Genomic DNA, 56235 nt, shown 5'->3' with positions numbered 1-56235 from the left:
CGGGCGACCGCGTGCCGCCGCCCGGCGGAGGCTGCATGGCATAGTCCAGCGTCTTGACGCGCAGCGCCAGCCGCACGCGGGCGGCGAAGGGCGAAAGGGTGACGGCATAGAGGATCATGCCTCATCTCCATCGCGGTAGAGGCGCGCCAGCGTGCCTGCGAGCGGCGTCGGCACGAAACCATCGCCAAAGGGCCAGTCCAGCATGCCCGCCGCCGCCATGGTGCCGCCGTCGACATGCAGCGTCATGCCCGACACGAAGGTGGACAGGTCCGAACCCAGGAACAGCACGGCATCGGCCAGCGCATCGACCGGCGGCTGCTCGCCCCTGGGGATGTACATTTCCAGGCCCTTGCCCTGGGCGTGGGCGGGCAGCCTGGCAAAACCCTCCGCGAAGGAGGGGGGCATGGCGGCCATATTGCCCCGGCTCAATGTCGTGTCCGGCGCGATGCAACTGACGCGGATCCTGTCCTTGCCCAGTTCCACCGCCATCGAACGGGTGAAGTTCGTCGTCGCCGCCTTGGCGCCCGCATAGACCGAAAAGCTAGCGGCGCCGCGATGCGCCTCTATGGTGGTGAAATTGACGATGCTGCCGCCATCGCCGGAACGCTTGATCAGCGGCACGGCGCGCTGCACCGACTGGACGACATAGCCATAGTTGCGATGGATGTCCCGGGCGATGTCGGCCCGGCTGGCTTCGGACAGCAATTGCCGCTTCGTTCCGCCCGCCACGTTCACCACTATGTCGAGACGTGGGCAGGCGCGTTCGACCTCGTCGTAAAAGGCGTCGAGCGCAGCTTCGTCGGTGGCATCGACGACCATGGCCGTGACCTGGCGGCCCATGGACCTGACCGCTTCCTCCGTCCCCGCCAGCGCAGCCGCATCGATGTCGCAGATCGCAAGGTCCACCCCCGCCTTGGCCAGCGCCAGCGATATGCCTGCCCCAATGCCGCCCCCGCCGCCGATGACGGCCGCCACTTTGCCGGCCAGATTGGCGCGTTCGTCCAGAAAACCGCTCATCCAGGACTCCTCTCCAGCTCATGTTGTTGCAGGGTTGCATGCAATGCGGCAAGGACGCCGCGGCAGACATCAAAAGGCCGATGAGATGGGGAGGAAGCCTATGCCGCGCGGCATTCCGATGTAGGATGCACGGCTCGACCATCCGGAACTTCCACAGCCTTGCCGAACGCTTCCTCGCATTTCCCTATTCCGGTCCGCCTGCGGCTCTGGACCGTCGCTGACCGCGGCAGGAGCAGAAGATGGATCGACTGACCGCGATGGAGGCCTTCGTCGCCGTGGCTGAGGCCGGTTCCTTCACCCGCGCCGCGCTGCGCCTCAACATCTCGACGCCCATGGTCACCCTGCATGTCAGGCGGCTGGAGGAACATCTGGGCGTGCGGCTGTTCAACCGCTCGACGCGCCGCGTCGACCTGACCGCCGAAGGGGGCCATTATCTGACCTATGCGCAGGCTGCGCTGGACGCCGTGGCCACGGCCGACATGGCGGTGCGGCCGGGGGCAGGCATAGCGGGGCGCGTGCGGCTGGATGCCCCGGCCTCCATGGGGCAGGCGTTCATCATGCCAGCACTGGCCGAATTCCAACGGGCCCATCCGCAGCTGATCCTCGACCTGACGCTAGGCGATCGAGGGACTTTCTTTCGCGTCGACGGCTTCGACCTGGTCATCCGCGCGGGCGAAGCGCCGCCCACGGGATGGAAGACCCTGACGCTCGGCACGACAAGGCTGATCTGCCTGGCATCGCCTGACTATATCGCACAGCACGGCCAGCCGTCGGAAGCCGATGACCTGACGCAGCATCGCGCCATACTCTATGCCAGCGTGGAAATGCCGGGCGGCAATCCGCTTCAATTGCGGCAAGGCGACCGCACCGTCCGCGTGCGACCGCCGACGGCCTTCACATTCAACGACGGCGCGGCGATACTTTCCGCAACCCTCGCCGGTCTGGGCGTCGGCCAGACGCTGGAAATGCTGGCCCGCGACCATATCCGCGCCGGTCGCCTGATCCCGCTGCTGCCGGAAGCGAACTGGCCCCGGCTGCCTGTCGTGCTGATGGGCGCCCCGGATCGTGTCGCCCTGCCGCATGTGCAGGCCGCGCTCGCCTTCCTGACGGAGCGGATCGACTGGCGCCTCGACCCCGGCTGATCCGTCAGGCCGCCAGATCGGCCGGCCTGCACAGCGCGGGCGTGCCCTTGGTGCTGATCCGGTAGAGCAGCCGCCGCTTGCCGGGTTCGTCGGAATATTCGATCGGCGTGGCGCTGTGCAGCACCTGGAAATTGTCCCACAGGAAGATGTCGCCGGCCTCGACCTTGTAGCGCATGACGAACCGGGGCTGGGTGCAATGGGCGCGCAACCGGTCGATCAGCGCGCGCCCCTCGTCAACGTCCAGCCCCTCCGCGCCGAAGGCCGAACCGGACAGATAGAGCGCCTTTCGACCCGTCACCGGATGACGCATCACCAGCGGATGCGAAACAATGCCGTGCCGCGCGGTATTTTCCGGAATGAAGGGGATCTTCTCACCCGGCAGGGCCGGGGACCCGCCCAGGCAATGCAATCCGGTGAGCCCGTCGATCCTGGCCTTCATGTCCTCGTCCAGCGCATCATAGGCCATGACCGTGCTGGCGATCAGCGTTTCGCCGCCTTCATCGGGCGTTTCCACACCATAGAGCATGGTCACGCTGGCGGGCACCGCTTCATAGCTGCTGTCCTGATGCCAGAATTTGGCGCCGTCGCGATAGCGCTCGGGCGTGGCGGCGGCATTGGTGATCCGGATCATCTCCGGAAAGTCATCCTTCCTGTGCGACGGCAGGTGGAACATCAGCGGGTCGCCCCATTGATGGCCAAAAGCGACATAGTCCGCATCGGTCAGCCGCTGCCCGCGTATCGCGAGAATTTGATGTTCGTGCAGCGCCGCGATCAAGGCGCGCAAGGTCTCGTCGCTCTGGGGGACGGAAAGGTCGACGCCTTCGACGGTGGCGCCGAAGGGACCGGGCATGGTGCTGATGATCATGGGGGAATCCTCTCAATTTCCTGGGAGGCATCATAAGCTCCGACAAAAATAAAGCAAATGCTTTAATTTGAGATCTGGCCATCCTTTGCGGGCCAGCTACAAGCATCGCCATGGCCTCCACTTCCCGCAGCGAAATCACCCGCCGGCAGCTTTGCCTCGCGGCAGAGACATTGGTGGCGCAATCGGGGATCGGCGTGGCGACGCTGCGCGCCGTCGCGATTGCCGCCGGGCAGAAGAACACCGCCGCCGTCAGCTATCATTTCGGCAGCGTGGAGGAACTGCTGCGCGCCGTCATCGACATGCGACTTCGCGATACGGAGGCGGAGCGCGCACGGATGATCCGGGAAAGCGGTCCCTCGCTGGAGGATGTTGACGCCTTCACCGCCTGGCGCTGCATGATGCGGCCCTATTTCCTCCTCGACGATGAACAGACGCCGCATGCCCATATCCGGTTCATGATGCACATGAGCGCGGCGGGCCTGCTCAGTGATCCGTTCGATGCGCGCATCCCCCGGCCCGGCGCGCCCAGCATCGCGGCCCTGCTGGAGCGGTTGCACGCCGCGCTGGCCTGGCTGCCGCCGCAACTGGGCCGGGCCCGCATCGCGCTGGCGGGGGCGATGATGTGGAATGCGGTGGCGCTGTTCGACAAGCATGGCTTTGGCGAGGAGCAGCCCGCGCTGGAGATGGAGACGCTGCTCACCGATGTCGAGAAACTGGTGCGGCTGGTGTTGAGCGCACCCGCCTGAAGGAGGGCAGGGCGCGCCCATTCCGCCATGCTATACGGTTTCGGCGGTTCCCAGCACGACCGTCGCTTCGCTCGACAACACGCCGCCATTGCCATGCGCGACGGCAAGACGGGCATTCTTGACCTGCCGTTCGCCGCATTCGCCGCGAAGCTGACGCGTGGCTTCCACCAGCAGGAACAGGCCATACATGCCCGGATGCACGCAGGACAGGCCGCCGCCATTGGTGTTGAGCGCCAACCCGCCGCCCGGCGCGACATGGCCGCCTGAGACAAAGCGTCCGCCTTCCCCCTTGGGGCAGAAACCCAGATCCTCCAGGAACAGGATGGGCGTGATGGTGAAGGCATCATAGAGCATCGCCACGTCCATGTCGGCAGGCTTGACCCCGGCCTGCGCGAAGGCCTGCGGACCGGAAATCGCCGCCCCCGTCACGGTGAGGTCGGGCATGGAGCTGATTTCGCGATGGGTGACGGCATGAGCCGCGCCCAGCACATGGACCGGCGCCCTGGCGCAATCCTTCGCCCGGTCGGCGCGCACCATCACCACGGCGGCCGCGCCGTCGTTGAACAGGCAGCAATCGCGCACGGTCAGCGGATCGGACACCATCCGCGCCTCCAGCACATCCTCGATGCTAAGCCGATCGCGCACCGCCGCCTCCGGATTCAGTTGCGCCCATTGCCGCGCCGCCACCGCCACTTCGGCCAGTTGCTCGCGGGTAGTGCCGTAGAGATGCATGTGCCGGCTCGCCGCCAGCGCATAGGAGGAGAGGGGAGCGAGCGGCTTGTACGGCGCTTCCCACGGGCTCTGGCGCGTCATGCCGACGCCGGGCGGCGGGTTGCTCGCCGGGTTTGAGCCATAGGCGATCAGCGCGCAGTCGATCAGCCCCGCCTCCAGCGCGAGCGCCGCCTGCTGCACATAGACTTCGAAAGCGGAGCCTCCGGTGCGGTTGCAGTCAGTGACCTTCGGCGTCAGGCCCAGATATTCGGCCAGTTCCATGCCGCCCAGCGCCTCATAGGGCGCGGAGGTGTAGAGCGCATCCACTTCCGACAGGGCAATGCCCGCATCGGCCAGCGCCAGCAGCGCGGCCTTCGCCGCCATGTCCACGGCGGACAGGCCGGGGCATTGGCCGATGCCATAGGTCGACGCGCCCACGATCGCGGCGCGCCCGCGCGGAAATCCATTGCCCATGCTCATGCGGGCACGAAGACGAGCAAAGGCTTGTCCCCCTCCTGGATGATGCTGGCCCTGACGGCCATGCCGATATGGATGTCATCGACCGGCACGCCATCGACGCGGCTCATGAGGCGCGGTCCTTCGGCCAGGTCGACCAGAACGACGCTGTAGCTGTCGGCCGGGTCCTTCTTGCGCACGATGGTGACGGCATGCACCGTGGCCGCGCCGGATGCGCTCACCCATTCCAGATCCTCCGCGCCCGTGCCCGGCTCCATGACGCGGGGGTAGAAAACATGGCCGCCGGTCGACCGGCTGCGCTGGATCATGAAACGCCCCTCGGCCAGGTGCGCGCGCCATTCCGCTTCGGGCTGGAGCATCCGCGTCACTCGCCCCGGAACAGCGGCTTGCGCTTTTCGCGGAAGGCGGCCAGGCCTTCCTCATGGTCTTCGGTGCGGCTCATCAGCGGCTGGATCGCGGCCTCCAGCTCCAGATATTGCTCGAACCCGCTGTTCCAGCTCAGATCGAACTGGCGCTTTGCCATGCCCATGGCGATGCTGGGGCCGGACGCGAAGCTTTCCGCCAGCTCCATCGCCCGGTCCATCAGTGCATCCTGGGCGACCTTCTCATAAGCGATGCCCATGGCCACCGCTTCGTCGGCACGGATGATGCGACCCGAATAGACCAGTTCCTTGGCCTTCTGCACGCCCAGCGACTGGCGCAGGTGCCAGACAAGGCCGCCATCGGGCGCCAATGCGATGTTGCGGAATATCGCAGCAAAGCGGGCCTGTTCGCCCGCCAGCACGATGTCGCAGGCCAGCGCGTAGGAAAAGCCTACACCCACGCATATGCCCGGCACGGCTGCAATGGTCGGCTTCTTGAGAGAATATATGGCCTTCGCGATGCGGTTGAGCGTGTACATCCGGTCCATCGATCCGGTGACGCCGCCCTTGCGCATGCCCGATACGTCCATGCCCGAACAGAAGTCGCCACCTGCTCCGGTCAGGATGACCGCGCGCACGTCATGATCCATCGCGATGTTCTCGAACGCGCCATATAGCTGGCCGCGCATCTCCTGGGTGATCGCATTCTTGGTCTGCGGGCGGTCAAGCGTCACGATCGCGACCGGACCCTGCTTTTCGACGATGATGGTCATGGGGAGCGCTCCCTGTTTCTTAACCAAACCTGCTTTGTGGACCGGCATGGTCCGGGTCAAGAATGGCGCGCGGCTTCATCAAAGACGTGATGAGGCAAGCGCCTTTATGGAAAGCCGCGCCATCAGCCCCTATCTGCGCCCCAGCTTCTGACGGGAGATTTTCGAAGCATGAAGGATGCGGCCATCGTCGCCACCGCGCGCACGCCGATCGGTAAGGCGCACCGGGGCGCTCTCAACAATATCCATGGCGCGACGCTGGCGGCGCACTCCATCCGCGCCGCCGTGGAACGTGCCGGAATCGATCCGGCGGAGATCGATGACGTCCTGCTGGGATCGGCGCGGTGCGAAGGCGCTGTGGGTTCCAACGTCGCGCGCCAGGCTGCGTTGCGCGCGGGCCTGCCGATCAGCGTGTGCGGCATGACGCTGGATCGAAAATGCTCCTCCGGCCTCCAGACCATCGCCATCGCCGCGCAGCGCATCCGCAGCGGGGAGGGGGGCGTCTATGTGGCCGGCGGCGTGGAAACCGTCAGCCTGGTCGACCCGCATCGCAACCTATTTCGCAGCAAGGACGAATGGCTGCTGGACCATAAGCCCGAAATCTACATGGCGATGAACCTGACCGGCGACATCGTGGCCCGCCGCTACGGCATCAGCCGCGAAGCGCAGGATGCATTCGCCGTGACGAGCCAGTCTCGCACCGCGAAAGCCCAGGACAAAGGCTGGTTCGACGAGGAGATCGTGCCGGTCGCCACGACGAAGAATGTCGTGGACAAGGCGCTGGCCGTCACGGGTCAGGAAAAGGTCACGCTGACGCAGGACGAATGCAACCGGCCCGGCACGGACATGGAGGGGCTCGCCAAGCTGAAGCCCTTGTTCGAAGGCGGTTCGGTGACGGCGGGCAATTGCAGCCAGTTGTCGGACGGCTCCAGCGCCTGCGTCATCATGGACGCGGACGAAGCGGCACGCCGCGGTCTGCCGATCCTGGGTCTCTACAAGGGCATGCAGGTGGCTGGATGCGAGCCGGACGAAATGGGCATCGGGCCGGTCTTCGCCGTGCCGAAGCTGCTCGACCGGGCCGGGCTTTCGGTATCCGACATCGACATTTGGGAACTGAACGAGGCTTATGCCAGCCAGGCGCTCTACTGCATCGACCGGCTGGGCATCGACCGGGCCAGGGTCAATGTCGACGGCGGCGCCATTTCGATCGGTCACCCGTTCGGCATGACCGGATCGCGCATGACCGGCCATGCCCTGCTGGCCGGCAAGCGGCTGGGCGCGAAGAACGCCGTCGTCACCATGTGCATCGGCGGCGGCATGGGCGCCGCCGCACTGTTCGAAATCATTTGACGGCCAAGCGGGCGATGGCGCCCGCTTGCCGCTTCCTTTGCGGCAGGGCAGGGACGTTCAACCGCCCTTCGTCACCGGAATCAGCGCTCCACTGACGGCGCGTGCCGCCGGCGAGGCAAGGAACTGGATGACCTCGGCAATCGCGCCCGGTTGCACCCATTGGCTGAAGTCGGCATCCGGCATGTCGGCGCGATTGGTCGGCGTGTCGATAATGCTGGGCAGGATCGCGTTCACCGTGATGTCCTTGCCCGCCAGTTCGGCCGCCAGGCTCTCGGTCAATTTATGCACGGCCATTTTCGATGCGGCATAGCCGCCCATGCCCGCTGCGGCGACGACGGCGCCCCCCGCGCCGATGTTGACGATGCGGGCTTGCGCCGCCTTCTCCAGTTCCGGCAGGGCCGCCTTGGTCATGTTGACGCAGGTGGTGGCGTTCATCGCGAACATGCGGTTCCATGTCGCGCTGCCTCCATCCGCCAGCGTCTCCCATATGAAGCCGCCCGCGACATTGACCAGCACGTCGATCGATCCCAGCGCTTCCACGATGTCCGCCACCAGCTTCTGCGTTGCGGAGAAGTCGGTCAGATCGACGCCGCCCATGTCGAAGCAGCCCGCCGGAGTCTCCGCCGGGGCGGGGGCGTAATCGACCCGCGCCACCCTGTCTCCTGCTGCCGCGAAGGCAGAAGCGACGGCGCCGCCCAATATCCCGAAAGCGCCGGTGACGACGACAGTTCGTGCGGTCATGCAATATCCTCTGGTCAGATGTTGAACCTGTCATATCCATATATTCGGCAAGTGGAGCGGGCAAATCAGCCCGCCGCGGCCTTGCGCACCAGCGGCCGGACATAGGAGATGTCGCTCTTGTCGCGCCGGTTGGGGCCTGTGCTGAAGATGCGCGCCTTCCATTCGTCGGGAATTTCGGCCGCCGTCAGCGTCGCCGTCATTTCATTGACGCAGACCCTGTCGGCAATGCGCCACTCGCCGTTGCGCCTTTCGAACCGGTCCACATAGCGGCCGAAGCTGAGCTGGGGCGGTGCGCCCTTATTCTCGCCCCAGAAAGTATAATAGGTTTCCCCATGCGCCGTGTCGCCGTCGATCTCGACCGTGTGGTTGCTGATCGCGTGATGATGCCTGGTCTGGAATTCGCCATGCCATCCGATCGCCCAGTCGACGAAATCGGCGGCATAGCCTTCCGCAACGCCATGATCGTCGAAAGCGTCGGGCCAATAGGCCGACAGCATCAGTTCGCGGTCGTGCCGGTCGACGCCGCGCGTATAGCGCAGCAGGCAGTCGTGGATGGCGGTGCGGTCCTTCATCTCCTGAAGGAAGGCGATCAGGTCGGGCGTGAGTTCGGTCATGGCAATCCCCTCTGCGCTGTCGGTGCATGGGCGAACGAAGCGGCGGTCCGCTTCGTTCGCCCTGATCCCTCAGGCCGGCTGCAGGCTCTTTTCGGGCGCGGTTTCCGGCGCTTCCTTGCCCCCGCGCACGAGGCGGCCGGGCAGCGCGCCCGTGGAGCGGCCGTTGCGATAGGTGACCACGCCGCTCACGATCGTCGCGTCATAACCGTCCGCGCGCTGTTGCAGGCGGCGGCCGCCCGTTGGCAGATTGTAGACGACATGCGGGGCGTAGAGGTGCAGCCTTTCCATGTCGATGATGTTGAGGTCCGCCTTGTACCCCGGCCTGATCAGGCCGCGGTCGTGCAGACCGACGGCACCGGCCGGCTCATAGGTCAGCTTGCGCACGGCGTAGGGCAGGTCGACCTTCCTGTCGCCCTTGGCGTCGCGCACCCAATAGGTCAGGAAGTAGGTGGTGTAGGCGGCGTCGCAGATCATGCTGTAATGCGCGCCGCCATCCCCCAGCGCCGGGAAGGTCCTGTCGTTCTTCACCAGGTTGCGGCCGGAGCTTTCGAACTTCTCGCCTTCCGAATTGCCGAGCGGGCGATAAAGCACCTCGCGCCCGTCGCGCTGGAGCAGGGCGTCGTAGATCAATTCCTTGGGATCGACGCCCATGGCGCGGGCTCGGGCGCCGATGCTCTCGTCGCTGCGGGGATTGTAGTTCGGCGGATTGCCGAGCACGAACATGGCGTCGAGATCGGAGATGACATAGACGAAGAAGGCCTGCGGATCGTCCGGCTCCTCCGCGATCAGCTTCTTGCGGAAGGCCGGCTCGCGCATCCGTTCCACCTTCTCCTCCAGCGGCAGATGGTCGATAGCGCGGAAGCTGGGGTTGAAGGAGAAGGGATGCATGGACAGTTCAAGGCCCAGCAGCGCGCCGGTCGGACGCGGAATGATCTGGCCGCGCACTTCCAGGCCTTTATGTTTGGAGGCCTCCAGCCGGGCGACCATTTCCTGCCAGTCGCCTTCGCCCTTGGGCGTCTGCATGAAGGTGAAGGAAACCGGGCGGCCCGACGTCCGCGCAATGTCGTCCAGCAGGTCCATGCGCTCGGCCGCCGTCACGTCATAGCTGGGCACCATCTGGAACACGCCCTTGCCGGCGTCGCGCAGGCCCTCGGCCAGCGCCAGCACTTCCTGGTCCTCGCTCTTGACCGAAGGGGCGGGGCGACCGTCGCGGAACTGGTGCGCATAGCTGCGCGACGTGGTGACGCCAATGGCGCCGGCGTGGATCGCCTCCGCAGTAAGGCGGCGCATTTCCGCCAGATCCTCTGGCGTCGGCGGTTCCAGATTGGCGCCGCGTTCGCCCATCACATAGACGCGCAGAGGACTGTGCGGCAATTGCGCGGCGAAATCGATGTCGCTTTCGCGCTTCTCCAGCGCATCCAGATATTCGGGGAAGGTTTCCCAGTTGAACGGCACGCCTTCGGCCATGACGACTTCGGGAATGTCCTCTACGCCTTCCATCAGCTTGATCATCAACCTGCGATGCTCGGGACGCGAGGGAGCGAAGCCGACGCCGCAATTGCCCATGACCACCGTCGTCACACCGTGATCGGAGGAGGGGGCCAACCTGTTCTCCCAGGTGATCTGCCCGTCATAATGGGTATGCACGTCGACGAAACCCGGCGTGACGATGCGGCCGGCGGCGTCGATCTCTTCCCGCGCGACGCCCTGGACATCGCCCACCGCCGCGATCAACCCGTCCTTGACGGCGACATCCGCAACGAACGGGTCTCCGCCGCTGCCGTCATATATGCTACCCCCCCGGATGATGAGATCATAGTCGGGCATGAATGCTTCCTCTCAACTTGGCCTTCGGGCCTGTGATCTGATTGAGCAGTTCGATCGCAAAGCCTGCATCGCGGCCATTGCATCCTGTCAGCACGGAAGCCTGACTTATGGCCGCCCATGTGCCAAGCCGTCTCGTCCCGCACCGCGCCACATTTCAGATAAGCGATACCTGCACGGCCGATGGAGGAGGAGGAGGAGGAGGAGGAGGAGGAGGAGGAGGAAGAAGGAAGGAAGCAACGCCAAAATCCACGAAAGTACGATAATATATCTTATGTTAAATCAAATCGCGGCCGCTTCCAGCCTGTTCGTCTTGCCCAGCTTCATGGCGGCGGGCTGCGTTTACCTGATGATGGGCCGCTATCCTCGACACAAGGACTAAGCGCTGTCCCACCAATGGCCGCCCGGAGACTCCACCGATAGTTAGGCCCCTAAAGGACTTTTCATTCAATCCCGGAACAGCACCCCTTATGCTTCCGTCCGGCATCATGACGGAGGATGGGATGACTGAAATCACCAGAGCGAAGACACAGGAGCCCAAGGAACGGCGGCTGAAGACTGCGGTCGATCATGTCTTCGATCCTTTGGACCCGGAAACGATCCGCAATCCTGGCCCCGCCTATTCGGCGCTTGCCGCCCAATGTCCCTTTTATCACTATAAGGGAGAGGAATATCAGTTCTACATCACCAGCGATTACAAGGAAATTCGCGACAAGATCCTGTCCGACAATCCCACATGGTCGTTCAAATGGGGCGATGCACCCATGGATTGGGAAGCGTTCAGCGATTTCGGGATATTGACCGATCCCCCCTTCCACCTCGAATATATCGCCGCCCTGCGCAAGGGGATGACGCCGGCCCGCATGCGCTATTATCTGCCGGAGGTGGAGGCGATTGCGGAAGATCTGGTCTCCGGACTGGAAAGTCGGGCGGACAAGCAGGGCAATTTCCACGATCTCTTCTGCCTCCCGCTGCCTGCCCGGACCATGTGTTTCATGCTGGGGGCTGACCAGGCGCTCCATGCCGATTACAAGCGCTGGGCGGATGAATTGCAGTCGCTGCTGTTCAACGACAGGAATCCGAACGCCGAACAGACGCTCATCGCGGAAATCCAGCCACATTTCATGGGCCTGATCGAAGCGCGCAGGCAATTATTGCGCGACGCGGGCATCGATGAACCGACCCATGAACATTGGGGAACGGTGCTGCCGTTCGACTATATCTCGCTCGGTCTCGTCAGCCGCGTGGAGGGTCGGCGCTTCAACGACATGGAATTGTTCCAGATCTGCACCGCGCTATTGACCGGAGGGCAGGAAACGACCACCAGCCTGCTCACCAATGTGGTTTGGCGGCTGCTGGAAGCCCCCGAACGGTGGGAGCGGTTGAAGGCCGAGCCGCATCTGGTGGAAAATGTGATCGAGGAAAGCCTGCGCTTCGACCCGCCGATCAATTCCCATTTCCGCACCAGCCTGTGCCCGGTACAGATGCATGGCGCGGAGCTGCCCGAACGCAGCAAGCTCATGTTCTCGATGATGGGGGCCAATCGCGACCCGGACATCTTCCCCGATCCCGACAGCTTCATCATGGATCGGCCGCTCAACCAGGTGAAGCGGCATTTGTCCTTCGGCTATGGCGTTCATTTCTGCCTGGGCGCGCCCATCGCCCGCCTGGAGGCGCAGGTCGGCTTGCGGAAGCTGGTCGAACGCCTGCCCGATCTGCGTCTGACGGGAAGTCCCGGGCGGATCGATAGCTGGATCTATTGGGGACAACGCCAACTGCCTGTCGCCTGGGACTGATCATGTCTTTTCGTGGACTGAATGGCGATGGACACGGTGCGGCGATCATCGCGCCTGTCCCTGCATCCCCGCAAGGATCGCCATGCCCTCCATGGCCAGTCCCTGATCCAGTTCCGCGGCCAGCCGCCCCTTGATCTCACGCGTAAGCAGCATGCGGGTATAGCGGTTGGCAATGGCGGGTCGCGCGGCAATCGTGCGGGCCAGTTCCCACGCGTGGGGCATAAGGGCTTCGGGCGACAGCACCTCCCCCACCAGGCCCAGCGACAGGGCTTCGGCCGCGCCGATCTCCTGCCCCGTCATCAGGAAATAACGGCCGCGGTTCGGCCCCAGCAGCATCGGCCAGATGCTGTGCACGCCGTCGCCCGGCACCACGCCGGCCAGCGCGTGCGGCCTGTCCGCAAAGACGGCCCCTTCGGCCGCCAGCACGACATCGGCCAGCAGCGCGATCTCCGCGTGGATGAAGGCGGGTCCGTTGACCGCAGCCAGCACCGGTATCTCGATCGCCAGCAGATTGTTGAGCAGCGCCCTGCCCTCGCGGAAGATCACGTCCCACGTCGCCGCGCCCATTTGCGGCATGTCGCAGTCCATGTCGAACTCCGCGCAGAAGCTGTCGCCCGTGCCGGTGATCAGCAGCACGCGCGCGTCGGGATCGGCGGCGACCTGCGCGAAGGCGATGCCCAATTCCCTGTGCAACCCGCCCCAGAGCGCCCATTTGGCCGGGCCGCCGCGATGGTGGATGCGCAATTCGACGATCCCGTCATCCTGCGTCATTATGATATTGTCGAACGCCTCGCCCATCGCTCTTCCCCTCGTCCTATTCCGTGCTATCAAGTACATACTTGATAACTGGCGCCGACGCCATGGCAAGCAGGAAAGGCGATTGGAAGGATGACGAAGGTCAACGACGCGGTTCAGGACGTGCTGGACCGGCTTGTCGCGGAGGGCAGGGAAATCGGCATTCAGGTCAGCGCCTGGCTGGGCGAGGAACAGATTGTCGACTGCTGGGCGGGCCTTGCCGATGCCGCCACGGGCAGGCCGGTCGACGGCGACACGCTGTTCAACGTCTATTCCGTGTCGAAGGCGGTGACCGCCACCGCCCTGCATATCCAGGCCGAGCGGGGCTTGGTCGAATATGATGCGCCCGTCGCCGCCTACTGGCCCGAATTCGCTCAGGCCGGAAAGGGCGACGTCACCCTCCGCCACGTCCTTTCCCATGTGTCTGGCGTGCTGCGCATGCCGCCCGATGTGACGCCCGAACTGATGACCAACTGGGACTGGATGTGCCGCCGCATCGCGGAGATGGAGGGGGTCTATCCCGCCGGCAGCCGTTCCTCCTACCAGTCGATGACCTTCGGCTGGATGGTGGGCGAAGTGGTGCGCCGGACCGATCCGAAACGCCGCCCCTTCGGCCAGTTCATCAAGGAGGAGATAGCGGACCCGCTGGGCGCCGCCGATCTGTGGATGGGCATAGCCGATGCCGTCGAACCCCGCATCGCCAGGCTGGACGCCGCCGCCGTCTATGTCGCCCCGGACAATAATATGATGCGGGAGGCGCAGCCCCTGATCGTCGACCTGATGCCCGATCCGTTCGAACGCCCCTATGTGCGCCGCGCCTGCATTCCGGCGGTCGGCGGCATCTTCAACGCGCGGAGCAACGCCCGTTTCTGGGCGATGCTGGCCAATGGCGGGCAGTTCAACGGCGTCCGCCTGCTGTCGGAGGAACGCGTCGCCAGCTTCGCCGCGCCGCGCCCGCATTTCAAGGACGCCGATCCCGTCTTCTTCGGCATGGTCGTGCCGATCGCCTGGTCCGGCTTCTGGCTGGGCGGCGCGGAAAATCCGCCCGTATCCGCCCCTCGCAACATGCGGGCGCTGTGCCATCCGGGCATGGGCGGCAATATCGGCTGGGCCGACCCCGACCTGAAGCTGGCGGTCGGCATCTGCCACAACCGCATGTTCGATACGGTCGATATTGCGGAAGACAGCCGCACCATCATTGGCGACGCCATCCGGGCGGCGCTCCGATGACCTATGATTATATCATCGTCGGCGGCGGCTCCGCCGGATGCGTGCTGGCCGACCGCCTGTCGGAAAATCCGGCTAACGGCGTGCTGCTGCTGGAGGCGGGGCCGGAGGACCGCAACCCTTTCATCCACATGCCGCGCGGCGCCGCAAAGCTCTACACCGACCCCCGCCATGTCTGGTATTTCCAGACCGAGGAGCATGAGGGCATTCCCGCCGAAACCTGGATACGCGGCAAGATGCTGGGCGGCTCCTCTTCCGTCAACGGCATGATGTATTTCCGCGGCCAGCCCGAAGATTATGACGGCTGGGAAGCGCTGGGCGCGAAAGGCTGGGGATGGAACCGGATCGGCGCGGCGTTCCGCGCCATGGAGGGGCATGAGCTGGGCGGCGACGCGCTGCGCGGGGGCGACGGGCCGCTGCGCATCTCGGTGGAACCGATGCGCGATCCGCTGACCGAAGCCTTCATCGCGGCGGGCGAGCAGATGGGCGTGCCCCGCGTCGACGATCTCAACCGGTCGGGCCGGGCCGGCGTGGGCTATACGCCGCGCACCATCTGGAAGGGCAAGCGGCAGAGCGCGGCCCAGACCTTTCTGAAACGGGCGCGGGGCCGATCCAATCTGCGCATCGTCACCGGCGCGATCGTCGACAAGGTCTTGTTCACCGGCCAGCGCGCAACCGGCGTCCGCGCCCATGTGAACGGCGTCGCCCGGGACTTCGCCAGCGGCCGCGACATCATCGTCAGCGCGGGCGCGCTGATGTCGCCGCAAATCCTCCAGCGCTCCGGCATCGGGGCGGCCGAACTGTTGCGCGACCTGGGCATTCCCGTCGTGGCCGACAGTCCGGGCGTGGGTGAACATATGCTGGAACACCGCCTGCTCTCCATGGTCTATGACCTTGCCGTTCCGCACAGCCACAACAAGGAACTGGCCGGCCTGAAACTGGTCGGCAATGTGCTGCGCTATTATCTGACCCGCACCGGGCCGATGGCGGCGGGCTACGGCAATGTCGGCGCCTTCGCGACCGTGCTGCCGGAATCGGAGACGCCCGACATAGAGATATTGCTTTCCCCCGCCGTCGCGGCGCCGGACGCCAAGGGCAATATGGTCGCGGATGCGGCGCACAGCATCACCCTGTTCGGCTATCCCTTGCGCTCGCGCAGCGAAGGGTCCGTGCGGATCACGGCGGCCGATCCCATGGCTCCGGCGAAGATCCGCGCGGGCTATCTGACCGATCCCTATGATTGCGCGGTCACGGTCGCAATGCACCGCTATCTGCGCGACTGGATGTCCCGTCCCGCCATCGCGCCGATGATCGCGGGGGAGCGCGAGCCGACCCGATCGCTCCGGACCGACGATGAAATCCTCTCGGCCTTCCGCCAGATCGGCCAGGCGGGCTATCACGCCTGCGGCACCTGCCGCATGGGCGATTTCGACGATGCGGTGCTGGACGAAAAACTGCGCGTGAAGGGTGTCGACGGCTTGCGCGTCATGGATGGATCGATCATGCCTATGATGGTTTCGGCCAATACCAACGGGCCGATCATGGCGTCGGCATGGAACGCGGCCGACATTATCCTGGAGGGGCGCAATCGCTAAAATCCTGACAGACGAAACCGCCTCCGCCGAAGATGGCGGGCGCATGCGGCGGCGGCGGCGCACGCGCGAGGATGTGGTCCAGCGCATCTGCGACGCAGCGCGGCAATTGTTCGCGGAGCGCGGCTATGGCGGCACCACCACGCGGGAGATCGCGCGTCTGGCCGACGTCAGCGAAACCCTGCTGTTCCGCTATTATGGCGACAAGGCGGGACTGTTCAATGAAGTGGTGATCGCGCCGTTCGACGCGCTGATGGCCGACTTCGTCGAACTCCATCCCGATCCCACCGCGCCATTCCCCAGGCAGGCGGAAACGCGCCGCTTCACCCGGCAGGTCTATGAATTGTTCGAAGGCAATGAGGCGATGTTCCGCGCCCTGCTGGCCGGACCGCCAAGCGGCGGCGAGGATGCGGCGCCGGGGCTGCGCGGCCTTGCGCCCTTTTTCCAGCAATCGGTCGATCAGGTCCGCCAACGCTATGCGCTGGCGGGGATCGATCCGCCCTTCGACCTTGGCATCGGCGTGCGTCTGGGCTTCGGCATGATCGCCGCCAGCGTGATCCTGCGCGACGCGCTCTTCCCCGATCCGCCGGGCCGTGAGGCCGTGTTGGACGTGCTGGAGCAACTGATCGCCCAGTCGCTGGTGGGGCCGCCCATCGATTGACAGCCCCGATGGCCGGACTTATGTAGCATATGCTTCATAGGAGAGATTCCGGCCATGGAACCCGCCGTCAGAATTCAGGAATATGACGATCCGAGCTACGATCCGTTCAGCGCGGACGACATCAATTTCGGGGACACGCTCGATCCCTATGCGAAGATCGCGAAATGGCGGGCGCAGACCCCGGTGCTGGAAGGCGATTACCGCCCCAAAATGGGCCTGCAATCCGCCACTTACCCGGATCGCAAAATGTTCACGATCGTCGGTTCGGACGAGATATTGACGGTCCTGACCGACACCGACCGCTTTTCCAACCATGGCTACAGGTTCAACATCGGGGAAACCTTCGGCCAGGGCAGCATCAGCGTCATGGACAATCCCGAACATGGCCGCTGGCGGAAGATCTTCCAGAAAATATTCCTGCCCCAATATGTGAAAACATGGGGTGAAACCATCGTCGATCCGGTGGTTCATAAATTGATGGGCAGGTTCATGGGCACCGGCCGCGCCGACATCATCGAACAATTCACCCTGCTTTATCCTTTCGAGGTGATCTATCAGCAGCTCGATCTCCCGGAATCGGACGTACGCACCTTCCAGCGGCTGGCCATTGGCCAGACCGACTATATGCACATCGACAAGGCGCAGGAGGCATCGCGCAAGCTGGGCGAATATTTCACCGCCCTGGTGGACGAACGGCGGCGCAATCCGGGCGACGATCTGGTCAGCCTGCTCGCCAATACCGAAGTGGATGGCGATTATCTGCCGCCGCTGGTGCTGATCTCCTTCCTGCGGCAATTGATGAACGCGGCGGGCGACACCACCTATCGCGGGACCAGCGTGCTGCTGACCGCGCTGCTGGAAAATCCCGACCAGCTCGACGCGATCCGGGAGGACCGAAAGCTCATTCCCGTCGCAATCGAGGAGGCGCTGCGCTGGGACGGCCCCGTCGCCGTGCAGCTTCGCATGGCGAAACAGGATGTGGTGCTTGCCGGCGTCGAAATTCCGGCCGGATCGCTGCTCGACGTGGTGGCGGGCGCCGCCAATCGCGACCCGGCGATCTTCCCCGATCCCGACAAGTTCGACATCTTCCGCGAGCGCAAGGCGCACTTCTCTTTCTCGCGCGGACCGCATATCTGCGTCGGCCAGCATCTGGCGCGGGTGGAGATGACCCGCGCGCTGCATGCGGTGCTGGATCATCTGCCCAATCTGCGCTTCGACCCCGACAAGCCGCGGCCCGAGATACGCGGTTCGATGATGCGCGTGCCCAGGCATCTCCATGTCCGCTTCGGCGACTGATCTTCATCCAGGGGACCCAATATGCCAAATGTGATCGTCACCACCCGCAATGGCGCGGAAAGGGAAATTGCCGCCGAAACCGGACTGTCCTTGATGGAAGCGATCCGCGATGCCGGGATCGACGAGATGCTGGCGCTTTGCGGAGGATGCTGTTCCTGCGCGACCTGCCATGTGAAGGTCGACCCGGCCTTCTTCGGGCTGTTGTCGACGGTCAGCGAGGATGAAAGCGACCTGCTGGACAGTTCCGAACATCGCGACGAATATTCGCGATTGTCCTGCCAGATCCCTCTCACGGCGGAGCTGGACGGCCTGCGCGTCGCGATTGCGCCGGAGGATTGAGGGGCGGCGACCGGCAGGAGCCGCGAACCATCGCATCTGTGAAATCCTGACCCATGCGCAGGCGCGGCCCTTGCCTCGCCTGCCCCCTGGGTCAAGACAGTTTCGGAGAGGGAAAACAGAGAATGAGCGCTGACATGACAAGCGTGGCTGAAGGCGAGCTGGCACCGCGTCCCGACCATGTACCGGCCGCGCTGGTGCGCGATTTCAACATCTACGATATTCCGGGGTCGGCAGAGGATGTGCAGGCGGCCTATGCCGCGATCCAGCAGGCCAATCCCGATATATTCTGGACCCCCCATAATGGCGGGCACTGGGTTGCAACCCGCAGCGACGACATCATCGCGATGCAGCGCGACTATCATCATTTCTCGCACAAACACATCGTCCTGCCCCCGATGCCGGAAGGCACGCCGCGCCAGATCCCGCTGGAGATGGACCCGCCCGAACATGCGCGATACCGGCGCCCGCTGATGCAGTCGCTGATGCCTGCCGTGGTCTCCGAACTGGAGAGCAAGGTGCGCGATGTCGCGGTGGAGGCGATAGAGCGCGTGCTGCCGCGGGGCGAATGCGAATTCATCGAGGATTTCGCCAAGATCCTCCCCATCCACGTCTTCCTGGAACTGGTCGATCTGCCGATCTCCGACAAGCATCGCCTGTTGCCGATCGCGGAACGTTCGGTGCGCGGCCACACCGCCGAAATACGGTTGCAGGCGCAGCAGGAAATGGGCGGTTATCTGATGGATGAAATTCGCGCCCGTCGCGACAATCCCGGAGAGGATTTGCTGAGCAAGCTGGTCAACGTCAATGTCGGTGAAGGTCGGATCTCCGAGATGGAGGCCGTCAGTTACGCAACGCTGGTGTTGTTCGGCGGGCTCGACACCGTGGCCGGCATGATCGGTTTCATCGCCCGTTTCCTGGCGCTGAATCCAGGTCATCGCCGTCAGTTGGTCGAGCGGCTGGATGATGAGGATTTCATCAAGCACGCGATTGAGGAGATGATTCGTCGCCACGGTCTGGCCAATACGTCCCGCGTGATCACCGAGAACCTCGAATATAAGGGCGTATATTTCCAGGCGGGCGACCGCATATTGCCCGCCAATCTCTGGGTCGGTACGGACGACCGGGTGAACGCAGATCCGCTGGTGGTGGATTTCAGCCGTGAAAAGCCGGTGCACGCGGCGTTCGGAAACGGAGCCCATGCCTGTCCGGGCGCAGTGCTGGCGCGGCGGGAAATTCGCATTTTCCTCCAGGAATGGCTGAGCCGCATTCCGGATTTCCGCATCAAGCCGGGGACGAAGCCGGTACTGGCGACGGGCATGGTCAACGGTGTGCTCAGTCTGGACCTGTGCTGGCCCTGAGCCGCCGTCGATAGCTTCCATGCCGGTGGAGGGCAGCGCGAACATGCCTCGCAAGCCTCTGGACCAACTCAACGCTGGCCGTTCCTTCTATGCACAGCGCATGCCCGAGATGGAGAGCGAGCATTTCGGGCCGCTCTGGCATCTGTTCACGGTCGGGCATCTGGTCACGACCGATCTGGACGGCATCGCGGGCAAGCTGGGATATAGTTTCGCTGATCTCGACCTTCTCGGCACGCTGGCGATCGATCAGGACATGCCGCACCGAGCGACCGATCTGGCCTCCACCCTCCATATATCCAATGCCGTGATCTCGACCAGGATCGCGCGCCTGGAAAAGGCGGGCTTGCTGAAGCGCCGGCGCAACCCGGAGGACCGACGGGCTTTCGACCTGGCGCTGACGCCGCCGGGACGCGCGCTCATCGAGCGAGCCATTGTCGACATTGCCGCGCAGTCGAAGCTGGTCCGCTTCTTCCGCCAACTCAGCCCCACCGACCGGCAGACCTTGTCCCGGCTGCTGGGCGACCTGCACCAGCGGTTCGACCGCGAATTCATCGGCGGGCTGTAGCACCGCCAGGTCTGGAGCGCGCTGCGCTGAATCGGACGCAGGTCGCGCGCTCCAAATTCCGTTTCCGCATCCTTTCGGGCGGAAAACCGGTTCTCGCCCTTCGACAGGCTCAGAACAGGCTTTTCCGCCCGATGCCTTAGCCCGATGCCCGGTCCGCCAGCGACCGCGAGGCATGTTCCGGTCAGATCAGGCCTTGGCGGCGCGCCGTTTTGGCAACGGCGGTGAATTCATCATAGACGGTCAGAGGTTCATGAACGATGGCGTCGTCCGTGACGCTGCCCCAGTGAGCGGCAATATCCTCCACGCTGGGCGGCATAGGCCCCATCGGCGCAACCCAGCCATCGGCGGCGCAGATGCGCACCTTCGCGTAACGGCCGCTATTCTGCGAATAGATGCCGTGGGTGGAAGTGCATTGTTCGCTGACCAGATATACTGCCAGCGGCGTATTGAACGCCACTTCGATGCGGCCATCGCTCGCGGCGTAATCGGCGCCTTGCACCGCCTCCGCAAAGGCGGGGATTTCCATGAAACCAGCGTCCATTTCCACTGCCAGCCGGGATTGCGCGGTGGGCAGCAGCAGGTTCGACGTGATGCCATAGGCCGATCCCTCTATGGCGACGATATGGCTGAGGCCCATGAGGCCGCCCTTTGCCGCCGCGTAATTGGCCTGCCAGGCGTGGCCGAACATGGCGGATGCCGAACCGGTGAAAAGGAACCGGCCGTAGCCGTTTCGACGCATTGCGCGATAGGCGGGCTGGGCGACATAGATGGCCCCTTTCAGATGCACGTCGATGATCGCGTCGATCTGCTCATCGGTCAGATCTTCGAACCGGCCATTGCGCAGGAAGCCTGCATTGTTGATGCAGATGTCGACCTTGCCGAAGGCATCTAGCGCGGTCTGGACAATGGCTGCACCTCCCTGTCGCGTCGACACGCTGTCGTAATTGGCGACCGCTTCCCCGCCCTTGCCGCGAATTTCCTGCACCACCAGGTCCGCCGCATTATGCGATTGTCCCTGCCCCGATCCGCTGCCTCCCAGATCGTTCACGACGACCTTCGCGCCGCGCCGGGCAAGCTCCAGCGCGTAATCCTTGCCCAAACCGTTGCCCGCGCCGGTGATGATCGCCACGCGGCCGTCGAAACGCAAATCGGTCATGTCCATCCTCTTCTTCCATTCTCTTTCGGCCCATGCGTTCGTCACGCGCGAACAGGCGGTCATCCACGGCGAGCGGCAGCCGGGGCGATCCTATCCCTTCGCCGGATCGGCGCCAGCATGGGGAAGAAAGATCGGCTATTCGATGAAAACAGGCGTCAGGGCACTCAGTTGACGCTCTGGACCTGACCGCCGTCCACGCGGACATTGGCGCCGGTCATGTATCCGGCATGCGGGCTCGCGATCATGCAGACGACATGGGCGATCTCCTCGACCCGGCCGATGCGGCCGACGGGGATCGGCGTCAACTCGCGAGCGGCGCGGGCTTCTGCTTCCTCCAGGGAAATGTCGCCCCAGCCCATGTTCCGCTTGAGATTGCCGAGCCATGCCTCGACCGCCGGAGTGAGGATCATGCCGGGGCTGACACTGTTCGCGGTGACGCCGCAGGGTCCCAGTGCCTTCGCCAGGCTGACGGTCATGTTCAGCATGGCCGCCTTGGCCGCGCCATAATCCGGGCCGAAGGCAATGGGCTGCGTGGCCGCGGCACTGGCGATGTTGATGATGCGGCCCCATCCTTTCGCCTGCATCGCGGGCAGAAGCCGCCGGATCAACCGCGCGGCGGCAATGGCGTTGAGCTGATAGGTACCCTCCCAACCCTCTTCGTCCACCTCCGTCCAATGCATGGCAGAGGTGCCCGCAGCGCCGCCGGCATTGTTCACCAATATGTCGACCTCCCCGGCCGCCTTCGCCACCGCGTCCGCCCCAGCATCGGTGGAAAGATCGCCAATCGCCACGCAGGCGCCGGGGCCAATCGAATCCGCCACGGCACGCGCCTTTTCCGCATCGCGGCCATGCACAATCACGGCGCAGCCTTCCGCCGCCAATAGTCGGGCTATGCCCGCGCCGATGCCGGAACTGCTGCCCGTCACCAGCGCGCGCCTGCCTGCCAGTCCAAGGTCCATGCCTGTCTCTCCTATGCTTTCACGATATGCTCGATGGCGATCATGGTCGCGTAATCGCTGACGAACTCGGCCACGTCCGCCGTAATCACGGCGATGTCCTCCGGGCTTCTGAACAACCCGTCGCGCAGCGCCGCTTCGCTTGGAAAATGAAGATGGGCCATGCCGAACCAGGGAACCGCCGGCGAAAAACGATCCTGCACATAGCGGTTCATGCCGACATGGATTTCGCAGGCGAGCGGGATATGTTCGTCCCAGTGCCGTTCCACATCCTGTCGCGGCAAAGCTTCGATGGCGCGGATGAAGGAAAGCTGGGAAAGGCCCGGCGTGATGCCGGTCGGCAAGGGCGCAGCCGCTGCCTTGCCGACGATCTGGGCGGAGGAGCGCACCTCCACCTCTTTCCAATCGGAGCGGATGCTGTGGGCATCGAGCGCGGCGTCGGACCAAAGTTCGATCACCGCATCGTAAACCGGCGGCGTCGGAACACCGCCGGGCTCAGCCGGAGCATTCAGCCCCTTATGCACGACGATCCGCTCGGCCGCCTTGGCCCAGGCCTGCGCCGCGGCCCATTCGGGCGCGGATGCGGCCATGACGGACCGCGGTCCGCGCAAAAGGATGACCCGCTTCATCTTGCCCTCTCCCTGATCGCTCTTGCGCGACCGACTCGCATTTAATAAAATAAACGGTATAGTTTTATTTCGATGGAGCAAGCGTGCCCGGCGAAGACATCACAAGACCGCGCCGGGGGAGGCCGACCAATGCGGATGCGCCGGTGCGCGAGGCCGAACTGATCGAGGCAGCGGCGCGCGCCTTTCTGATGCACGGCTATGCCGGCGCGAGCATGGACCATATCGCCGCCGTCGCCAGGGTCAGCAAGGCGACAATCTATGCCCGCTTCAACAACAAGGCCGCGCTGTTCGAGGCCGTCGCCCTCCACAGCGTCGCGTCCATGCGCAGCGATGTGCGAAGCATCGCGACCGAGGGGCGGGAACCCGCCGGGGTGCTGACGGACTTCGCCCTGCGCATCACCGGCGAAGTGGCGGAGGCGGAGCGGATCGCCCTGCTCCGTCTCGCCATCGCCGCGAAGGAACGCTTCCCCGACATAGCCAAGCGGCTGCACGGCCATATCGCTGATACGGTGGCGCCGATAACCGCCTATCTCACGCATTTGCGGGAGGCGGGGTACGAGATCGACGATCCCGCCCAACTGGCCCAGCACTTCATCAATCTGGCCAATGGGGGGCTGCGTTTCCTCCTGACCGACGACTTCACGGACGAGGCGTTTCGGCAGCAATGGGCGACCCGCGTGGTCGCATTGTTCCTGCGAGGGATAGAGCGCTGAGCGGCAGACGTCATCCATGTCGATAGGGACATGCATCAAGCATGCATTGTTTACGCGCTTCTCCCCCCTCCGATTGTCGACCTCGCGCTTTTCTGAGACGCCTGTGGGCGAGTGGGCGAGGAGACGGGATATGAGGCGCTGGCTGATCACAGGCATTTCGAGCGGCATCGGCGCGGCGTTGGCGAAAGCCGCTCTGGCGCGGGGCGACCATGTCACTGGCGCCGCCCGCGACGCGCAAGCGATCAGCGCATTCGAAGCGGAGGGCGCTGGCCGCACTGTCAACGGCGGAGTAAAAGTCGGCCATTGGGCGGCGCAAAATCAGGCCGGGTGATCCGTGTGCTGGCGAGCGCCGCGAGGGCGTAGCCCGAGTGGGGGTCGCCAACACACGGATGGTCTTTTCTGTCAGGGGTTGGAGCGTGCCTTGCGCGCCTGGCTTTGGGCCAGACGATAGCTCTCTCCGTTCATCTCGAGTATGGAGACGTGGTGGGTAAGCCGGTCGAGGAGCGCGCCTGTCAGGCGCTCGGAGCCGAACGTTTCGGTCCACTCGTCGAACGGCAAGTTGCTGGTGATCAGCGTCGAGCCGCGCTCGTAACGCTGCGAGATCAGCTCGAACAGCAGTTCCGCGCCGGTTTTCGAGAGCGGCACGAACCCCAGTTCATCGATGATGAGGAGCTTGTATCCGGCCATTTGCTTGTGGAGGCGCAGAAGGCGGCGTTCGTCGCGTGCCTCCATCATCGCGCTGACCAGCGCGGACGCGGTGGTGAAGCCGACCGTCAGGCCCTTCTGGCAGGCGGCAAGGCCGAGGCCGATCGCCACATGGGTCTTGCCGGTTCCCGAGGGACCAAGGGCTATGACGTTCTCGCGGCGGTTGATCCAGTCGCAGCGTGCCAGTTCCAGCACCTGCATCTTGTTGAGCTTGGGGATCGCGGCAAAGTCGAAGCTGTCGAGGCTCTTGGCGGCCGGGAACTTCGCAGCCTTGATCCGGCGCTCGACCATCCGGCGTTCCCGGTCGATCAGCTCCAGTTCGACAAGCCGGGCAAGGTAGCGGACGTGATCTGCGCCCTCGGCCGCGCATCGCCGGGCCAGCTTGTCATGCTCGCGCAGGAAGGTTGGTAGCTTGAGCGTCTTGAGGTGGCTGGCCAGTAACAGCTCGGGGGACGGACTGCTCATGCCGCATCCTTCGCATCGCCCGAGAGCAACTGCATGTAGGAGCGCGCCGATGTCGTCTCCACCCTGGCTCTGGGCAGATAGGGATAGATCGCCATGTCCAATCGGGGTGGTCGGCGCTCCACCCGGCACAGCAGGAGATGCTTCACGGCATCAAAGCCGATCGCCCCGATATCGAGAGCCTGCTTTACGGCCGCATGCAGATCGGCAAGCGTGAAGCTCTCCAGCAGACGCAGCACCTGCACATACTCGCGCCGACCATGCTTGCCCATACGAGCTTCCATGAGGCGGCGCAGCGTTGCAAACGCTTCGGGCAGGTGCCAGCCTTGCAGGGGCGCTGCCTGATCGAGCGCATTGATCTTCTGTTCGATCAGGGGAAGGTAATGGATGGGATCGAAGATCACGTCCTCGCGCTCGTAGCTGCGCACATGACGGGCAATGACCTCGCCCCGGCAGCCGATCACCACCTCGCCGACATAGCCCCGGATCCATACCTCCTGATGGCCGAAGCGCACCGGCACCGAGTAATCATTGGTCCGGTAACGCACCAGCGCCTGCGACGAGACCTGGCCGCTGGTCTGGTCACAAGCCTCGAACGGGGCAGCCGGCAGTTCCTGCATCGCCGCCAGATCGCGCTTCAGCCTCTCGCCGATCGTCTCGCTCTCGCCCCGCAGCCGGTCGTTCTGACGCTTGCGGCATTGCTCCTCGAGCCACAGGTTGAACGCCTCCCACGTCGCGAACCGGGGGATCGGCACCATGAAGTTGCGGCGAGCATAACCGACCAGCCCTTCAACACTGCCTTTGTCGTTCCCCCTGCCGGGACGGCCGTAACGATCGCGGATCAGGTAATGCGACAGGAAGCCGCTGAACAGCCGGGCGCGCTGCCTCGTGCCGTCGGGCAGGATCTTCGAGACCAGGCAGCGGTCGTTATCGTAGACGATCGACAGCGGCACCGCGCCGAAAAACGCGAAGGCGTGCACGTGGCCGTCCATCCATGCCTCGGCAACGGCAGCGGGATAGGCGCGCACGTAGCAGGCGTCGCTGTGCGGTAGATCGAGCACGAAGAAATGCGCCTTCTGCACAACACCGCCGATCTCGACCATGGCCTCACCAAAATCTGCCTGGGCATGGCCGGGCGCATGCGCCAGCGGCACGAACATCTCCCGGCTGCGCTGCTCGCGCTGTCGGATGTAATCCTTGATGATCGTGTAGCCGCCGGTGAAACCGTGCTCTTCGCGAAGGCGGTCAAATACCCGCTTCGCCGTATGACGCTGCTTGCGCGGAACCTGACGGTCACCATCAAGCCATGCATCGATGATCGGAACGAACGCTTCCAGCTTGGGCCGCCGCACCGCCGCCGTCCGGCGGTAACCGGGGGGCTCCGAATACGACAGCATCTTGCGGACCGTGTCGCGCGATACGTTGAAATGCTTCGCCGCCTCACGCTGGCTCATGCCGCCCGCGCAAGCAAGACGCACCTTCAGGTAAAGATCCACGGTATATATCTCCACGCCCTCCCTGCTCGCGCAAAGAAGGCAAAGTGGACGACTTTTACGCCGCCCGCAGCAGCACTTCGCCGCCGCCACCGTGGTCTAATTTTGCACCGCCGTTCTCAGCCACCGGGTCCAGCGTGTCGGCCAGCACATAGCCGGCGCCGAACCCGGCCACGCCCGCGTTGATCCGCGCGAAACGCAGGGCGGATGCGTTGACGTCGGTCATGACAATGCAGGCCTGGGGGCATGAGCGGGCAGCGGCAATGGCGCCGACCCCGGTACCGGCGCCCATATCCGCGATCCGCGCCCCTCGCCGCGCCGGGCGCATCGCAAGCTCCTGACGGATCAAGCGCGCGAACCGGTAACTGTCCGGGCCGAAGAACACGGCATCGCGATCCACCGTGGGGTAGCTGGAATGAAGGAACAGATCATCGTCCAGCGAGGAGACCCGCACGCGGCTCCTCATCATCCCGTCCGCCCGGTGCTCGACCATTTCCGCCCGCTTCAGGCAATCCATTACGGAGCGATCGAGAAGGTCGGGAGAGAAAGGCCGGTTCCACCCGAACACATCGCGCAGGTCACGCGCCGGACGGGCGGCGTCGCGCGCCAATATGCGCGAATGGGAAAGAGGCGTCGGCGTTACAAAGGCATAGCGCCGCTTCTTCAGAAGCAACAGGAGTTCGCGCAGCGCTTCTTCCTCCATGGCCGCATCTTCCGGCTTGCGCGCCAGCATGGCGGGAGGGGGAATTTCAGCCTTCCGGAAGGCAGAGAGATCATGCATGCGGAACCCCTGCCTGATTGGAACCTGGCGCTTCGGGGCAGCGCCGCTTGAGGTCGAAGCAGTCGCCCTGGCTCAGGACATGCAGGCGGACGTCATGCATGGACAGGGTGCGTTCCGGACTCGCTTCGGCAATATTGGAGTGGGTGACGCCGGAGCCGTCGACGATATAGACCGCCCCGGAACCGATCACGCAGAAACGGTGCCCCTGGACCAGGATGGCGGTATCCTCATCGATGCCGATGCCCAGCACGCGCGGATTTTGCGCTACCGCTCCCATCAGGCGGCCGATGCGTCCGCGCTCCGCGAAATGCTGGTCGATGATGACGTCGCGGATCAGACCCAGGCCGGGGGCCATGTGCAGGTCGCCGATGCGGTGCGATTCCTGGCTGCTGCCCTTGACCAGCATGGTCTCGCTCATCACCGATGCGCCGGCGGACGTTCCCGCCACCACGCCGCCTTCCAGATGAATCTGCCGGACCATCTTCTCCACCGGCGTGTCGCCGATCTGGCTGGAAATGCGCAGTTGATCCCCGCCGGTGAAGAAAATGCCCTTGGCATTTTCGAACAGGGTCGCCGCGCTGGATTCCAGCGTTTCGCCCCGTTCATGCACGTAAAGTTCCACCAGATCGTCAAGGCCCAGATCGCCAAAGGCCTTCCGGTAGGATTCGAAATAGCCGTCGGGCTGGTGGCTCGCCACCGTGGCGATCACCAGTTTCCCATCCTTCACCCGCTCGGCCACTTCCTTCAGGATGCGCTTTTCGCCTTCCTTGTCTTCGTGCCCGCCGATGATGATCAGCGGGCCTCCTTCCTCAGCCATCAAGCAGACCCTCCAGTTCCTGTCGGTGGACAGCGCCATGCGGCTCGGCAAGGCGGCTGCCGTGGATCGCGACCGCGAAATGGTCGCTGTTATGCGCGACGCCGAAACGCCCGTGGCGGTCGATCAGGATCGCGCCCCCTTCCCCGCCCACGCGGTCGAGCTGCGCAAGGCCGGTTTCGGCGGCGGCGCAGAGCGGTCCGGTTTGCAACGCGTGCATGACATGCGCGGCGATGGTCGTGCGGATGATCATTTCGCCGTCACCGGAAAGGGACACGCCGCCAATGCCGTCATCGGCATAAAGTCCGCAACCGGGAAGCGGCGAGTCCCCGATCCGGCCCGGATGCTTGCCCGGCAAACCCCCGGTCGATGTCCCGGCCGCGATATGCCCCTGCATGTCGATCGCGACGCAGCCGACGGTATCATGGGCCTTGGCATATTCCGATGCCATGCGGTCGGGCGCGATCATCTCGGCGGGATCGCACAGCGCTATCTGCTGCTCCTCCGCGAAGCGTTCCGCCCCCTCTCCAGCCAGCAGCACCGGCCGGGCCGGGATCAGAGCACGCGCGGCGACGATCGGGTTGCGGATGCGGCGGACGCCCGCGACAGCCCCCACCGAAAGGTCGCGGCCGTCCATGATCGCCGCGTCCATCTCGACCGCGCCGTCGGCGTTCAGGACGGAGCCGAAGCCGGCGTTGAAGATGCTGTCATTTTCAAGGACGCGAATGGCGGCCTCGACCGCCGCGACGGCGCAGCCGCCGAATTGCAGCACGATCGCGCCCGCCGCGGCGGCTGCCCGGCACCCTTCGCGGTTACGGTCGTGCAGCGCGACGTCGATCGTCTTCGCCCCGCCATGGACGATGAGGGCCCATTCAGACATGGGCCGGCACCATCTGCTCTCCGGCCGCCGCCGGCGAGCCGGATTGCTGTACCTGTCGCCAGACCTTTTCGACCGATGTGGGCAGGATCACCAGCAGGTCGCCGGGCCGGCCCTTGCACAGCACGGCCTCGACCGCCTCGAACTCATCCACGATCCGGTGGATGCGCTCGTTCGGCATGCCGGCCCTCAATGCGCCCTGGGACAACAGGGCATTGGTCTCGCCCCGGGGCCGGCCGCGTCCGTCCGGGGCCTCGCGGAATATGATCTCGTCGAAGACGCCGGCCGCGATCTGCCCCATCTCGACAATGTCGCAGTCGCGCCGGTCGCCGGGAATGCTCACCATCCCCACCGCGCGTCCATGGGCGCCGCGCAGCCGGTCGACCACCTGTCCCAGGGCGATCAGGCCGGCAGGATTATGGGCATAGTCGACGATGATGCGGATGCCGTCCCGCTCCATCATGTTGAGCCGCCCCGGCGACTCCTCGAAGCTGGAAGTGAAGGCGCGCAGCCCCTCGCGGATCGCGTCCAGCGGGACGCCATGGGCGAAGCACATCGCCACCGCCGCCAGCGCATTGGCGATGTTGAATTCCGCTATGCCGCCCAGCGTCGCCGGGATTTCCGACGCGGGCATCAGGGCGATCCGCTCCTCGCCGCGATGGATGACGATGGTGCCGCCCGTCTCGTCCGGATCGCGGGTGACCGCCAGGCCGCCCGCCAGCAGGTGACGGCGCAGCATTTCCGCCATGCGCGCGCCGCCTTCGAGCGAGAACCAGACGATCCGTCCCCGCGCATGGCGGGCGATGCGCCGGCACATGGGATCGTCGGCGTTCAGGATCGAAAATCCCCTGCGGGCGACATTCTCCACCACGACGCCCTTGACGTCGGCCAGCGCTTCCACGGTATCGATGCCCTTCAGACCCAGATGATCGGCGGTGACGTTGAGCACGGCGCCGACATCCGCCCCGTCATAACCCAGCCCCTCCCGCAATATGCCGCCGCGCGCCGTTTCCAGCACCGCCACATCGACGGAGGGGTTGCGCAGGACCATGCGCGCGCTGCGCGGGCCGCTGGCGTCCGCCTTCTTCAGCAGATGGCCGTTGAAATAGACGCCGGACGTGGTTGTCATGCCGACGTTCAGGCCATGCTGGCAGAGGATCCGCCCGACCATGCGCACCGTGGTCGACTTGCCGTTCGTCCCGGTGATGGCGAAGATCGGGATGCGGCTGGAGCGGCCACGCGGAAAGAGAGCGTCGATCACAGGACCGGCCACGTCGCGGGCCCTGCCGCTCGATGGTTCGAGGTGCATGCGGAAACCCGGCGCGGCGTTCAGCTCCACGATGCCGCCGCCCGTCTCCCGCACGGAGCGGGCTATGTCGGGCGACAGGAAATCGATCCCGCAAATGTCCAGTCCGGCAGCGGCGGCCGCCTGCTCGGCGATCAGGCGATTGTCCGGATGGATGTCGTCGGTCCGGTCCACCGCCGTTCCGCCGGTGGAAAGGTTCGCCGTGTCGCGCAGGCGAACCCTCTTGCCAACGCCTGGCACCGTTTCAAACGTCATGCCGTCTTTGGCGAGCAGGGCGATCATCGCATCGTCCGCGACGATACGGGTCAGCGCATTTTCATGCCCCTGCCCCCGCCGCGGATCGTCGTTCACCCGGTCGATAAGCTGGCCGATGGTGCTGAAGCCGTCACCCACGACTTCGGCGGGCATGCGCTGCGCCACGGCGACGACCTTCCCGGCCACCACCAGGATGCGGTGATCGTCGCCGGGCACCTGCTCCTCCACGATGACCCGGCGGCCATGCTGCCGGGCGCGCATCACCGCGGCGCGAAGCGCGGCCTCGTCCCGGACCTGCGTGGTGACGCCGCGTCCATGATTGCCGTCGAGCGGCTTCACCACCAGAGGCATGCGCAGCCGCCGCGCCGCGCCGACGGCTTCTTCCTCGGAACGCACGACCACGCCCCTGGGGACCGGCAGGCCGGCCTCGTCCAGCAGCTTCTTGGTCAGGCTCTTGTCGCCTGCGATGTCGACGGCGATCTGCGACGTGTCGCCGGTGATGCTTGCGCGGATGCGCTTCTGCCTGCTGCCATAGCCGAACTGGATCAGGCTCTGCTCGTTGAGGCGCGTGACCGGGATGCCCCTGCGCCGGGCTGCCGCCACAAGCGAGGCCGTGGTCGGACCCAGCGCGTTCCGGCGCAATATCTCCCGCAAGGACCGGATCAGGGTATCGGCATCCTGCGGATCGGCGGGCATCTGAACGCCCAGCTTCTCCAGCCCCTTCACCTCGCCCAGACCTTCCCGCAGCAGCGAAGCGACCAGTGCGATGGCGAAGGCGCCCGCCGCCATGCCGGCCTGTTCGTCGCCATAGGTGAAAAGGATGTTGTAGAACCCCGGCTTCCCCCTGACGGCGCGCGTCTTGCCCCGGCTCACCGGGCTTCCCGCCATGGTCTGGAGTTCCAGCGCCACATGTTCGATCACATGGCCGAGCCATGTCCCCTGATGCAGCCGCCGGACGAAACCGCCGGCCTGCCGATAGCTGCAACCATGATTGGCGAGCCCGGGCAGGCGGGCCAGCAACTGTTCGGTGAAAAGCGGCAGGCGATCGGTCGGCCATGCCTCCAGCCTGCCAAGGTCCACCTGAATGCGGACCATCGGCCGCATGCCGAAGATATGGGCGCCGCGATACAGGCTGCGCTCGACAACGGTCAGGCAGCGTCCCGACGCGACCGCACCGGGATCGGCGGTCGCGTGCTGGAATATCTCATTCATGAAGAAGCTCCACTGGGCTACCTGGCCGGCAGCTCCGATCCAACGGGCTCGGCCGACTTCCGTTCCAGCGGAATTGGGGATGAAGGGCAGGTTTAACTTATGTCATGTCGATTTCCCGGGACCGACAATTGTCCATCGACTTGCCCGCGGGTCTCGGTGGTCCTCAATCCGCAAATGGATCAGGCGGAATCGCGTGGGACAGATCGATGACGACCGTCTTGGTCTCGGTGAACTCCCGGATTGCGTCGAACCCGTTTTCGCGCCCGATCCCGCTCATCTTGTACCCGCCATAGGGCAGCATGAAGTGCACGGGGCGGAAAGTGTTGACCGATACGAGGCCGCTTTCGATGCGGGCGGCGACGCGATGGGCGCGGGACACATCCCTGGTCCACAAGCCGCCGACCAGCCCATAGCGCGTGTCGTTGGCAAGGGAGACGGCTTCTTCCTCGCCATCGAACGGCATGACCGCCGTCACCGGCCCGAATATCTCCTCCTGCGCCAGACGCGACCGGTTGTCGACATCGGCAAAGACGGTGGGCTGGACGAAATAGCCTCTTGAAAGGCCCTCCGGCCGTCCTCCTCCCGCCAGCAGGCGCGCGCCGCTTTCATGCCCCAGACCGATATAGGCTTCAGTCTTGTCCCGCTGTTCGGCGGAGGTCTGTGGCCCGATATGAGTGCGGGGATCGAAGGGCGGGCCAGGACGTATCCGCTTCGCCCGCTCAGCCAAGCCGGCCGCGAAACGTTCATAGATCGGCCGCTCCACGAAAATGCGCGATGCGGTGGAGCAGGACTGCCCGGTCGAGCGGAAGGCGCTGTGCGTCGCGACGGACAGCGCCCTGTCGAAATCCGCATCGGCAAAGACGATGAACGGAGACTTGCCGCCGCATTCGAAGGAGCAGCGCTTCAGGTTCGCACTCGCGCCCTGCATGATGCGGATCGCGGTTTCATGCGATCCGGTGAAGCTGACCTTCGCGACGCCGGGATGGGCGGAAAGCGCCGCGCCCACGGCGCCGTCGCCCGGCAGCACATTGACGACGCCGGCGGGGAAGCCCGCTTCTTCCGCCAGCGCCGCCAGAGCGAGCAGGCTGGCCGGAGTCTGCTCCGCGGGCTTCAGGATCATGGCGTTGCCGGCGGCAAGGCCCGGCCCCAGCTTCCATGAGGCGAGCGAAATGGGGGAATTCCACGGCAGGATCGCCGCCACCACGCCGATCGGCTCCAGCCTGGTATAAGCCAGCGCGTCGGGCCGATAGGGTATCTGCTCCCCATTCACCTTGTCCGCTGCCCCGGCGAAGAAGGTCAGCCAGTCCGCCGCCCGCTGCACCTCGCCCAGCGTGTCGCGCAGCGGCTTGCCATTGTCGCGGCTCTCAATCTCGGCCAGCCGGGCGGCGTCGCGGCGGACCAGGTCCGCGAACCGGGCGATCAGCGCGCCGCGTTCGGTCGGCGCGGTGCGGCCCCATGGACCGGCCATGGCGGCGCGGGCGGCGGCGACCGCATCCTCGACATCGGCCGCATCGGCGGACGCGACCTCCGCCCAGACATTCTCGGTGGAAGGATCGATGCTCGCGATCCGGCCCGCGGCGCGGGGCGCGACCCATTCGCCGCCGATGAACAGCCGGTCGAACCGCTCCACGCTCATGACGCCTGACGCAGCGTTTCGACCGCCCGGATAGGACGCAGCATGTCCGACAGGGACTCCGCCTCGGGCGTTTCGCCCATGGCTTCGGCCACCGACACGGCGCCATCCCCGAAATGCCAGCGCGTGTTGCGCTCGAACTTCGCCAGCACGTCGGCGCGGGACAGGGCCGCTTCCGGCGATCCGGGATGATAGGGCACATGCTTGAAATAGCGGCGCCCCGCCGCCTGCACGGTCAGCCGCGCCGGGCAATGGGCCGGATAGTCGGACTCGGGATCGACCGACGCCTCGATCTTCTGCGCGAGGGTGAGGATGCGATCATCGTCCAGCCGCTCGGCCAGGAAGGTCTCCAGCCCGACATCGCCATCGACCAAAGCCGCCGCGACCCCGAAGAACAGGCTGAACCGGCCTTCATGGGGGGTCTTCGGCGCTTTCTTGCGGTCGCGGGGTTCGGTGACGAGCGTCAGGCCCGGCTCCGCGAGCTGGCAATGCACGCTCTCGATCTCCGCCACCGTCACCCCATCGCGGGCAAAGTCGGCCAGCACCTGCTTCGATGCCTCGATGAAGGCGTGCAGCAACTGGCAGCAGGGATAGGGCTTGTAGGCGGTTTCCGGCAGGTACCAGCGCGTGCCCAGCCCCTCGGCAGCGCGGGCGAAGTCGAGTTGGCCGCTGATCGGGGTGAGGTGCGTTTCGAAGAAGCCGAACTTGCCCTCGAACACCGTGTCGGGACCGGTGATCCCCGCCATGGCGAGGTCGATGGCCAACATGCCCGCATGCGCGCCCCAGCCGCCGTGCAATATCTTGGAGGTCGAGCCAGTACGGGTCGATTCCTGAATGCCTGAGGCGAAGGTGCCCGCAATGCCCATGGCGTCCGCGATCTGCCCCGGCGTCGCTCCGCGCAGCCGCCCGATGGCCGCCGCCACGCCGAAGGAGCCGATCAGCGAACTGGTATGATAGCCGCGCTCCAGGAAGCGGTCGCCGGCCACGAAGCCCAGCCGGATCATCACCTCATAGCCGACCACGGCCGCGTCGACGGCCGCCGCGAGGGACAGGCCCTCCGCCTCCGCCGCCGCCAGCACGGCGGGCACGACGGTCGATCCGGGACGGGCCAGCGAGGAGCCATGCTTGTCGTCCATCTCCAGCGCCTGGGCCAGCGATCCGTTGACCAGCGCCGCCAGTTCGGCGCGGGCCTGCCCGTCGAAGCCGAAGAGGGAGGCGGCCTTCACATCGCCCTTTCCCTTGGCCCATTGCGCCACGAGACGCCCGAAGGCCGCGCCGCTTTCCTCCTTGGGATTGGCCCCGGCGATGGACACGCCGATCGAGTCGATCATGTGCCAGCGCGCCGCCTCCCGCACTTCGGGCGGCATCCCGGCCGAAGGGAAATGCGCGGCGAATTCACCGAATGTCTGCGATAATGTCATGTCAGCGGACCTGTTGCAGCGCGGCGCCAAGGGCGATGGCGGGCGCTTCCTCATTTTCCAGATTGTCGATGATGCGTTCGATCTCGGCCACGGCTTCCCCGGTCAGTTGACGGCTGGCGAGATCGCGGAATTTCTCCTTCAGCACCTCGTCCGACATCGGATTGCGCCAATGGCCGCTGCGATAGGTCTGCTCGTGGAAATGCTCGGTCCCGTCCTTCATCGTCACGGTGACGCGGACGGCGCGCATCTGGTGCTTCTCGCGCGCGTCCAGTTCGGGATCGACATAGACTTCGATCCGGTTGGCAAGGTCGATGATCTTCGGATCGGTCAGCTTTTCGTCCGTATATTGGTCGATGAAGGCATTGCCCTCCAGCAGCGTCACCGCGCCGGTATAGGGCAGGTTCATCTGCGCGCTGATCGTCTCGCCATTGGGGACATAGGGCCAGCCGCAATGGACGAAGACCATCTCGGTCGTGCCGACGCGGACCTTCTCCACATCCTCGCCCCGGATGCCCGCCTTTTCCCGAATGGCGCGCAGGGCGTCCACTGTGGTCTGGCTGCTGGCGAGCGAGGAATAGCGCTTGAAGCCGTTGCGGCGCATCTCCCAATCGGTGCCCAGGCCGTCGGTGGCGAAGCTCAGATCATATTCGGCGGAGTAAGTGGAGCAGAAGCCGCCATAGGGCGCCTCCAGCACGTCGCGCACGCCGGTCAGCCCCTCGCGGGCGCAGAGCGCGGCGATGATGCCGTTCTGCGACGCCTTGCCGGAATGGAAGCGCTTGGCCATCGCGCCGAATTGCGACGCCATCAGCCCCGCCGCCTGGCTGCCCGCCAGGCCCAGCGCGCTCACATATCGGTCGGTGTCGAGGTCCAGCAGCTTGGCGATGGCGGCCGCCGAACCGAAGGTGCTGGTAAGGCCGCAGGGATGGAACCCGCGATGGAAGGCCGACGGGCTGACCGTGTTGCCGATGCGCGTGCCCAGTTCATAGCCCGCGACGGTGGCGCGGATCATGTCCTTGCCGGTGAAGGCGCCGAACGCCCCCTCCGAACAGGCGATCACGGCGGGGACGACGCCCGCGCCATAATGCGACATGGACTGGTCGTGGCAATCGTCCAGCTCATAACCCTGCGCCGCCGTGCCGTTGATGAAGGCGGCGCCGAGCGGATCGGCCTTGACCTTCATGCCCCAGGCGCTGGCGCTGGGCTTCTGGCCCAGAAGGGCGACGGTGCGGACCACCGCCTGCACCCAGGGGGTCGGCGCGCCGAACACGGCGCAGCCCAGGCTGTCGCGTATGCACTGCTTGGCGTTCAGGATCAGGTCGTCGGGAATGTCCCGATATTGCAGGGTCGCGGCGAAATCCGCGATGTCGCGGGTTGCGCCGGGGACGACGAATTTGCTGGGTGCGTTCATGGAGGAACTTTCTTCGATAAGGGATCAGGCGACGGACAGCGCGGGTTTCCGCAAGGCTGTCTTGGCGTAGGCGGCGGCGCTGCCGCCCGCGAGGCGGCCGAAGACGGCTCCGCTGGTCAGGCCGCTCGCGCCGGGATAGTTGAAGTAGAATATGCCGCCGACCATCTCCCCCGCCGCGAACAGGCCGGGGATGGCGTGGCCGTTGGTGTCGATGACCTCGCCTTCCGTCGAAACCTTGATGCCGCCGAAGGTGAAGGTGACGCCGCAAGTCACCGCATAGGCTTCGAACGGCCCGGTATCGATGCTGTTGGCCCAGTTGCTGCGGACGACGCCGTTGCTGGAGGCGCTGCGTCCGTCCTTGATATTGGGGTCGAACGGCATGTCGGTCTTCACCGATGCGTTGAATTCCGCGACTGTTTCCAAGAATTGATCCTTGTTTATTTCTCCGATCCTGTCGGCCAGCTCCTCGATGGATTGGGCGACGACCTTGGTGACCTGGCGCGTGCGATATTCGTCGCGCAGCAAATGATTGACCTTGGAATCATAGATTTGCCATGCCACCTGTCCGGGTTGCTGCAATACCGCCTGCCCATATTTCGCATAGGTGTAGTTACGGAAGTCGGCGCCTTCGTCGACAAATCGTTTTCCGTCGCGATTGACCATGATGCAGAGTGGATAGGAATGACGCTGATATTGTGGCGTCAGTGCGAGATCGCCGAAATCCTGCGCGTTGCGTTCCCAGGACACGGCATGACAACCCGACCAGTGCCCATAGGATTGCGCGCCGGCGGCGAGAGCCATGGACAGGCCGTCGCCGGTGTTGAAGCGCGAACCGCGAACCTTCGCCAGATCCCAGCCCGGCCCCAGATAGCGGGCGCGCCATTCGGCATTCGCCTCGAACCCGCCGCAGGCCAGCACGACGGCCCGCGCATGGATGGTTTCGATCTCGCCCTGCCCATTGAGCAGCGTGACGCCGGAAATCCCGCTTTCGTCGCGCAGCAGATCGCGGACCCAGGCATTGTAGCGGATTTCCACGCCGCGCTTTTCCGCCGCATTGTACAGCGCATCCACCAGGCCGGGGCCGCCGCTGGCCACGGCGATGGTGGCGCCGCCCCAGAATTTGAAGCGGCCGTTCACGCGATAGGCCTGCCGCCCGAAATTGGGGAAGAAGCGGACGCCCTGATCGCGCATCCACAGGATGGTCTCCCGGCTGCGCTTCACCAGGATTTCGCACAGGTCGGGATCGGTGCGATATTGGGTGATCTCGCCCATGTCGTCGAAAAACTGTTCCTCGGTATAGGTGCCGAAGTCGCTGACCGCCACTTCCTCGTCCGTGAGGTCCGGGCAATAGGCGCGGATGTCGTCGGCGCCGTCATAGACGGTGCGCATCAGCCCGTCGGTATAGGCGGAGTTCCCGCCCCGCTCCTCCACCGGGGAACGTTCCAGCAGGAGGACGCGGCTCCCCTCATTGGCGGCGCTGATCGCGGCGCAGAGCGCGGCATTGCCGCCGCCCACGACCACGATGTCGAAATCGGATTGTTGCTGTTCCGGCATTCCCGTCCCTCTTGATCCAGGCCAATCCCTGACTCAGGAAAGCGCTGCCGCCCTCCCCTCCAAGGCAAGCGGGCGGGTACGCCGGTGAGACCGGTCACAAGGCTGCCCCGCCGCTGTCATGCCAGCCACTTTTAGGGGATTGCTTTATGCGCGCACGGAATATTATAGCATTCTGCCATATCAAAAATTTATGGTGAGGATGGCCGGATGAAGCTGCAACAGCTCCGCTATGTCGTTGAAATCGTGCGGCATAACAATCATCTCTCGGCGGCGGCCGATGCCCTCAACACCTCGCAACCCGGGGTGAGCCGGCAAATCCAGTTGCTGGAGCAGGAACTGGGTTTCGAGATCTTCATGCGCACCCGCAACCGGATCATCGACCTGACCGAACCGGGCCGCGTCGTCTTTTCCATCGCGCAGCGCATCGCGACGGATGTCGCCGCGCTCAAGTCGCTGAAGGAGGACATGCATTCGGGCAATCGCGGCGTCTTCACCATCGCGACGACGCATACCCAGGCCCGCTATGTGCTGCCCAAGGTGGTGGAGAAATTCGTCGCCCGCTATCCCGACGTGAAGCTGGTGCTGAAGCAGGGCGACCCGGAGGAAATCTGCGCGCTGGTGGAGGCGGGCGACGCAGACCTGTCGATCGGCACGGAAACGACGCGGGATTTCCCCAATCTGGTGAAGCTCGACTGTTTCGACCTGCACCGCTGCATCGTCGCGCCCGTCGGCCACCCGATCCTGGCCGTGCCGGAACTGACGCTGGAGGAGATCGCGCGCTATCCGATCATCACCTACGACACGCGCTATAGTGGTCGGTGGAAGGTGATGAAGGCCTTTTCCGACGCCGGACTGGAGCCGAAGATCGTGATGAGCGGCATCGACGCCGATGTCTGCAAGACCTATGTAGGGATGGGCCTGGGAATTGGGATATTGGCGTCCATGACTTATGATCCGGAGCGCGATGTCGGTATTCGGGCGCGGGATGCATCGCATCTGTTGCCGTCGAGCACGATCAAGATCGTGCTGCGGCGGAATACCTATTTGCGGTCGTTCCTGCTGGACTTCGTGCATTCGGTCGCGCCGAATCTGACGCCCTTGCGGGTAAGGCGCGCGGTGCATGAATTCCAGACGGTGGCGGGTTAGAGCCAATCGACATTCAGATGATGACGAACCGAGCCGAAGGCCACCGAAGGTAAAATGGTGGTTTTCCGTGACCCGGAGCGCAGCCTGCTCAAAGTAGGTGAGCACCGGAAGCACCGAAAAACGTCATTTGCAGGCCGTCAGGGCTGAATGTCGATTGGCTCTAGAGCAGATTCCGATCCGATTGCATCGGCTCGACTGCTCTAAGTTTTTGTTTTGTCGCGTTTTCCGAGTCGGCAGATGGTTCCATCTGCTTGGAAAACGCTTTAGAATTCATTCGGCGCACCATGCCTCTGCGAAGGCATTCGAGCGGACAAGCGGCTGATAGGAAGCGGGTTCGGGCGAGGGGAAGGCGGATGGCAAATTCGGAATGCTGGGGAATGGTCAATTCAAGACCTTCCTTCTCCCTTGAGGGAGAAGGATAGGAAGCCTTGGCGACGAAGGGGCCCAGGCTGATCTGGATGAGGGGGAGCGGGCCTGCGGGCCGTGCGATCCCCTGGATCGCAACCCCCTCACCCAGCTACGACTAGGCAGCAAGCTGCCAAGTCTGCGCAGCCCTCTCCCTCGAGGGAGAGGGGTAAGTGGGTGTCCGCTTTGCACCCAATCGGCAGAGGTCGGCGCCGATCTACCCGGTCACTTCCAGCTTCTGGAGCGTCATGCGTTGCAGCGCCGCTTCATCGACAGCAAGGCCCAGACCCGGCCCCGTCGGAACCGTCACGGCGCCATTCTCTATCGCCATGGCGCCTTCCGCGATCAGAGGATCGTCGCCCAGCACGCCCACGCCGAAGACGAACTCCGCCGCGCCGAAGGTGCGGGCGGCCGGGACCGAGGCGCAGAAATGCGCCGCCGCCGCCGCTTCGAGTTGGGAGGCGACCGCCAGCCCTCCGCAATTGATGCCGATGCCGTGCGCCTCGCCCAGCGCCGCGATCTTGCGGGCGGGGGTCAGGCCGCCGACCTTGTAGAGCTTGATGCAATATACATCCGCCGCCGCCGCATCCGCGATGCGGGCCGCGTCCTGGAGCGTGAACAGGCTTTCGTCGGCCATGATGGGAACGCCGCCCGCCTTGGCCCGGATCGCGGCCATGGCGCGCAGATCGGCCCGCTCCACCGGCTGTTCGCAATAGCCCACATCCATGTCGCGCAGGGCGTTGAGAGCCGACACCGTGTCCGCCGCCGTCCAGCCGGTATTGGGATCGACGCCGATCATGATGTCCGGCCCGACCGCCGCCCGCACCCGTTCGAAATTGGCGACGTCCATCCGCCAGCCGCCCTTGCCCGCCGCCTTCAGGCACAGCACCCGGATGCCGAATTCCTCGATGGCGCGGCGGGCGTCCGCGACCATCTGCGCGGGATCGTCATAGAGGCTGACCGACCATTCCAGCGGGATCGCGGCATTGGCCCGCCCGCCGATCAGCGCGTGGACGGGCAGGCCCACCGCCTTGCCGAATGCATCGTGCAGCGCGATGTCGACCAGCGCGCGCGCCGCCGGATTGCCCGCCAGCCGCGATGTCAGCAGGCCGTCGATCGATTCCAGGTCGCACACCCGCTTACCGATCAGCAGCGGTCCGTAGATGTCCCTGATCGCGCCGATCACGCTATGCACCGTATCGGCGACGAAATGGCCGGGGCTGATCGGACGGATCTGGGCGATGCCGGTCGCGCCCTCCGCATGGATCTTGAGCAGGACGGGCTTGCCCAGCAACTGGTCCGAAGGCCCGGTGTCGTAGCTGCCGCTGGAGAAAGTGCGCTTCAGCCGGACCGACAGTTCGGTGACGTGCAGTTCTATCCTCTCGATGCGCATCATGCGGCCGCCCGGCTGTCGTTGCGCCATTGCGCCAACACGATGTCGGCGCCCCGTTCCCCGAGCGCGATGGTCGGCGCATTGGTGTTGGACGAGGGAATGGTCGGGAAGATGGAGGAATCGATCACCCGCAAATTGCCGACGCCGCGCACCCGCAGTTGCGGATCGACCACGGCTTCCGCATCGGTTCCCGCCTTGCAGCTTCCGACGATATGCCAGGTGGTCTGCGTCGTTTCCCGGATATAGTCGATGATCTCCTCATCGGTGACGGTGGCGTCGCCGGGCCGCGTCTCCCGCACGATCATGGCCTGCATCGCGGGGTGGGAGGCGACGTCCCGCACCGCCTTGATCCCGGCCAGCAGCACGCCGACATCATGCGGATCGTCGCAATATCTGGGGTCGATCTTCGGATAGGCGACGGGATCGGGTGACTGGATATGCGTCCAGCCGCGCGAGCGGGGCCTGAGGCCCATGACGCCCACGGTGAAGCCCGAATGCGCGTCCAGCCCGTCCTGCGGCCTGCGCGCATAGCGATCCTTGCCGGAAAAGGGCTGAAGCTGGAGCTTCAGGTCGGCGCGCGGTTCATCGGGGGAGCTGCGCATCACGATATGCGCCACCGCCGAGCAGATCGACAGCAGCCCCTTGCCGAATAGCGCGAATTTCAGGCCTTCCTTCACCTTCACCGTCGGGCGCTGCAGGGCGTCGTTGATGGTGATCGGCCTGGTGCATTCGAATGTCAGGCGGGTATTGGGATGGTCCAGCAAATTCTCGCCCACGGCGGGCATGTCCCTGATGACGTCTATTCCATATTCGCGCAGCAGCGACGCATTGCCGATGCCGGACAGTTCGAGCAGCTTGGGAGACTGGACCGGGCCTGCCGACAGGATCACTTCCTTGCGGGCGTCGATGCGCGTCAGTTCATTGCCACGCCGGACCTCCACGCCCGTAGCCACGCCGTTTTCGATGATCACCCGCGTCACCAGAGCGTCGACCATCACGTCCAGATTCGCCCTGCCCCGCGCCGGCTTCAGATAGCCGACCGCCGAAGAGGAGCGGAAACCGCGCCTGGTCGAATATTGCAGATAGGACGCGCCTTCATAATGGCCGTCATTATAATCCTCGACATAGTCGAACCCGGCCTGGCAGCCCGCTTCCACGAAAGCGTCGGCCAGCGCGTCGAAATGCTTGAGGCTGGTGACGCCGATCGGCCCGTCATGGCCGCGCACCGCCGGATCGCCCTGGCGGTAGCTTTCCATCCGCTTGAAATAGGGCAGCATGTCGGACCAGCCCCAGCCCGGCAGGCCCAGCGCCGCCCAACTGTCGAATTCCGCCGGATCGCCGCGGACATAGACATTGCCGTTGATCGAGCTGGAGCCGCCCAGCACCCGCCCCCGCGTCCATAATTGGGTGCGGTTCTTGAGCGCGGCCTGCGGCTGGGTGATGAAGGGCCAGGTGTGATTGGGGTCCTTCAGCAGGTTCACGACCATCAGGGGTATGTGGATGCTGATGCTGCTGTCGCGCCCGCCCGCCTCGATCAGCAGCACCCGTTCCCGGCCATCCTCCGACAGACGATTGGCGACCGCGCATCCGGCCGACCCCGCACCCACGACGATGAAATCATAAGGCCCTTCGTTCCGGCCAGCCCTTGCGTTCACGCTGCATCCCTCATCGATATTCTGGTTGGCCGGACATTATGGCCGGGTAGCATGCAATACAATATAATCGCAGAGGAGCAGCATATCGTTATCGCATGCCGAAACTGTCGGCGCCGGTCAGGACTGGGGCTTCACCGTCACCGGCGTGCGCCAAATCTCGCCCTTTTCCGCCTCCGTCACGTAGAGATAGCCGTCATGGATGGTGAGGTTCGTCGTCCAGCGGCCGGCTTCCTTCGGCAACTTCATATAGCCGAGCGTGAAGCCGTCCATATCGGCCACGCCCACCGCCCCGGCCAGGAATTCCGCCCAATAGAGCCGCCCGTCCGCGTCCATGGTCATGCCGTCCGGCCCGATCCCGCCATCGGTATGCGCCAGAATATAGGGGCCGCGCTTGCTCTGCGCATTGGCGACCGACGGCATGGTCATGATCGCCTTCGCGCCGTAGAGGCCGATATTGACGAACTTGCCGTCGGGCGTAAGCGCGACGCCATTGGGATAGGGCAGCCTGTCCGCCAATATCCGGGCCGAACGGGTGCCGGGCGCGAAATAGGCGACGCGCCCCACCCGGTCGAGATAATTGGAATTGTCCGCCAGCGTCACATAGATGCCGCCCTGTTCGTCGAAGACGAGATCGTTGGCGACAAAGGATTTGCCTTCCACCTTGTCCGCGAAGACTGTGAGCGACCGGGACCGCGGATCATAGGTCAGGATGCCGCGCGCATTGTCCGTGATGAACAAGCGCCCGTCCTTATGGAACCGCGCGCCGTTGGGATTGCCCCCCGTGCTGAGCTGGGTGACGCATTGGCCGCCGACGACCTTGACGATTGCGCCGTTGAACAGGCTGACGGCCCAGATGTCGCCATTGCCGTCGAAATTGATCCCTTCCAGAAACTGGCCGCAGGTGACGAGCTTTTCGAACCGGCATTCGCCGCATATGTCCTTCAGGGTCGAAGCCTGCGCAGCGACGGCGCCGGTCATCGCGACGGCGCAGCCCAAGAGCTTCATCAATTTCCGGATTGCCATTCCACCTCTCCCATGCTCCGCCATTTCAGACCGCCTCTGGGCACGCCAATCGCCGCCGATTGCCGCCCTTGACCGGCAACAAGCGTCTTTAGCAGCTCCGTTTTCGATCCCATGATGCGGATCGCATCGTCCGCGACCTCGACGCGCTGCGCCAGGGCGCGCAGGTGATCCCGCCGATAGCCGCCCTCGTGGCCGCGAATGCGCTCCCGCGCGCGGCGTGCAAACCCTTCGATCATCGCGGGGCTAAGGGCGCTGTGACCGGGGCTTTCGAGCAGGGCTTGCGCCCGGTCGGCGTCGGCCCGCGCCTGATCGCGCAGAACCTTGAGGCCGGCTATCCGCTCCTTGAGCGCCGGGTCGTCCAGATCGGCGACACCGGCCTCGATGGCGTCATAGAGCCTCTTGAGGCGCGATTCCGATTCGGTCGCCTGCCGCTGCAAAGAGGCGATGTGTTCGCGGCGGCGCTCGGCCTGATCCTCGCGACGGCCGAGAATGCTGCCAAGCAACTTTTCCAGACGGGCGGGATCGAGCAAGCGGTCCTCGATATGGTTGACTACGATATCGTCGAGCTTGTCCATGGGGATCGCACGGCCCTTGCAGCCGGTCTCGCCCTGCCGCGCCTTGATCGAGCAGGCATAGTAGCGATAGCGGCCGCTCTTGCCGGTGCGGATGGTCATCGCGCCTCCGCAATTGCCGCAATAGCAGATGCCGGTCAGCAAGGTTGGCCCGATCACCACGCGGGCGGGCAGTTCCGTCTTGGGGTTGCGAGCCTGCAAGAGAGATTGAACGGCGTCGAAGGTCTCCCGCTCGATGATGGCGGGCACCGGGACGATGACGATTTCGCCGGGAGCGCGCGGGTCATTGTGTTTGCTGCGCTTTCCCCACTCATGTTCACCGATGTAGGTGCGGCGGGTCAGGACGCGGTGGACCTGGCCGATGCCCCATCGTCCGCCGTCGCGGGTGAAGATGCCCTTGGCGTTCAGATGCTTGACGATGGCCTTGACGCCCATCTGGCCGCTGTCGCCCTGACCTTCCAGAGCGAGCCGATAGATCAGACGGATCGTGTCGGCGTGCAGCGGGTCGATTTCCAACTTCTTCTTGGTCTTGGCCCCGCGCTGTTCAGCGGCGGCGATCCGGTAGCCGATCGGCGGCAACGCACCATTCCAGAAGCCCTGCCGTGCATTCTCCTTCAGGGCGCGCGTGACGTGCTTGCCGTTCTCCTTCGACTGGTATTCATCGAACAGCGACATGATCCGCCGCATCATGTCGTGGATCGGGTCGTCCCCCAGCTCCTGCGTGATGGAGATAAGCCGCACGTCGTTCTTGGCGAGCTTGCGATAGTAATATTCCATGTCAAAGGCATCGCGGAAGAAGCGCGAGAAGCTGTGGACCAACACCACGTCAAACGGTGCGGGTTTCGACGTGCCCGCCTCGATCATCCGCTGGAACTCCGGGCGGCGATCGTTGGTGGCCGTGTTGCCCGGCTCCACGAAGATTTCGACAAGCTGATAGCCGCGCGCCGCGCACCAGGCTTCGCCCTGCTTGCGCTGGTCGGGGATCGACACGTCATGTTCGGCCTGCCTGGCGGTCGAGACACGCAGATAAAGGGCAGCCCGCAAGGCGACGTTGGGGGATTGTGCGTTCATTTGCGGCTTCCTTTCCTGGGACGTTCGATCAGGGGCAAGATAAGCTCCACGCGGTCATGAACGACTTTGGGAACCAGCTTGAGGCCCTTGCCCTTCTCCATGCGGACAAGTCCGAAGCTCTCCATCTTCTTGAGCGTGCGCGAGACATTGGGTGTCGCGCGGCCGGTGATCTGCGCCAACTCCTCCAGCGAGCCGGGTTCCTGCTCATGGATGACGCGCAGCAAGTCGCGATTGCCCGCCGACAGCAGGCGGGCGAAGGATTCGGTGGACGCGAACCAGACGGTCGGTTCGCCGAGCACTGGTTTTTCCTCGCCATGCGCGATCCGCATGGTGCGGGCTTTCATTTCCTCCGGGTCGGCGATCCCGACTTTCAGTGTCGTCATGGCATATCCCCATGCTACAAATCAGGGTCTATCCTTATCATCACGAGATAATATATTCAAGCCTTCTGGCATATCGAGAGAACCGAACATCTCGTCGAAGACATCGGCGAACCAGCGCTCGAACACCTGGATTTCGGCCTCGGTAATCGGCACCTCGTCAGGCCAGTCGTCTATGACGGGCAGCTTTTCCACGAATATGTGATACGGACTGCTGCGCGACGGGCTGATGCGCGGCGCGGGATCATCATTATAGTCGTAGAGATCGTTAGGGAGCGTTCCAGGGGCCGGCTGTCTTGGGCGGCCTCGCTGGGCGCGGCGGCGTTCTGCGCACATGGCATCCTCCGTGCTTCACTGGTGGATTCAGGGGCGCAAAAGCCCCGGAATTAGGTGAAGCATGGAGGGAGATCGGCGGCCTGTAGCGTGCCGCATTCGTGCCTATGCACAGGCGGCACCCCGGCATATGACTGAAAAACACCTGATTGTCGCCATGCGCCCGTTTCTTAACAAACTGCCCTTACGCTCGCATGTGCAGGAGGGTTAGCTCGGATGAAATCTCGCTGGCTGATAGGTTTGATCGTTGTCGCGGGAGCATCGGCTTTGCTGTTTGGCGTGGGGAATTGGCTTCTGCCTCCCAGGGCCACGCAAAATGAGCGCGCGCAAAATCCACCTGCGAAGCCGCCGAACTGTCCCCACGGCCCGGATTTGGCGCTTCTGAAATTGACCGATGGCAGCTTGGCTGATGTCAGAATTGTTCAGGTCAGAGATACGAAGCTTTATGTGCCTGCTGATTGGCTCGCGCGAAATTTTGTAGATTCGACGACTGAACAACTCGGGCCGGAAGTTTCATATGAATTGCTGGAGCAATTCAGCCCCGACATTCACAAGAACGAGTGCCCTGGAATCGTTCATTTGCTCAACCTTCACGGGGCGACGCCAAGGTTTGGAAATAACCGAGAGAATTTCACCTTCTTTGGGCTCGCCGGGAATTTCGCCCCGAAAGAGGTAGCCGGTTCCGGGGGGAGAATGCAGGGATTCGCCCTATTGGTTCAGGCAGCCGTGACGACGCACGGGGACGAAATGGATAGGCCGCGCCTGACCTCCGTTGGCAATTACTGGATCAAGGGCAATCGCGATTTCTTCCTCCTCAAGGGAGGTCCGACAAACGAGGCGCGGCAAGCGAAATATAGTGCGGAACTTCGCGCTTTAGCCAATTGGCTCATAGAGCCACCCGCGACCCGCTCAAATGATCGCGTCTTTTTCGATTCGCCTGATTTCCCGTAGCTGCCGGCAATCACATGATTGCCGTCAGGTCGCGGCGCAGCTCCTGACGATCTCGGCCGCCCACGCTATTGCGCGGCACCTCTAACCCCCATAATGTCGAAAAACACTGTCGGTTTGTGAAAGTGTCCGACAACCTGATTTTGGGGGTTTTCCGTCATGCTTGTCGGCTACATGCGCGTATCGTCAACCGATGATCGGCAATCGGTCGATCTGCAACGCGACGCGCTCACCGCTGCGGGCGTCGATCGGCGGCACCTCTACTCCGACAAGGCTTCCGGCGCGCGCGACGATCGCGCGGGCCTGAAAGCCTGCCTGGACTACATGAACGCCGGCGACACGCTGGTTGTCTGGAAGCTCGATCGCCTCGGCCGCTCGCTGCCGCATCTGCTGGCGATCGTGACGGACCTCAAGGAACGGGGCATCGCCTTCCGGTCGCTGACGGAGCAAATGGACACGACAACGCCCCATGGCGAGCTGCTGTTCTCGCTGTTCGGCGCGCTCGCCCAATATGAGCGGGCGCTGACCCGCGAACGCATCATGGCGGGCCTGGCCGCCGCAAAGCGGCGCGGGCGACAAGACGGTCGCCCCCCGACGATCGACGCGGAGAAGATCGAGCAGATTACCGCCGCGCTCGCGGCCGGTGCCAGCAAGTCGTCGGTCTGCCGCACGTTCAGCGTGCCGCGATCGACGCTAACAGACACATTGGAGCGGATCGGGTGGTCAGCGCCGAGTGGCGGCGTCTGACCGCAGCGGCGCGATTCATGTGATTGTCGTCGGCCGGTCGTCGATATGATGGCCTGCCCCGATGCCAACGGGGCAGGCCGCGAAATTATTGCGCCGCGATCTGCTTTTCGACCTCTTCCCATTCCTCCGGCAACAGTTCGGGCCGTCCTTGGGCAAGGGCACGGGCAGCCACCGCGCGCGGGGTCGCGGAGATTTGCGTGGGCGACTGGTATCCACGGATTCGGGTAACGAGTCCTGTGGGGCTGACGTAGCTCATGTCGTTGAGATTGGTGTAGGTATCGCCAGGCTCCATCAGCCTGCCAGCGCCGGTCGTGGTGATCGTAAGGGCCTGAACCAGCGCCAACGTCGAAGCGTTGAGGACGCGGATCTCATTGCCACGCGCATACCAGAGCCGGTCGTTGTCGGGCGTGTATTGCGCTGCCCAATAATAGCCCAACGATCCGCTGAAGCTGTCGATCGTCGTGAAAGTCGAGAAGTTGGGCGTGCTACGCAGGTTGCCCATGAGGTTCCAGCTCGCATCATAGCGGCCCGCCAGGATGAAGGCCGTGGAACCCTTGAAGCTGATGTCCCTGAACTCATAGGGGAAGGATGCACTGGCTGACAAAACGGTTGTGACCGCCGCGCCGCTCAAGGGTGACGCGCCATAGGTAATTTTCTGAAGCTTCGAATTTGCGTTGTAGCTCGTATTGCTTTGCACCCCGCCGATGGCGGCGACGAACAGTTCCGATCCACTGACGGCCATCTGGAAGGAGTTTTTCTCGAACCCGTTGTTATAGTCGTTCGCGCCCACGGTGATTGAGCTGCCGGCTGCGATTGTGAAGCGGACGAGGACACTGTTGGCGTATGTCGTGAAATTGGTGTTGGCGATAATAAACAGGCCGTAGAGCGTGCCGCCGATGTTCAGTATCGCCTGACCATGCGCGCTCATCCCAGCGGGAACGAGAGGTGCCGTCACCGGATTGGTATTGAAGTCGAAAACCACGCCGGTAGCGGCATATGGCGAACTGCCGTTGATCTCGACTAGCTTGCCATCGTCAAATTCCAGCGCATAGAGTCGGCTACCGAGCGGTTCCAGGCCATAGGGGTTGATGACGTTACTCCAGGTCGGCGTCGCGATGGGGGCACCGCCGGCGGCGGCATTGTAAATGCCGGTTGGTTGCGCGACACCTGCCACACGCTGGGTAACAGCAATGCGCTGGCCACCCAGGTTGAAACCTTCCACCAGAGGATCGCCGTTCAGAGCCTTGGTTAGCGGTGGGAAGTTTGCCGCAACCGTGGTGCCATTGTCGGTAATCCGGCCGGCCATTCCATTACCTCCGGAGAAATAGTGGTAGAGGCTATAGGCCGTTCTTGTCGTCGCCATTTCGATTCTCCTACGAAGTTACACGAGTATTCCCCCTTGCTGTTGCGCCACCGCCGCGATTGTCGGGGTCGGCGACGCATCCAGTTCGTCGAGCGGCTAGAAGCGGTAGCCCAGAGTCAGCCGCAATGAGTCGATTCGGTAGCGCGATTCCGAGCGCCGGATATCGGTAGGTGAGTTAGCGCCTTGCCCTATCGGACCTATTTGGAAGCCGGTGTAGATCGGCGGTGTGCCGCTCGCACCGGCAGCGACCGTATAATCGCCATCCTTGATGTTGGTTCGCAGATATTCGAGGCCGATCGTCAGCGGCCCCGCGATGCGTTGCTCGATACCGCCGCCATATTGATGGCCCCAGCGATGCTTGCCGGCATTGCTTTCCTCGAAGGCGTTGACGGTATTGGTCGTCGCGAAGCTATGATCGATATTGGCGCGGATGACGCCAGCGGTCACATAGCCAAGCGTATTGCGCCAAGAATAGCCGGTGCGCGCTCTTAAGGAGACGCCGGATTTCAGGCGACGGGTGAAGCTGTAGCTGGTCGGCGGCAGTGCTTCCCGCGTGCTGATGTTCGTCAGCAGGGCATAGCCGGAGACGCTATCGACAAGATCGAAATCGGCCCATTCGCCCACCAGACCGAACAGCCAGCTTCCCACCTGATGATCGTAGCCGACGCGGAACCCGTAATCGGTGCCCTTGCGCTTGTCGGACCGCACCCCATCATCCGGCGTGTTGCCCAAGGCAGCACCCGCGCCAGTAAACCCGGGAGCGAAGGCGTTGCGGTCGATGAAGTTGCCATCGCCATCGAACCTAGCTACCCCTTCGATCTGGCCGCCGAACACGCCATTCTGCCGCTTGTCGAAGATGAGAATTTCATCGGCGTTGCGGCGTCCCCAGCCACGGCCGACATGACCGCCCGCATAGAAGCCGGTCCAATTCGTGCCGCCATTACCGTGCAAGGCAGGAGAGGCAACGGACCGCCAATCCTTCGCCCCGAAACTCTTTGCGATCGTCACGTAGAACGTGCGGCCTTGGCGGGGATAGTAGGGATTGAACGCAAGTGGGTAGTTTTGACGCACAAGGTTTGCTTCGTCGTCGAAGCAAGAATAGTCGCCTGTCTCGTCCGCCTCCAAAGCGCTGCACTTCCAGTAATTATATGGGTGAAGCCCATCGTTGCTGCCAACCATGTGCATCTTCTGTTTCGGCCCGGCATTGAAAATATCGGACACGCCGCCCGATATCGTCAGGCCATGCGGCAGTCGGAGATGCGCACCGGCGTCAAAGGTGGTGAGCGGCGCTTCATAGGTATAGCTGTTCTCATCGCTGCCGGGGCTTCTGGACTGGCTGATATAGCGACGTCCACTGTGACGAACCTCGCCAAATGTCGTTAGCGCGCCGCCCAGGAAATGCAGATTGAGGCGCGCGTTCGCGGTGAAGCGGGGGTTCTGGAGCGTTCGCAGATTGCCCAGAACACGTTCCGCGACGGGAATGGCGGGATAGACGAAATAGGTCCCCTTGACATAGTGCCCCTCCTGCACCGTCGCGGCGAGCTGGAGGTCGGCGCGGTCGCCCCATTTGAGGCTTGCCTCGAACTCACCGCCCCTGGTGATGGTCGTGCCGGAATTGACATATTTCCCGCCCACGGGCGTCAGGAACAGCGTGATTTCATCTTTTGTCCGGCGCTGGAAATAGGTGGCGCGGAAGCTGCCCGCGAGATCGCCGGCAATCGTGCCGTTCCAGCCAAGGCCGGCATCCCAGTTGCTGCCATGTTCGCGCAGCAGCGGCATTGTGTTGCCGACGCTGTCGGCACCAGCCTGAATATAGACGCCGTCGCCATAGATTTCATAGAAATTGGGATAGCGGTTGTAAGTGCCGTAGCTGGCGAACAGCAGCCAGTCCGAACCCACCTTTTTCTTGGCGCTGACGCTCCATGTCGGTTTCCAACCGTAATTTCCGGATGACGGACCGAAGGGGTTGTCCTGGCTCCCCAGCACCGGCCCGGTCAGCTTCTCGATCCGGAAGATCGGTGCCACCTGGAGGTCGCCCAGCGTGTGGAATGTGAGCGTATCCTGAACCTGGATGTTGGTGAGCTGACGCTTGTAATGCTGATAATAATCGCCGCGCCGTAAGCCTGTCACCGAATTGATGAGGTTGTCGGCGTCGTAGCGCATCGTCTCCCAATTATGCTGGACGTGCAATTCGAGAAGCTGCGTCACATCCCACTCCGCGCCGAGCGTGTAGCTGGCGTCGGCGGTCAGGCCGTAGCGGGTGGTGTGATACAGCGCCGTGCGGCTGCCGACGCCGAACGGTGCCGCCATGTCGTAATTGTTGAACCGCTTGCGCTGGTCCATGAAGTTGAGGTTCAGCGCCAGTTCGAGGTCGCCGAAGCGGTCATGCCAGTTCAACGCACCGTCATGCTGATATTGCTTCTGCTGACGCCGCTTGTTGAAGGGAACGCCCAAACTGGCGAGCGAGCCTGCGGTCAGGTTCACCTGGGGGAATGTGTATTCCGGGAGATCGATGAGGCTGTAGCCCTGAAGTCCACCATATTGAGTGGGCACAATCTCCGGCATGTACCGGTCCATATGGGTGAAGGAATATTTGGCGGTGATATTGTCGTTGCGCCATTTCACCATCACATTGTCGCGCTGGAAACTGTTATTCTGCCGCTGCCGCGTGGTTGGGAACTGGCAGACAGGATTGATGGCGCGCACCGGCTGATATTCGGAAGAGATGCTGCACGGCGTGTTGGATAGGCCGTCCCCACTCCATTCTCCGTCGCCATATTCGATGCCGTCCAGGATGCGCGCGGCGATGAGGGGATATTTGAATTCACCCTTGCTGCGTTCCATGTCGAGACCGAGCAGAAGACCGCCGCCGAGCAGCGGAAAGCTCAAGTTCCCCGAAAACTGGCGACCGCCATAGGACCGCGCACCGGCTGACACGGTGCCACTCAGGTCGGTCGGCATCTTGGTCACGATGTTGATCGCGCCGCCCAGCGGCGCACCGGAGAAGCGCGCGGGCGTGACGCCGCGATAAACCTCGACGCGCTCGACGTTGGAAATCGGGATCGTGGAGATATCAGCCGCCGTCTCGCTGGAGAGATTGAACGGCACGCCGTCGATGTAAATGTTGACTTGGCTGGGCGCGCTGCCCCGGATGCTCGTAGTCGTATAGCCGCCCGTGCCGCCGACGCGGCGGACGTAGACGCCGGGAATCTGGTCGAGCAGATCGGGCAGCGCCTTGTGCTCGCCGCGCGTGTCGTCGGGATAGACGACCGAGACCACCCCCGGCGAGAGAATGTCGCGCAATTCCTCGCGGCTGTTGGCCGTGACGACGATTTCCTGTTGCGTCTTGGGCTTGCCGGATTCTTCGCCCGAAGGGGCAGGATCACTGTCGGCCGCCTGTGCCTGTATGCCCCACGCCGACAGCCCCACCGTCAGCGCGAACCGCGAAATCGTCGAAAGTCTCACTCCATAGCCCCCCTGGCGCCGAACCCTGTCGGGCGGGGGCGTGCCGTCACGAACGGTCGGGCGCGAGAGCGGGCGGACGCCTCAAGCGCCCGTCACACGACCGATGCGGCCCCCGCCGCACGTTCGTCGCTCAGACGGAATACACCGTGCCCCGGCCATCCCCTGGACCAAAGCAAGAGCGACCAGACGCCGGCAGGTCTCCTGGCTTGCGGGTCAAGGCTTGATGCACGGCCTTCCCAAGCTCTCGCTCAGTGGCTTGAGGCCGAAACCCCGTGTGCATCGCGCTCGCCGCTCACAGTTGCAGGGACAGCCTCGGATTCGGATGGCGGACCATCCTCACCGCGTTCCCGTTTTAATCCCCTCTCGGGGAACCGGCGCGATCATAGGCTCACTATTGCAAACCTAATGATTGCCGTAAGGTTAAGCCGTGTGTGAAGCAAGCGGGGACTGATCCAGATTGCACGGCGCGGCCATACTCTGTCGGGAATCAGGTGAATCCGTCAGCCGATTACCCGGCTGACCGTCGAGCCTTTGCAAATCCCCGATCCGTGGCAATGAACCGTTCCAGCATCGGCACGACAAGCCTGACGGGATCGGCGGGGGTCTGGCCGCTCTCGCGGGCCAGCACCTCGGCGTAGTCGGTCAGGTCGCGATGAAGCTGCGCCGGCAGTTCCAGCGTGAACTTCACCGGCTTGTCGTCTGGAAGCGGGCCGAGTTTCAGCTTTGCCATGTTCAATTCCTGTAGGATTCGAGGACGAGATCCCGCGTCACGATGACCCTGACCGGGAAGCCCGGTCGGATGGTCAGCGTCGGGGCGACCTGCAACTGGCGCTGGACGATCTGTTGCCCGGCCTGGTTGATGGTGTCCTGCGCCCCGTCGCGGATGGCGCGGATCAGCCGGTCCTCGTCGTCGGTCGCCAGTTCGGTGCCGATGCCGAGCAGCGTTGACAGCCCGGCTGCCTTCATCAGATCCCACCAGTGATAGTCAACGCCATCTTCAAGGCCGGCATAGCCGCTGGCGTCCGCTCCGGGCTGTCGCTCCAGCACGATCGAGCGGCCGTTTGGCAGGATCAGGCGGTTCCAGACGAGAAGGACACGACGCTGGCCGAAGGTCACGCCGGCATCGTATTGGCCGATGATGCGCGTCCCCTGCGGAATCAGGAGCAGGCTGCCGGTCGGACTGTCATAGACATTCTCCGTCACCTGCGCGGTGATCTGGCCGGGAAGGTCCGAACGGATGCCGGTAATCATCGCTGCCGGGATCACGGCTCCGGCCTGAAGGATGTAGGGTGATGCGGGGGCCATGATGCGGTCCAGGGCGACAGTCTGCCGATCCACCGGGCCATTGAGGAAGGCGGTATGCCGGTCCTGCGTGCCGGCAGCACCAGGCTGGCCGGTCAGACCAAGGCCGGCGAGACTCGGGCTTGCAGCCCCTGTTCCGGGGGCGGTCTGGAAGAAGACGCGGCTGACGCGCGCGGCCTCTTCCTCGGCGATGCGGCGCTGTTCGGCGGGATCGACGGCGGGCGTCGCCATGACCGGCGGCGTGACAGGCTGCCCCCTGTTCTGCGCGTCGAGGATCGGGCCGCCGAGATCGCCGGGCAAGGCCGGCCCCAGGACGGGGCCGGTATAGTCGCGCGGCAGGCCGGATAGCCCGTCCGCCGTTGCACGATTCTCGGTCGAGTAGAGTTCTTCGCCGCTGCCGCTCATATCGCGGGTCTGGAGGGCATAGATCAGCGCACTGCCGATCCCGAACAGCGCGACGGCTCCTACCCCAGCCAGCGTCTTACGGGACAGACGGGTGACGCGGGGCGGTTCGGCTCGCAGCCGCATCGGCGCGGTGGTGTCCGGTGCGGCTTCTACAGTAGTCGTGTCTTCGGTCATGACGGGGATTCTCCGGTCGCCTTTGCGGGCTGTGCGGCCTGCCGTTGCTCGATGCGGACGATCCTGACGGTCTGCTGACGATCGCCACTGCCAAGGCGTAATTCGGCGGCGCCGAACAGGCGGTCCACGATCAGGATGTTCTGGTGAATGCGGCTGTTGACGATCTGGGTTTCGCCATCGGAGCCGATGACGAAGATCGGCGGCATCTCGCCCTGCACGATGCCGCGCGGGAAGACGACATAGATGCGGCGGCCGTCGTCAAAGACGGAGATGGGCTTCCACGGCGGATTGTCGCCGGTCAGGCCGTAGCGATAGTTGCGCGCCGCCTCAGTCGGGATGATCGGCGCGGCGGGAACGGTCTGACCCTGCCCTGCCGGCTGCGCAGGATAGGCCCAGGCGACGGACGGCATATAGAGCGCCTCGCGGGCACGCAGCTCAATCATATAGGTACGCCGGCTTGTCGTCACGACGAGGTTTGTGGCGATGTCCGGCCGGGTCGGCTTCACGAGAATATGGACGCGCCGGGTCGCACCGCTACCGCTCTCGGTATCGCCGATGATCCAGCGGGCTGTGTCGCCTGCCGCGATCGGACCCGCGCCGGTCAGGCTCTCGCCCGGCTCCAGCGCGATCGTGGTGATCTGTCCCGGTGCGGCATAGACCTGATAGAGCGCGCCTTCCGACCAGGGATAGATCTGGATGGCGTTATAATAGCCCTCGCGGCGCGGCTCGACACGGGCGGCGGCATTGGCGTTCTCGACCCGGCCTGCCGATGTCCCGGCAGCGGTCCCGCCGCGCGCGACCGTCCATGCGGGCGGCGTATGCAACGGACGAGACTGATCGTCAGTTGCGGGGGCCTCCACGACGGGTAGCGAGGGCACGTCGGCGTCGTAGCTGAACTGCGTCCGGTTGGTGGCGCAGCCGGCGAGCATGGTGGCGGACAGCATCAAAGCCGCGAAGGCGGGTTTGCGGAGAGCGGTAAAGCCGGCTTGGCGGAAGGTCGCGGAGATCATTGGCTCATCTCCCGCGACCATGAGATTGCGTTGACGTAGATGCCGAGCGGATTGGCACGCAGACGCTCGGCGTCGCGCGGGGTCTGGATCACGATGGTCAGGATCGCGGTCCAGCGTTCGGTCGTGGAAAGCTGGCCGTTCTCATAGTGACGCTCGGTCCAGGCCACGCGGAAGCTGTCGTTCGATGCCCGGATGACGCTGGACACCTCGACGGCGACCTGTTGCCGGCCGACCTTGGTGAACGGGTCGTTGCTGCGGGCATAATCGTTCAAGGCCGCCGCGCCGCGATCCGTGGTCCATTCATAGGCCCGGAGCCAGTTCTGTCGGACGATGATGGCGTCAGCCGGAATCGCGCGGACCTGTTCGATGAAGCGGCCGAGGTGGAACGCGATCTGCGGATCGGTCGGCCGATAGTCGGCAACTGCCGGAGCGACCGTTTGCGACTGGCCGATATTATCGACCTGCACCACCCACGGCACGACCGTGCCGCGCGCCGATTGCCAGACAAGGGCGGCGGCGAAGCCGGCCGACAGGATCAGCGAGCCGAAGGCCATATAGCGCCAGCTCTTCGCCTGCACGCGGGCCGAACCGATGCGTTCGTCCCAGACCTGTGCGGCCTTTTGATAGGGTGTCTCCGGTTCCGGCGATTTGCCGTAATGGGTCGATGGTCTTTTGAAGATGCTCATGAGCGGTCACTTTCAGAAAGATTGACGGAAGAGCCGCCTCCGTGGCCGTCGCCGGAGCGCACCGCGTGGGCGGCCATGGTGGCGCCGTGGTTCACGGCCTGGGATCGCCGCATCCGCTGCGCCCAGGCCGGGGGACTTCCAGCGGGGGAAGATGATGCTGCGGGGGCTGCGCCTGTGCCTCCGGCCGTGCCTGCGGTGGATGTGCCGCCGGTCACGCCAAAGGCCGCGCGTGCACCATCGGAGAAGCTGGATTTGACGCTTTCGGAGGCTTTGGAAGCGGCGCGCTTCAGGGGCGAGACGGCAGCGGAGCCTGCGGCGCGGGCGACACCGCCAAGGCCGGAGGCGACGCCTGCCGCGCCCGACTGACCGAGCGAAGCCATGCTGTAGGTCGCTGCGGCGCTGCCTGCGGCCGTCGCGCCGCCCCGAACGGCCGCAGCGCCGCCGGACAAGGCGGCAGCGCCCCCCTTCACGGCGAGACCTGCCGCGCCGCCCGCGGCAAGCGCTGCGCCGCCCACGGCAAGGCCGGTGCCAACG

53 protein-coding genes and 1 riboswitch (2 of these 54 only partly in view) are annotated in these 56235 nt (G+C 64.3%); of the genes, 17 read left to right on the top strand and 36 right to left on the bottom strand.

What is annotated here, in order from left to right:
• Both LDB29_RS23220 and LDB29_RS23215 read right to left on the bottom strand, forming a co-directional pair.
• On the bottom strand, nt 1-118 hold the 5' end (the start) of the coding sequence (locus tag LDB29_RS23220; protein ID WP_257557143.1) for a glutathione S-transferase family protein. It extends 533 nt beyond the left edge of the window; 118 of the gene's 651 nt are visible here — the first part of the coding sequence; its start codon is at nt 116-118; the stop codon falls past the left edge of the window.
• Nucleotides 115-1017: an SDR family NAD(P)-dependent oxidoreductase gene (locus tag LDB29_RS23215; protein WP_025550271.1), complete on the bottom strand. Its 903-nt coding sequence runs from the start codon at nt 1015-1017 to the stop codon at nt 115-117. The genes LDB29_RS23220 and LDB29_RS23215 overlap by 4 nt, the downstream gene beginning before the upstream one ends.
• Nucleotides 1018-1256: 239 nt before the next feature.
• On the opposite strand from LDB29_RS23215, the gene LDB29_RS23210 reads away from it, so the two are divergent.
• Nucleotides 1257-2159 carry a LysR family transcriptional regulator gene (locus tag LDB29_RS23210; RefSeq protein WP_137708937.1) on the top strand — a complete coding sequence of 301 codons (903 nt, stop codon included), beginning with the start codon at nt 1257-1259 and terminating at the stop codon, nt 2157-2159.
• 4 nt (nt 2160-2163) lie between these two features.
• Here LDB29_RS23210 and LDB29_RS23205 read toward each other — a convergent pair whose 3' ends face one another.
• Nucleotides 2164-3024, bottom strand: a complete 861-nt coding sequence (locus tag LDB29_RS23205) for a TauD/TfdA family dioxygenase (protein WP_137708936.1) — start codon at nt 3022-3024, stop codon at nt 2164-2166.
• A 110-nt stretch (nt 3025-3134) separates the two neighbouring features.
• Between LDB29_RS23205 and LDB29_RS23200 the strand changes: the two genes are divergently transcribed.
• Nucleotides 3135-3770: a TetR/AcrR family transcriptional regulator gene (locus LDB29_RS23200; protein ID WP_137708935.1), complete on the top strand. Its 636-nt coding sequence runs from the start codon at nt 3135-3137 to the stop codon at nt 3768-3770.
• Between the two features lie 30 nt (nt 3771-3800).
• Here the strand turns inward: LDB29_RS23200 and LDB29_RS23195 are convergent, their stop codons facing one another.
• Genes LDB29_RS23195 through LDB29_RS23185 form a run of 3 tightly spaced genes read right to left on the bottom strand, consistent with a single transcriptional unit; the run spans nt 3801 to nt 6093 of the window.
• Nucleotides 3801-4961, bottom strand: a complete 1161-nt coding sequence (locus LDB29_RS23195; protein WP_257557142.1) for a thiolase — start codon at nt 4959-4961, stop codon at nt 3801-3803.
• On the bottom strand, nt 4958-5317 hold the full coding sequence (locus LDB29_RS23190; RefSeq protein WP_140043478.1) for a Zn-ribbon domain-containing OB-fold protein: 360 nt from the start codon (nt 5315-5317) through the stop codon (nt 4958-4960). The genes LDB29_RS23195 and LDB29_RS23190 overlap by 4 nt, the downstream gene beginning before the upstream one ends.
• 5 nt (nt 5318-5322) lie before the next feature.
• Nucleotides 5323-6093, bottom strand: coding sequence for an enoyl-CoA hydratase/isomerase family protein (locus LDB29_RS23185; RefSeq protein ID WP_257557141.1), 771 nt, complete (start codon nt 6091-6093; stop codon nt 5323-5325).
• Between the two features lie 168 nt (nt 6094-6261).
• On the opposite strand from LDB29_RS23185, the gene LDB29_RS23180 reads away from it, so the two are divergent.
• Nucleotides 6262-7440 (top strand): acetyl-CoA C-acyltransferase, encoded by a 1179-nt coding sequence (locus LDB29_RS23180; RefSeq protein WP_102999947.1) that lies wholly within the window; start codon nt 6262-6264, stop codon nt 7438-7440.
• Nucleotides 7441-7497: 57 nt separating this feature from the next.
• Here LDB29_RS23180 and LDB29_RS23175 read toward each other — a convergent pair whose 3' ends face one another.
• The 3 genes from LDB29_RS23175 to LDB29_RS23165 form a co-directional block, all read right to left on the bottom strand.
• The gene (locus tag LDB29_RS23175) at nt 7498-8181 is read right to left on the bottom strand and encodes an SDR family NAD(P)-dependent oxidoreductase (RefSeq protein ID WP_065846170.1); all 684 of its coding nucleotides are present in this window, start codon (nt 8179-8181) and stop codon (nt 7498-7500) included.
• Between the two features lie 65 nt (nt 8182-8246).
• Entirely contained in the window at nt 8247-8795 is a 549-nt protein-coding gene (locus tag LDB29_RS23170; RefSeq protein ID WP_171009950.1) for a nuclear transport factor 2 family protein, read from the bottom strand.
• A 69-nt stretch (nt 8796-8864) separates the two neighbouring features.
• A complete protein-coding gene (locus tag LDB29_RS23165) occupies nt 8865-10622 on the bottom strand; it encodes an amidohydrolase family protein (RefSeq protein ID WP_257557139.1) in 1758 nt (585 codons plus the stop codon).
• A gap of 500 nt (nt 10623-11122) precedes the next feature.
• Between LDB29_RS23165 and LDB29_RS23160 the strand changes: the two genes are divergently transcribed.
• The gene (locus LDB29_RS23160; protein WP_099187094.1) at nt 11123-12415 is read left to right on the top strand and encodes a cytochrome P450; all 1293 of its coding nucleotides are present in this window, start codon (nt 11123-11125) and stop codon (nt 12413-12415) included.
• A 45-nt stretch (nt 12416-12460) separates the two neighbouring features.
• Here the strand turns inward: LDB29_RS23160 and LDB29_RS23155 are convergent, their stop codons facing one another.
• Entirely contained in the window at nt 12461-13213 is a 753-nt protein-coding gene (locus tag LDB29_RS23155) for an enoyl-CoA hydratase/isomerase family protein (RefSeq protein WP_257557136.1), read from the bottom strand.
• A gap of 90 nt (nt 13214-13303) precedes the next feature.
• On the opposite strand from LDB29_RS23155, the gene LDB29_RS23150 reads away from it, so the two are divergent.
• The 7 genes from LDB29_RS23150 to LDB29_RS23120 all read left to right on the top strand — a co-directional run bounded on the left by LDB29_RS23150 (nt 13304) and on the right by LDB29_RS23120 (nt 20248).
• Nucleotides 13304-14440: a serine hydrolase gene (locus LDB29_RS23150; protein WP_257557134.1), complete on the top strand. Its 1137-nt coding sequence runs from the start codon at nt 13304-13306 to the stop codon at nt 14438-14440.
• Complete coding sequence (locus tag LDB29_RS23145) at nt 14437-16032, top strand: GMC family oxidoreductase (RefSeq protein WP_257557133.1); 1596 nt, start codon at nt 14437-14439, stop codon at nt 16030-16032. Before LDB29_RS23150 ends, LDB29_RS23145 begins: the two co-directional genes overlap by 4 nt.
• Before the next feature lie 43 nt (nt 16033-16075).
• Complete coding sequence (locus LDB29_RS23140) at nt 16076-16690, top strand: TetR/AcrR family transcriptional regulator (RefSeq protein ID WP_025551994.1); 615 nt, start codon at nt 16076-16078, stop codon at nt 16688-16690.
• A 54-nt stretch (nt 16691-16744) separates the two neighbouring features.
• Nucleotides 16745-17986: a cytochrome P450 gene (locus LDB29_RS23135; protein WP_257557132.1), complete on the top strand. Its 1242-nt coding sequence runs from the start codon at nt 16745-16747 to the stop codon at nt 17984-17986.
• 21 nt (nt 17987-18007) lie between these two features.
• Entirely contained in the window at nt 18008-18325 is a 318-nt protein-coding gene (locus LDB29_RS23130; RefSeq protein WP_257557131.1) for a 2Fe-2S iron-sulfur cluster-binding protein, read from the top strand.
• 134 nt (nt 18326-18459) lie between these two features.
• Nucleotides 18460-19683 (top strand): cytochrome P450, encoded by a 1224-nt coding sequence (locus tag LDB29_RS23125; protein WP_226869691.1) that lies wholly within the window; start codon nt 18460-18462, stop codon nt 19681-19683.
• Between the two features lie 43 nt (nt 19684-19726).
• Nucleotides 19727-20248: a MarR family winged helix-turn-helix transcriptional regulator gene (locus tag LDB29_RS23120; RefSeq protein ID WP_257557130.1), complete on the top strand. Its 522-nt coding sequence runs from the start codon at nt 19727-19729 to the stop codon at nt 20246-20248.
• A gap of 181 nt (nt 20249-20429) precedes the next feature.
• On the opposite strand, the gene LDB29_RS23115 is transcribed toward LDB29_RS23120, so the two are convergent.
• Entirely contained in the window at nt 20430-21404 is a 975-nt protein-coding gene (locus LDB29_RS23115) for an SDR family NAD(P)-dependent oxidoreductase (protein WP_257557129.1), read from the bottom strand.
• On the opposite strand from LDB29_RS23115, the gene LDB29_RS23110 reads away from it, so the two are divergent.
• Nucleotides 21403-21576: a hypothetical protein gene (locus LDB29_RS23110; RefSeq protein ID WP_257557128.1), complete on the top strand. Its 174-nt coding sequence runs from the start codon at nt 21403-21405 to the stop codon at nt 21574-21576. The two genes, LDB29_RS23115 and LDB29_RS23110, sit on opposite strands and share 2 nt — an antisense overlap.
• Here LDB29_RS23110 and LDB29_RS23105 read toward each other — a convergent pair.
• Both LDB29_RS23105 and LDB29_RS23100 read right to left on the bottom strand, forming a co-directional pair.
• Nucleotides 21569-22363 carry an SDR family NAD(P)-dependent oxidoreductase gene (locus LDB29_RS23105; protein ID WP_257557127.1) on the bottom strand — a complete coding sequence of 265 codons (795 nt, stop codon included), beginning with the start codon at nt 22361-22363 and terminating at the stop codon, nt 21569-21571. The genes LDB29_RS23110 and LDB29_RS23105 overlap by 8 nt on opposite strands.
• 11 nt (nt 22364-22374) lie before the next feature.
• A complete protein-coding gene (locus tag LDB29_RS23100) occupies nt 22375-22989 on the bottom strand; it encodes an EthD family reductase (protein ID WP_257557126.1) in 615 nt (204 codons plus the stop codon).
• A gap of 83 nt (nt 22990-23072) precedes the next feature.
• Here LDB29_RS23100 and LDB29_RS23095 point away from each other — a divergent pair, with 83 nt between their 5' ends.
• Nucleotides 23073-23702 carry a TetR/AcrR family transcriptional regulator gene (locus tag LDB29_RS23095; RefSeq protein ID WP_061934486.1) on the top strand — a complete coding sequence of 210 codons (630 nt, stop codon included), beginning with the start codon at nt 23073-23075 and terminating at the stop codon, nt 23700-23702.
• A gap of 130 nt (nt 23703-23832) precedes the next feature.
• Complete coding sequence (locus LDB29_RS23090; protein WP_257557122.1) at nt 23833-24033, top strand: hypothetical protein; 201 nt, start codon at nt 23833-23835, stop codon at nt 24031-24033.
• Nucleotides 24034-24104: 71 nt separating this feature from the next.
• Here the strand turns inward: LDB29_RS23090 and istB are convergent, their stop codons facing one another.
• The 10 genes from istB to tcuA form a co-directional block, all read right to left on the bottom strand.
• Nucleotides 24105-24872 (bottom strand): IS21-like element helper ATPase IstB, encoded by a 768-nt coding sequence (istB, locus tag LDB29_RS23085; RefSeq protein ID WP_054944222.1) that lies wholly within the window; start codon nt 24870-24872, stop codon nt 24105-24107.
• Nucleotides 24869-26365 (bottom strand): IS21 family transposase, encoded by a 1497-nt coding sequence (istA, locus tag LDB29_RS23080; RefSeq protein WP_082430708.1) that lies wholly within the window; start codon nt 26363-26365, stop codon nt 24869-24871. Before istA ends, istB begins: the two co-directional genes overlap by 4 nt.
• 55 nt (nt 26366-26420) lie before the next feature.
• Complete coding sequence (locus LDB29_RS23075) at nt 26421-27143, bottom strand: methyltransferase (RefSeq protein ID WP_257557121.1); 723 nt, start codon at nt 27141-27143, stop codon at nt 26421-26423.
• Complete coding sequence (locus LDB29_RS23070) at nt 27136-27960, bottom strand: cyanophycinase (RefSeq protein WP_257557120.1); 825 nt, start codon at nt 27958-27960, stop codon at nt 27136-27138. Before LDB29_RS23070 ends, LDB29_RS23075 begins: the two co-directional genes overlap by 8 nt.
• Nucleotides 27953-28837: an isoaspartyl peptidase/L-asparaginase family protein gene (locus LDB29_RS23065; RefSeq protein ID WP_257557118.1), complete on the bottom strand. Its 885-nt coding sequence runs from the start codon at nt 28835-28837 to the stop codon at nt 27953-27955. Before LDB29_RS23065 ends, LDB29_RS23070 begins: the two co-directional genes overlap by 8 nt.
• A complete protein-coding gene (gene cphA / locus LDB29_RS23060) occupies nt 28830-31607 on the bottom strand; it encodes a cyanophycin synthetase (RefSeq protein WP_257557115.1) in 2778 nt (925 codons plus the stop codon). The genes LDB29_RS23065 and cphA overlap by 8 nt, the downstream gene beginning before the upstream one ends.
• Nucleotides 31608-31770: 163 nt before the next feature.
• Nucleotides 31771-33243 carry an aldehyde dehydrogenase gene (locus tag LDB29_RS23055; protein ID WP_257557113.1) on the bottom strand — a complete coding sequence of 491 codons (1473 nt, stop codon included), beginning with the start codon at nt 33241-33243 and terminating at the stop codon, nt 31771-31773.
• Nucleotides 33240-34661, bottom strand: a complete 1422-nt coding sequence (locus LDB29_RS23050; RefSeq protein ID WP_257557110.1) for an MmgE/PrpD family protein — start codon at nt 34659-34661, stop codon at nt 33240-33242. The genes LDB29_RS23055 and LDB29_RS23050 overlap by 4 nt, the downstream gene beginning before the upstream one ends.
• A 1-nt stretch (nt 34662) precedes the next feature.
• Entirely contained in the window at nt 34663-36069 is a 1407-nt protein-coding gene (locus tag LDB29_RS23045) for an MmgE/PrpD family protein (RefSeq protein ID WP_257557109.1), read from the bottom strand.
• A gap of 24 nt (nt 36070-36093) precedes the next feature.
• Nucleotides 36094-37623 (bottom strand): FAD-dependent tricarballylate dehydrogenase TcuA, encoded by a 1530-nt coding sequence (gene tcuA, locus LDB29_RS23040; RefSeq protein WP_257557107.1) that lies wholly within the window; start codon nt 37621-37623, stop codon nt 36094-36096.
• Nucleotides 37624-37830: 207 nt separating this feature from the next.
• Here tcuA and LDB29_RS23035 point away from each other — a divergent pair, with 207 nt between their 5' ends.
• The gene (locus LDB29_RS23035; RefSeq protein WP_025552300.1) at nt 37831-38769 is read left to right on the top strand and encodes a LysR substrate-binding domain-containing protein; all 939 of its coding nucleotides are present in this window, start codon (nt 37831-37833) and stop codon (nt 38767-38769) included.
• Between the two features lie 622 nt (nt 38770-39391).
• Here LDB29_RS23035 and LDB29_RS23030 read toward each other — a convergent pair.
• The 6 genes from LDB29_RS23030 to LDB29_RS23005 form a co-directional block, all read right to left on the bottom strand.
• Complete coding sequence (locus LDB29_RS23030; RefSeq protein ID WP_257557103.1) at nt 39392-40570, bottom strand: mandelate racemase/muconate lactonizing enzyme family protein; 1179 nt, start codon at nt 40568-40570, stop codon at nt 39392-39394.
• Nucleotides 40567-42222: a GMC family oxidoreductase gene (locus LDB29_RS23025; protein WP_257557101.1), complete on the bottom strand. Its 1656-nt coding sequence runs from the start codon at nt 42220-42222 to the stop codon at nt 40567-40569. The genes LDB29_RS23030 and LDB29_RS23025 overlap by 4 nt, the downstream gene beginning before the upstream one ends.
• A 117-nt stretch (nt 42223-42339) precedes the next feature.
• Nucleotides 42340-43227: an SMP-30/gluconolactonase/LRE family protein gene (locus LDB29_RS23020; RefSeq protein ID WP_257558016.1), complete on the bottom strand. Its 888-nt coding sequence runs from the start codon at nt 43225-43227 to the stop codon at nt 42340-42342.
• Nucleotides 43227-44888: a recombinase family protein gene (locus tag LDB29_RS23015; protein WP_257557100.1), complete on the bottom strand. Its 1662-nt coding sequence runs from the start codon at nt 44886-44888 to the stop codon at nt 43227-43229. The genes LDB29_RS23020 and LDB29_RS23015 overlap by 1 nt, the downstream gene beginning before the upstream one ends.
• Nucleotides 44885-45271, bottom strand: coding sequence for a MarR family transcriptional regulator (locus LDB29_RS23010; RefSeq protein ID WP_257541830.1), 387 nt, complete (start codon nt 45269-45271; stop codon nt 44885-44887). Before LDB29_RS23010 ends, LDB29_RS23015 begins: the two co-directional genes overlap by 4 nt.
• Nucleotides 45272-45292: 21 nt before the next feature.
• The gene (locus LDB29_RS23005; protein ID WP_257541829.1) at nt 45293-45604 is read right to left on the bottom strand and encodes a hypothetical protein; all 312 of its coding nucleotides are present in this window, start codon (nt 45602-45604) and stop codon (nt 45293-45295) included.
• A 213-nt stretch (nt 45605-45817) separates the two neighbouring features.
• Between LDB29_RS23005 and LDB29_RS23000 the strand changes: the two genes are divergently transcribed.
• Together LDB29_RS23000 and LDB29_RS22995 are read left to right on the top strand one after the other, a co-directional pair.
• Entirely contained in the window at nt 45818-46552 is a 735-nt protein-coding gene (locus tag LDB29_RS23000) for a hypothetical protein (RefSeq protein WP_257557098.1), read from the top strand.
• Nucleotides 46553-46708: 156 nt separating this feature from the next.
• Nucleotides 46709-47296 (top strand): recombinase family protein, encoded by a 588-nt coding sequence (locus LDB29_RS22995; RefSeq protein ID WP_257541822.1) that lies wholly within the window; start codon nt 46709-46711, stop codon nt 47294-47296.
• Nucleotides 47297-47381: 85 nt separating this feature from the next.
• On the opposite strand, the gene LDB29_RS22990 is transcribed toward LDB29_RS22995, so the two are convergent.
• The 7 genes from LDB29_RS22990 to trbL form a co-directional block, all read right to left on the bottom strand.
• Nucleotides 47382-48659, bottom strand: a complete 1278-nt coding sequence (locus LDB29_RS22990; protein ID WP_257541820.1) for a hypothetical protein — start codon at nt 48657-48659, stop codon at nt 47382-47384.
• Between the two features lie 96 nt (nt 48660-48755).
• Nucleotides 48756-52124, bottom strand: coding sequence for a TonB-dependent receptor domain-containing protein (locus LDB29_RS22985; RefSeq protein WP_257541818.1), 3369 nt, complete (start codon nt 52122-52124; stop codon nt 48756-48758).
• A gap of 173 nt (nt 52125-52297) precedes the next feature.
• Nucleotides 52298-52515, bottom strand: a riboswitch (cobalamin riboswitch).
• Between the two features lie 117 nt (nt 52516-52632).
• On the bottom strand, nt 52633-52854 hold the full coding sequence (locus LDB29_RS22980) for a DUF2274 domain-containing protein (protein ID WP_257541816.1): 222 nt from the start codon (nt 52852-52854) through the stop codon (nt 52633-52635).
• A gap of 2 nt (nt 52855-52856) precedes the next feature.
• Complete coding sequence (locus LDB29_RS22975; protein WP_373886197.1) at nt 52857-53954, bottom strand: TrbI/VirB10 family protein; 1098 nt, start codon at nt 53952-53954, stop codon at nt 52857-52859.
• A 47-nt stretch (nt 53955-54001) separates the two neighbouring features.
• Nucleotides 54002-55015: a P-type conjugative transfer protein TrbG gene (gene trbG, locus LDB29_RS22970; RefSeq protein WP_257541812.1), complete on the bottom strand. Its 1014-nt coding sequence runs from the start codon at nt 55013-55015 to the stop codon at nt 54002-54004.
• A complete protein-coding gene (trbF, locus tag LDB29_RS22965; protein ID WP_257541810.1) occupies nt 55012-55701 on the bottom strand; it encodes a conjugal transfer protein TrbF in 690 nt (229 codons plus the stop codon). Before trbF ends, trbG begins: the two co-directional genes overlap by 4 nt.
• A protein-coding gene (trbL, locus tag LDB29_RS22960; protein WP_257541808.1) for a P-type conjugative transfer protein TrbL crosses the window boundary here: on the bottom strand, nt 55698-56235 show its 3' end. It continues 821 nt past the right edge of the window; 538 of the gene's 1359 nt are visible here — the last part of the coding sequence; its start codon lies off the right edge, out of view; it ends in the stop codon at nt 55698-55700. Before trbL ends, trbF begins: the two co-directional genes overlap by 4 nt.

The organism is Sphingobium sp. CFD-2, assembly GCF_024611135.1.
Classification (GTDB): Bacteria; Pseudomonadota; Alphaproteobacteria; order Sphingomonadales; family Sphingomonadaceae; genus Sphingobium; species Sphingobium fuliginis.
Note: the sequence above shows the minus strand (reverse complement) of the source record. Positions and strands in the feature narration are given on the sequence as shown.

Coding starts and splice junctions, on each gene's coding strand:
- LDB29_RS23175 (WP_065846170.1), bottom strand. CDS start 8,181: ATGACCGCACGAACTGTCGTCGTCACCGGCGCTTTCGGGATATTGGGC.
- LDB29_RS23075 (WP_257557121.1), bottom strand. CDS start 27,143: ATGCATGATCTCTCTGCCTTCCGGAAGGCTGAAATTCCCCCTCCCGCC.
- LDB29_RS23050 (WP_257557110.1), bottom strand. CDS start 34,661: ATGACATTATCGCAGACATTCGGTGAATTCGCCGCGCATTTCCCTTCG.
- LDB29_RS23140 (WP_025551994.1), top strand. CDS start 16,076: ATGCGGCGGCGGCGGCGCACGCGCGAGGATGTGGTCCAGCGCATCTGC.
- LDB29_RS23155 (WP_257557136.1), bottom strand. CDS start 13,213: ATGGGCGAGGCGTTCGACAATATCATAATGACGCAGGATGACGGGATC.
- LDB29_RS23000 (WP_257557098.1), top strand. CDS start 45,818: ATGAAATCTCGCTGGCTGATAGGTTTGATCGTTGTCGCGGGAGCATCG.
- LDB29_RS23145 (WP_257557133.1), top strand. CDS start 14,437: ATGACCTATGATTATATCATCGTCGGCGGCGGCTCCGCCGGATGCGTG.
- LDB29_RS23210 (WP_137708937.1), top strand. CDS start 1,257: ATGGATCGACTGACCGCGATGGAGGCCTTCGTCGCCGTGGCTGAGGCC.
- LDB29_RS22980 (WP_257541816.1), bottom strand. CDS start 52,854: ATGGCAAAGCTGAAACTCGGCCCGCTTCCAGACGACAAGCCGGTGAAG.
- LDB29_RS23065 (WP_257557118.1), bottom strand. CDS start 28,837: ATGTCTGAATGGGCCCTCATCGTCCATGGCGGGGCGAAGACGATCGAC.
- LDB29_RS23120 (WP_257557130.1), top strand. CDS start 19,727: ATGCCTCGCAAGCCTCTGGACCAACTCAACGCTGGCCGTTCCTTCTAT.
- LDB29_RS23130 (WP_257557131.1), top strand. CDS start 18,008: ATGCCAAATGTGATCGTCACCACCCGCAATGGCGCGGAAAGGGAAATT.
- LDB29_RS23035 (WP_025552300.1), top strand. CDS start 37,831: ATGAAGCTGCAACAGCTCCGCTATGTCGTTGAAATCGTGCGGCATAAC.
- LDB29_RS23010 (WP_257541830.1), bottom strand. CDS start 45,271: ATGACGACACTGAAAGTCGGGATCGCCGACCCGGAGGAAATGAAAGCC.
- LDB29_RS23045 (WP_257557109.1), bottom strand. CDS start 36,069: ATGAACGCACCCAGCAAATTCGTCGTCCCCGGCGCAACCCGCGACATC.
- LDB29_RS23105 (WP_257557127.1), bottom strand. CDS start 22,363: ATGGACCTTGGACTGGCAGGCAGGCGCGCGCTGGTGACGGGCAGCAGT.
- LDB29_RS23090 (WP_257557122.1), top strand. CDS start 23,833: ATGAGGCGCTGGCTGATCACAGGCATTTCGAGCGGCATCGGCGCGGCG.
- cphA (WP_257557115.1), bottom strand. CDS start 31,607: ATGAATGAGATATTCCAGCACGCGACCGCCGATCCCGGTGCGGTCGCG.
- LDB29_RS23100 (WP_257557126.1), bottom strand. CDS start 22,989: ATGAAGCGGGTCATCCTTTTGCGCGGACCGCGGTCCGTCATGGCCGCA.
- LDB29_RS23195 (WP_257557142.1), bottom strand. CDS start 4,961: ATGAGCATGGGCAATGGATTTCCGCGCGGGCGCGCCGCGATCGTGGGC.
- LDB29_RS23135 (WP_257557132.1), top strand. CDS start 16,745: ATGGAACCCGCCGTCAGAATTCAGGAATATGACGATCCGAGCTACGAT.
- LDB29_RS23150 (WP_257557134.1), top strand. CDS start 13,304: ATGACGAAGGTCAACGACGCGGTTCAGGACGTGCTGGACCGGCTTGTC.
- LDB29_RS23165 (WP_257557139.1), bottom strand. CDS start 10,622: ATGCCCGACTATGATCTCATCATCCGGGGGGGTAGCATATATGACGGC.
- LDB29_RS22990 (WP_257541820.1), bottom strand. CDS start 48,659: ATGGCGACGACAAGAACGGCCTATAGCCTCTACCACTATTTCTCCGGA.
- LDB29_RS23020 (WP_257558016.1), bottom strand. CDS start 43,227: ATGAAGCTCTTGGGCTGCGCCGTCGCGATGACCGGCGCCGTCGCTGCG.
- trbG (WP_257541812.1), bottom strand. CDS start 55,015: ATGATCTCCGCGACCTTCCGCCAAGCCGGCTTTACCGCTCTCCGCAAA.
- LDB29_RS23180 (WP_102999947.1), top strand. CDS start 6,262: ATGAAGGATGCGGCCATCGTCGCCACCGCGCGCACGCCGATCGGTAAG.
- istB (WP_054944222.1), bottom strand. CDS start 24,872: ATGAGCAGTCCGTCCCCCGAGCTGTTACTGGCCAGCCACCTCAAGACG.
- LDB29_RS23115 (WP_257557129.1), bottom strand. CDS start 21,404: ATGACCGATTTGCGTTTCGACGGCCGCGTGGCGATCATCACCGGCGCG.
- LDB29_RS23190 (WP_140043478.1), bottom strand. CDS start 5,317: ATGCTCCAGCCCGAAGCGGAATGGCGCGCGCACCTGGCCGAGGGGCGT.
- LDB29_RS23055 (WP_257557113.1), bottom strand. CDS start 33,243: ATGAGCGTGGAGCGGTTCGACCGGCTGTTCATCGGCGGCGAATGGGTC.
- LDB29_RS23205 (WP_137708936.1), bottom strand. CDS start 3,024: ATGATCATCAGCACCATGCCCGGTCCCTTCGGCGCCACCGTCGAAGGC.
- trbF (WP_257541810.1), bottom strand. CDS start 55,701: ATGAGCATCTTCAAAAGACCATCGACCCATTACGGCAAATCGCCGGAA.
- LDB29_RS23015 (WP_257557100.1), bottom strand. CDS start 44,888: ATGAACGCACAATCCCCCAACGTCGCCTTGCGGGCTGCCCTTTATCTG.
- LDB29_RS22975 (WP_373886197.1), bottom strand. CDS start 53,954: ATGCGGCTGCGAGCCGAACCGCCCCGCGTCACCCGTCTGTCCCGTAAG.
- LDB29_RS23005 (WP_257541829.1), bottom strand. CDS start 45,604: ATGTGCGCAGAACGCCGCCGCGCCCAGCGAGGCCGCCCAAGACAGCCG.
- LDB29_RS22995 (WP_257541822.1), top strand. CDS start 46,709: ATGCTTGTCGGCTACATGCGCGTATCGTCAACCGATGATCGGCAATCG.
- LDB29_RS23030 (WP_257557103.1), bottom strand. CDS start 40,570: ATGATGCGCATCGAGAGGATAGAACTGCACGTCACCGAACTGTCGGTC.
- LDB29_RS23070 (WP_257557120.1), bottom strand. CDS start 27,960: ATGGCTGAGGAAGGAGGCCCGCTGATCATCATCGGCGGGCACGAAGAC.
- LDB29_RS23110 (WP_257557128.1), top strand. CDS start 21,403: ATGTCCATCCTCTTCTTCCATTCTCTTTCGGCCCATGCGTTCGTCACG.
- LDB29_RS23125 (WP_226869691.1), top strand. CDS start 18,460: ATGACAAGCGTGGCTGAAGGCGAGCTGGCACCGCGTCCCGACCATGTA.
- LDB29_RS23160 (WP_099187094.1), top strand. CDS start 11,123: ATGACTGAAATCACCAGAGCGAAGACACAGGAGCCCAAGGAACGGCGG.
- LDB29_RS23170 (WP_171009950.1), bottom strand. CDS start 8,795: ATGACCGAACTCACGCCCGACCTGATCGCCTTCCTTCAGGAGATGAAG.
- tcuA (WP_257557107.1), bottom strand. CDS start 37,623: ATGCCGGAACAGCAACAATCCGATTTCGACATCGTGGTCGTGGGCGGC.
- LDB29_RS23185 (WP_257557141.1), bottom strand. CDS start 6,093: ATGACCATCATCGTCGAAAAGCAGGGTCCGGTCGCGATCGTGACGCTT.
- LDB29_RS23200 (WP_137708935.1), top strand. CDS start 3,135: ATGGCCTCCACTTCCCGCAGCGAAATCACCCGCCGGCAGCTTTGCCTC.
- LDB29_RS23215 (WP_025550271.1), bottom strand. CDS start 1,017: ATGAGCGGTTTTCTGGACGAACGCGCCAATCTGGCCGGCAAAGTGGCG.